Origin of the sequence: Streptomyces sp. NPDC019890 (assembly GCF_044903445.1) — a bacterium.
Lineage (GTDB): Bacteria > Actinomycetota > Actinomycetes > Streptomycetales > Streptomycetaceae > Streptomyces.
Map to the genome: position 1 here is coordinate 165,828 of NZ_JBJDQK010000001.1, position 57,671 is coordinate 223,498.

A 57,671-nucleotide genomic window follows, 5' to 3' on the forward strand; every position below is an offset into this window, starting at 1 on the left:
GTCGGAGAAGGCGATCGCCTTGCGTCGGCCGTCGGGAAGGTGGCCGAGGGCTTCGGTCACCAGCACCTGGTTGATCTTGTAGAAACCGGTGCGCATCCGCCGGACCGGCGCGCTGCGCAGCCGGTCAGGAGATTCCAGCGGTATGAAACGGCCGTCCCTGTCGTACTTGATCTCCCAGTCGTCGCCGCAGGCAGGGCAGCGGGTGGGGAAGGCCTGAAGCCGGGCCGGGTCATGGGCCGGCTTCTTGCCCTCCTTGTCCAGGGGCACGGAGATGTGGAACGACCATCCGGTGTGCTGGACGTCCCGGTTCTCCAAGCGGCCGGTGGCGGGCTGGTAGGCGCTGCGGCGGAACTCGAACTCGACTTGCGGCCCGCCGTCGGACAGGCCCGCGTGCCAGCCGGGGTCGTCGAGGCCGAGGCCCTTTGTACGCGGCCAGTACACGACGTAATTGGCCGCGGTGGGTGCCCCGCTGGCCTCGTCGGGAAGCAAATCCATGTCCGGGAAGTCGGTGTGGAGGGCACCGGTGAACTTGCGCCGCCGGGTGTCCTTGGGGCTGGCATAACCGCCAAGCATCAGGTCGCCGCAGGCCTGGCAGGAGAGAAGCTCCAGTACACGGGCACCGCAATTGCAGCGGGAGGTGGGCTCGGCGAAGAGTCGGCCGACCCGGCGTTCGGGGCCGTGCTCCACGGGGATGTGGGGGCAGCTCGGGTCGGAGCAGGCCCAGATGCCCTCGATGTTCCGGAAGAAGAAGTGGGCGCGGAGCTGGGGAAGTTCGGGGTCCTGGGCTGAGCCGAGTACGCGCAGGACGCCGTGGAGGGCGTCCTGGCGCTGTTCCTCGGGGACATCCGGGAAGAGGTTCTGCGCCAGTTCGGGGGCGGGCAGGGCACGGGGCTTCCCGCCGGGAGTGAGTGCGCGCTGGAGCGCCGGGCCGAGGCCGGTCTCCAGGGCCAGGGCGACGGCTTCGTCCTGGGTGACGGGGGCTTTCGCGGCCTGCGCGAGGCGTTCGGTGTGTGGGGCCAGGTCGCCCTCGCCGCGGATCTCCTTCGCCTTCCCGGGGATGACGACGCGCCGGGAGCCGGGCAGGGCGAAGAACCCGTCGAGGAACTCGTCGTCCCGGCCGGCCTCCAGGGAGGCGGAGGCGGCGAGTACGCGCAGCTTCTCGGGGCTCTTGTCGAGGCCGAGGCGGTGGCGGAGGTTGCGCAGCAGGTAGGCCACCTCGGTGCCGGCCGTGCCGCGGTACATGTGGAGCTCGTCGAGGATCAGAGTGAGGCGGGCGTCCGGGGTCTCGTCCAGCCACTTCCTGGTGGCGCTGAAGATGTGCTCCTCCTGCTTGCGGAGCAGCATGATGTTCAGCATCGAGTAGTTGGTGACCATGATGTCCGGCGGCGCGGCCTGCATATCCCAGCGAGCGTGCATCTCCGCTCCGCCGAGGCGCGGGACGAAGGGCCGCAGTTCCTCACCGAGCTTCTCGTCGGCCTTGCGCTGCCGCTCCTGGACCTCCCGCAGGTACTGCCGGAGACGGAAGTTCGCCGGCTCGGAGTCGCGGCTGCCGGAGACGGGGGTGGCTCCGGTGTAACGGCCGAAGTAGAAACGGTGTCCGTTGCGCTTCCGGTCCAGCCATGCATGGGCCTCCCGGCTGTCCAGCGACTTCCGGAGCCGGACAAGCTGGTCGTCGGCGAGGGCGTTGGTGGGATAAAGGACCAGCACGCGCAGGGCGGCGGGGTGCCCGTGCTCGCCCTGTCGGCTGGGCACGTGGTCGCCGTCCTGCTGCCACCATTCGCGCTGCACCGCACGGGTTCCCTGCCAGTGGGCGGACTCTGCGACCAGGTCGGCGAGGACCGGCAGCAGAAAGGACTCCGTCTTGCCGGAACCGGTGCCCGCCGTGACCACGAAGTCCTTGCCCGCGCAGGCGGCGACCAGGGCGTCGTGCTGATGCCGGTAGAGGCTGGTCACGCCGTCGGGGAGGGTGAAGCGGGCGAACTCGGCCGCGTCGGGGTGAGCCCCCGCTTCGGCGAAGGACTCCGCGATGCCGACGCCCCGGGAGGCGTACTGCGCGCGCAGCTCGATCAGCGGGTCGCGCCAGGCCCCGTTGTCCCGGTCCAGGAGGTTGCGCCGTTCCTCCATGACGGAACGGTCATCGACGCTGAACGGGGTGTCGTAGTAGCGGAAGAGCGCGCTGCGCAGGTCGTCGAAAGTGCCCATGACGTCCTGGACATCGGTGCTCGTCACCGCCGCTGTCTGCTGTTCCACGCTCACTTGACCCTCCCGCCGGTGGCCGCCACCAGTCGCGGCATGGTCTCCAGGTCCTGCCGCAGCGAGGCCGCGATCGCCTCGGCAAGCGCCCTCGGCACGTTGTCGTACGCGCGGGTCTGCGCCTGCTTGCCCGCCGAGGGCGGGAAGCCGCTGCACAGGACGACCGCGCGCTCGTGCAGGGCGGGCAGGGGCGCGTACCGGTCGACGAACAGCCGGCCGACCCCGGCCCGGCCCTCGCCGGACTCCGGCCGCCAGCGCATCGCGCCGGTGCGGTGGCGGGCGAGCTCCAGGTAGACGCCCGTCTCGCGTTCCACCGCGTGGAAGACGCCGTTGCGGCGGACGCGGGTCAGGCGTGCGTAGTCGGCTCCGCGCCACCGGTACAGGCCCTCCTCGTCGTCCCTTGTCACAGGGACGAACCGTTGGAGGCGCAACTCGTACTTCTCCAGCGTGCCGGCGGTGCTCCCACCGGGCGGTGCGGACTCGGGGCCCGGCGCCGCCTGCGGAAGCAGCTCCGCCAACTGCAGTGCGGCGCAGGGCACGTAGCGGACCCCGAGGAACTTCGCGGCGTCCTGCAGGGTCCGCGGGTCCTCGTACTGGAACAGGAGAGTGTCGGGCAGCGGAGCCTCACCGGCCTCCGGCCCGTGAGGGACGGTGATCAGCTCCATCCACTCCTGTGCCGCCTCCTCGACGCGCGTGCTGATCCGCGCGGTGCGCGCGCCGGTCAGCACGGCGAGACCGTCGGCGTGGGGCAGCCGGGTCAGCACCGGCGGCGCCACCGACCAGCGGTCGGCGCGCGGGTCCACGTCGATGAAGCCGAGGGCGGCGGCCTTGCGCATCCAGTCCCAGTCGGCGTACTCCGTGAGTTCCAGGCCCCATGCCTTGGCCTGGCCGCGGACACCGTCGCGCAGTGCGGACGCCTTGCCGCTGCGGCTTTCGCTCAGCCAGCGCAGGAGGATCCCGCCGAACTCGGTGCTGCTCATCGGTTCCGTCATCGGTCCAGCTCCTTCGCTGCCTGCACATACGCGGCCCACGAGGGCTCGGCGGACGCCTGCTGGGCGTTGAGGACGGCGCGGGCCCAGGCCCGCGGGTCACCGGCGCTCTTTGGCTTCGGCGTTCCGGGGTTCACCGGGCGGCCCTTCCAGCGTCCGCTGCGGCGCTCCAGGAGCCAGCCGCCGATGCCGTGGAAGCTGGCTTCGAAGCGGAGCGGAGCTGGGGTGTCGGGGAGGCGTTCGGTCCACCAGTCCGGTCGCTCCGGAATGTCCAACGTCCACAGCCGTCCGTCGGCGGCCGCGAACAGCACCTCGTCCGCGTCCCGGCGGCACAGCTCCATGACGGTCGCCGCGTCCTGGGGGGTGGCGCCCGTGCAGTCGGCGCCGGTGATGCCGGTCGGCAGGGTCTGCTGGTCGAGGAGAGAGGGCGACGGGGAGGCCTTCCCGTCCACGACGGTGAAGCCGCAGACCCTGGTCGCCTTCGGCTCGACGACGGCCTGGTCCGCGGTGGCGAAGCCGATCTCCACGCCCGCGTAACTCACCGTGTGACGACCAGGCTCCAGCCGGAGAACGGCCAGGGGGACGGGGCGGCCCGCGGCGATCGCCTTCCTGAGCTCGGGCCGCTCCTTTCCGTCGACGAGCAGGGTGCCCGTGCCCTCCGTGGCGTCCGGGAGGACCACCTGGGGCTCGCCTCCCCGCAGGTACAGCTGGGAATCGAGCGAGGGCGCAAGCTTCAGGCCGCCTTCGAGGCGGAGCTTGAACTGGGCCGGGGGCTGCAGCAGGCCGACCGCGCCCGATACCTCCTTCAGCGCCCGGCGCAGGGTGACCGCGTCGTCGAAGGTGACGGGCTTGTGCAGGGACCAGTCCTGCGGCACCCAGGCCAGCTTGCCGGTGTCGGCGCTCCTGCCCGTGGTCGCGGCCTTGTCCAGCAGCCGCTGCACGTCCCGCTGCGCGGTCGGGGCGGCGAGCACGACGTGTGCCTCTCCCGGGCGGAATCCATCGGTGCCTGCCCAGACGCCGAGCACGTCGTCCCGTGCGAGCACCAGGACGGAGCAGGAGGGGCGGCTGAGCACCAGGTCGTCCCCGACGCGGCGGATGCCCCTGGTGAGAGTGTCCGCGCTCGGCGCGGGCAGCCCCGTCACCTCGTAGTAGGCGGTGTCACCGAGCTGCTCGAGGACGACGCCGCCGTTGAGCTCGATGCGCGTATCCTGCTCCGCGGACCGCAGGCGCGCCACCCAGCTGAGACGCCCCGCGTCCAGCCGTACCAGGAGTTCGGCCCGGGTGACACCGGTGGGCACCAGCTCGTCCGAACCGTCCCAGGAAGCGGCGTAGTTGCCGAGCAGCCTGGCGAGGAAGGGGCGGAACTCCTCCTCCCGCAGGGCATTGCGGAAGCCCTTGGAGAAGTGCTGCTCCATACCTCTGATCTCGATCTGGGCCAGCAGCGTCTCCCCCGGCAGGGGCCAGGTCGTGCCGTATTCCCGCAACGACCGGAAGAACTTCGGCAGGAAGGACCGGTCCGCGCCGCTGAGGAGGGCCTGGGACTGGGCAAACCCGATCATGCTGCGGTTGGAGGGCAGGTCGACGGGGGCGGGAAGGGTGCACAGGCCCCGCGCGCCCTCCTGGCTGTGCTGCCAGGAGGCCAGCACCTGCCACATGCGGGATATGGGCTCGTAGTGGTGGCTGCCCAGTCGCTTCTCGTCGCCGGTCAGCAGCTCGGAGAAACGGGCGTGGTAGGCGGTGGCCCGGTGGTTCCGGTCGTTCACCATCCGGGACGCGGCCATCACCGAGCAGGCCAGCAGCGGCAGGAAGGCGGGCACGCCGTCCTTGTCCTGCTGCCGCCTGCGCCAGCGGTAGTCCTCCAGTGCGCTGTACGGCTCCGTGGCCCCCAACCGCAGGAACCTGCCCACGCATTGGGCGAGGGGCTCCTCGAGGCCGTACCCGTGTCTGAACTCCTGCTCCACGTCGTCGTCGACGTAGAAGAGCGTCGGATGGCCCGCGTGCTGCCGTCCGAAGAACTCTTCGGCCAGCGCTTCCTGCCACCCCTGATAAGAATGATCCACTCTGTCCCCACAAGAGATGCCCCGATGCCGAATTTCGTCAAATCCCCGGCATGGAACGGTCTTCCGCTTCACCCTAGACCCGCCACTGACAACGGGTCACTACCGAACGCCCTCGCGGACGCAGCCCCCTACTGCCACGGCACGCACCACACAGAGGCGCCCCACCCCTCACCGCTTCCACACGCGAAGCGTCCATTGCAGCGCTCGCACAATCACCCGAAATGCACGGCCAGAGCCTGACTAAGAGTGATGCGCTTGCGGCGATGGCAGCATCCACCGCGATCGCCCGGCCACATCGATCGGTGCACCTTCAACCAAAGGCTACCTGCGCAGGTAACGTGAGGGAAACGTGAAGATCATCAATCAACCTGATGCCCTCTACGCAGCCTCCGACGCGGTGGTCCCCGTCTTCATGCGCGGCTCCCTGCCGAAGAACGCGCGGTACTTCTCGACCGTCCCGATCTCCTTGAGGATCTTCCTTATCCATGCCTGGGTGTAGACGTACTGGTCGAAGGCTTCGTTGTACGAGCAGTACCTGGCCACGGTGCCATAAGGGTTGTCGGAGCCCTTGACCGGACGGATTCCCAGCCGCTTCCACATCTCCGCGTGTTCTCTGGATGCGCTGAACCGGAAGGGAAGTTGCTCCTCGACGCGGGCGGCGACCTGCGTCGGGCGCATCCTGTTCAGGTCCGCCACCTCGACATGGCGGTCCCTGGTGATAACGGCTCCCTTGCGCCCTGCCTCGACCATGATCCGACGCTCGTCCTCGGTCAGGTCGTCGAGCTTGACGAAGTTGACCGCCAGGTCAGCGTCCGTCTTGGAGCCTGTGATGGGAACCAGCCGTACGCGGTAGTCGTACCTGGGATCGTCGAGGACGGACAGATCGATACCCGCCTCGTACCTGGCCACCAGGTCACGGGTCTTCCTGGGCAGCCCCTTGGCGGCCTTCCGCATCTCCTCATATCCGTCTGCGGTCAACACCTGGACGGAGAGCGGGAAGCGGAGCCGGTCGGCAAGTCTGTAGCCGGCACCGAAGTGGGCGGTCATCTCCTGCTCGTAGTTGATCACGTAGGCCTGCGCCCTGCCGCCCGTGACGATCCTCAGGTTGTGCTCGTAGCGGTGTTCCACCTTGTTGCGCAGGGCGACGAAGAGCTCAGCGTTGAGGCGCACCGTGTCGCCGCTGTTGGGAAAGCGCTCCTTCAGGCACTTCTCGAGGTCCCAGGCCTTCGGTTCGCCGTCGATCATCTGGTGGCGGCCGGTCTTGGAGTCCAGATAGTGGTAGTCGATCTCGGCCTTGTGGAATTCCGCGTGGAGCAGGTAGTGCCAGGCCTTGTGCATGTGGGTGAGGAAGTCGCTGTAGTCGCCGCTGGAGCAGTTCCATTCGTCGAGCGCCTTGAGGGCATGACGCTGGGCCTCCATGAGGATGTGGTGCCACCGGGGATGGGCCATGAAGATGTTCGCTCGCTTTTCGTCCGGGTACGGGGAGATCGGTTCTCAGGGGGAATGGCTGTCCGCAGACGGCGTGATGTGGGCTGCCTCGCGTCTCCTGCGCCTGCCTGTGTCGATGTGAACGTACGAAGACGAAGGAGGCCGTGAGGCTCGGCAACTGCCGCATCGGGCCATGGCCTCAGACAGCAACCAAGAGGGGGCCTGCCCCGGAGCCGAGCGAGCGCAGGAGCCGCGCCTCCTCCTTCCGTGCGGCGGAAGGAGGGACGCGGCCAGTGGCACGGCGGAGGGCGAGGCGGGCGAAAGCGTCGGCGGTTTCGTTGAGGTCGTGTCCGATGTGGCCTTTCAGCCAGCGGACCTGGACGCGGTGGCGGTGGCGCACCAGGCGGTCCATCAGGTGCCGGCTCTCCGGGAAGAGGAGGGTGCGGTGGGCGGCTGCCGGGTCGGCGGAGCGCAGGGCCGTGTTGACCGCCTCGACCGCCTCGACGCTGTCGCACAGGATGACTACGGGTGCGTCCTCGTGGTGCTCGAGGAGGCTGAGGGCGGCCGCGCAGATACCGGTGACTTCGGCCTCGCCACTGCTCGAGGCCAGGGAGTCGCCGTATCCGGTGGTCCCGTCTTCGGCAGCCCAGCCGTAGCCGCACAGTGCGGACTCGTCACCGACGGCGGCGTCGGCGACGGCCACGACGGCGGTACCGGGAAGGTCGGCGAGCAAGGCGTAGCGGTCCCCATCGGCCGGAACCGTTGCCGTCGGAAGTTCGCCGTCCCCGTCCTCACCCGCGTCGGCGGGATGGGCGTCGGCGAGGACGGCGGCGAGAGTGCGGTGACAGTGCGGGCAGTTGTCGGCCTGTTCGGGGCAGTGCGCCTGGTGCGTCACGGTCAGCTCACGCACGCTGTGCCACAACTCGGGCTCGGCGTCGGCGAAGCGCGCCAGAGCCGCGGCGCGACACTGCGCGATGAGCTCCGCGAAAGGCCTCGTGGTCACGCAGGCCCGCATCCGGCCGTGGAGGTCCGTGACCCGGAGCAGCGCTTCGCGTGAGCGGGCAGCGAGAACCGCGGCGTCCTGGTAGGCGTCGTCCAGAGCGTCAAGTCGGGTGCGTCGTACGGAGAGAGAGCAGGCGAGTACGTCCCGTTCGGCCTGGCCGATCGCGTAGCGGCCCCATGCCAGCGCGACACGGGCATGGCGATTCCACCGTTCGACCACCGCGTCGTGCGGAAGGTACGGGTTCTCGTCCTCCCGGGCATCGCGCAGGAGCGCCTGAACGAAGGCGTCATCGTGGCAGTCCCGCAGCTCGCGCACCGGTGCCGGCAGTTCGTCGCCTGCCGTTTTCCGGACCCAGGCCCACTGGGCGAGGTCGCTCTCCGGCGCCTGCGGTGTGCCGTCCGGCAGTCCCCTGTCGCGGAGTTCCTGCCGCAGGGCCTCGGCGAAGGCCGCCGGGGATGCCATGCGCGCCACCCTCAGTTCCAGCATATCCACCGGCCGGGAGCGGCCGGGGAGGCGGCGGGCACGCTGCTCCTTGCACACGGCCTCCGCCTGCGACCGGGCCCGTCGCACCTTGCGCGCGTGTGCTCGCAGCCGTCGCAGCCGCTCGGGGGGCTGAGCCGAGAGTTCCGCGCGCCGGACGGCCCCACGAGCGAGGACATCGGCGTGGGCGAGAGCGACGGTGATGGGACCGACGAGTGAAGCGTGTTCCAAGGCCGCGGCGATCTCCGGAGCGCAGATCCCGTTCATGCGGGCGAGGACGGCCTCCTGCAGGGCGGTGAAGTCGTCGGCGAAGCGAGGGATCAGCTCTGTGTGCTCGGTGATCGTCACGATGGCCTTCCAGGGCGCGGGCGGTGGTGAGCGGGGCCGCACATGGTGTGCGAGCAGGGCGTGGGTGCGGGAGCCGTGGGTCGTGCCCCACGGATGGGGCGCGACCGGAGAGGCGTCAGCCGAAAAGGTCCCAGCGTCAAGGAATCAGCACCGCAGACCTGTTCAACTCCACAGCCCCCGGATCTTCCGGCCCGACTCGCCGTGCGGGTCGAGGAGCGCGCCCGCGACGCGGCCGGCGGAGTCCTTCACGCCGCCACTGAAGTTGAGCCGGCCTGAGGAGCCGACGCTGGCGCAGACGCCGTCCCAGTAGGCGGGTTCGCGCTCCCAGCGGACGTCGGCGAGCAGGTGCTCGACCGTCTCGTAGCTCATGGCATCACCGGGGCCGCACCACGGGGTCGCGCGGTGCAGCATGACGCCGAGGCCTGCCATCACGGCCGGGGCCGTGATCGCGCTGCGCCGGGCGAAGTGCGGGAAGCGGCCCCCGATCAGCCGGGACACCAGACGGACGACGACCGTCTCCACCTCGTCGGCGTCGGTGTTGGACGGCAGGTTGCCCTCGTGGACGTTGGCCGCCGAGTACTCCACACCCTTGCCGCCGAAGACGGTGGTGACGATCAGCGCCCGCAGCGCGGACAGCGTCACGACCTCCTTGTCGGTCTTGGCGAGCTGCCGCTTGCCGGCGTTGACCAGCTTGCCGAACGGCATCCGCCGACCGTCCGACTCAACCTCGAGTTTTTCGCCGACGACGTAGGCGAGGCGGGTGGCGAAGTCGCGCTGGTCCATGGACATGGCCAGGTTCTTGGCGACGTTGACGCCCTTGACGTTGCGGTCGTAGAAGATCTGCCGCGCGTCCGCCGGGGAGATTCCCAGGTAGAGCTCGAACGGGATGCGGACCCGCCGGCTGAGCTCGGCGTAGGTGAGGCCGAGGGCCTCCGGGTCCTGGTAGATGTCGTGCCAGGCGGTCGTCTGGGTCTCGCCGTCGATGGCGATCACGATGGCGTCCGGGGCGACGGTCAGCGTCCGCAGGCCCGAGTCGGTGACCAGCTCGTCGCTCATCGCGGCGATCTCGCCCGCGTGCCAGAGCGTGATCGGTGGCATGGACCAGGCAGAGCCGTGCTTGCCGAGGATGCCGGCGGCGATGTACTCGGCGTAGGCCGGGATGTTCTTGCCCTTCTGGGACTTCAGTGTCCGCTGCACGGTCGCGCGCAGCTCGGCGTGCCGCCGGTCGTGCCCCGACGCGGCCTTGAGGGCACGCGGGTCCTCCTCCTGACGCGGGGACGGCACGAGACGCACCAGCGTCGCGAGGGACATGGTGCCGATGACCGCGTCCTCGCGGAACGGCATGACGGTGAGCGGGATTCCTTCCGGGCTGCCGCTCGGCATGGTCAGGCGCATGAGTTTCCCCCTGTGTGGTGGTCGATCGGGCTCGCTGGCCCTGAGGCGCCGCAGGTCCCCCGGCATCCGGCCGGGAGCGGTTGGCGCAGGACAGGGCGCTGGGCGCTCAAGGACATGGCTATGGCAAGGGAAGTCACGCTTCGCGCCGGGGAGTACCGCTCACCGGCGGAAGCGATTACATGAAAGCATGACAGTGAAAGCACTGTCCAACAGCTTGCAGAAGTTGACTCGTGCTGTACGGTGTAACCACGCCGACCATCGGAGCCAGGACCACATCCATGCCGCAGCCCCCCGCACCATCCGCCCAGGTGACAGCCGCCGAGATCTCCCGCATCGCGGGCGTCACGCGCGCCACCGTCAGCAACTGGCGACGCCGGCACGACGACTTCCCGGCGCCGTCCGGGGGCACGGACAGCAGCCCCCTGTACGACCTGGAGTCGGTGCGCGCCTGGCTCGCCTCACGCGGCCACGTCTCGGCGGCGAACCCCTCGGAGGAGCTGCGGACGACCCTCCGCCTGCGCGCGCAGAGCGGCGGCGGAACGTCGGACCTCCTTCTCCTCGTCCTGGCGGCGGCGGGCCGCTCACCGGAGGAGCTGACGGCCGCCGCACAGCTGCCGGACCCGGACCTCGTCACCCACGCCCAGCGCGACGTGGCCACCGCGGCCGACGCCGTACCGAGCGCGGGCGCCGTCCACTTCAAGGCGGACGACGCGGCGGTGCTGCGTGCGCTGTACGCCTGTGTACGCGACGACGGCGGCCAGGCCGCACTCGGCGTGCTCGCCGAGCGGGAGCTGGAGGACAGCGCCGCGTCCGGCGCGTACCGGACCCCGGAACCGCTTGCGGACCTGCTGGCCGCCCTGATCCCCGGATCGACGGCCCGCGTCCTCGACCCGGCCTGCGGCAGCGGCACCCTCCTGGAGGCTGCCGCCCGGCGGGGAGCTCGTGAGCTGTACGGCCAGGACAACCTGCCCGTGCAGGCCCTGCGCAGCGCCGTGAGCCTGATGCTGACGGCTCCGGAAGCCAAGGTCACCGTGCACGCCGCCGACAGTCTCCGCGCGGACGCCTTCCCCGATCTACTCGCCGACGCGGTGCTGTGCAATCCGCCCTACGGCGTGCGCGACTGGGGCCACGACGAGTTGGCGTACGACCCACGCTGGGCGTACGGCGTCCCGGCGCGCGCCGAGTCGGAGCTGGCGTGGGTGCAGCACGCGCTCGCCCACCTCACCCCGGGCGGTCACGCCGCCCTGCTCCTGCCGCCCGCCACGGCCGGCCGCGCGTCGGGGCGCCGGGTACGGGCGGAGCTGGTACGCAGCGGGGCCCTGCGCGCGGTGATCGCACTGCCGGCCGGCGCGTCGGTGCCGCTGCACGTCGGGCTCCAGGTGTGGGTGCTGCAACGGCCCGAACCGGGCGGCCCGGAGCACAAGTCGGTGCTGTTCGTGGACACGGCGGCGGACACGGCGACGGTTACGGCGACGGCAGCCGGGCGCGGTGGGACGGCGGTGACCGCGTGGACGCGGGGCGGGAGCCGGTCCGCCTCCCTGGACTGGAAGGGGATCACCGCGCACGCCCTGGGCGCGTGGCGGGCGTTCGCGGAGAACCCGGACGCCTTCGAGGGCGAACCGGGTCTCGCGCACGCGGTCGGGGTGGTGGACCTGCTGGACGACCTGGTGGACCTGACCCCGGCGCGACTGGTCCGGGCGTCACGGACGGAGATCGACCCGGCGAAACTGTCGGCCGCGGTCGATGCCACGCGCCAGGACCTCGTGAAGGCCGCGAAGTCCCTTGCGCGGGCAGCCGGTCGCGAGAACTGGAGCGCCGCGGGCGCCGGTGCGCGCGAGTGGCGGACGGCGACGGCCTCCGACCTCTCGCGGGGTGGAGCACTCACCCTGCTCCGCCCGGTGCCGGACAGCGTGCGCACGCGGGCACAGGCCGCGAGCGGTGAGAGCGGGAGACCGGAGACACGGGCGGTCCTCACCGGCACGGACATCGCGACCGGGTCGGGTCCCACGGGAGAGCCGATGGGGCTGTACGACGACACGTCACCCGTGATCGCCGTCGGGGACGTCCTCGTACGAGCGGTCGCGAGCACGGACGGCCCCATGGCCCGGGTCGCGGGCGAGAAGGACGTCGGCGCACTGCCCGGCCCGCAGGTCCACCTCTTCCGCCCGGACCCTGCACGCCTGGACGCCTGGTTCCTCGCCGGGTTCCTGGGCGCGGAGGAGAACATCGCGGGCGCGTCGACGGGCAGCACGGTCCTTACGGTCAGCCCGGGCCGGCTGCGCGTACCGCTACTGCCGCTGGAGGAGCAGCGGCGCTATGGGGAGGCGTTCCGGCACGTGCACGCGCTCCGGACGGAGGCGCGGCGGGCAACCCTGCTGGCGGAGGAGACGGCGCGACTGCTGGCGGGCGGGCTCACGGGCGGGCAGTTGCTGCCGTCGCCGGGAGACGGCTGAGGTACGCGGCCGGAGGTCGCGGCCGGGTGGCGATTCGCCCCATTCGGCACGCAGGCCTCCACACATGGACCACACTTGTCAGACCGCTCCGGCCAGCTACTCAACGCGGCTCGGCTCGGGCGGTGGGGTCGGGACATTTCGGAAGGAATCCGGGGATCCAGTTGAACAGCAGTAAGCACACGGAGTTGGCGAACCACGCGTGGTCCGTCGCCGACCTCCTGCGGGGGGACTACAAGCAGTCCGACTACGGCAAGGTCATCCTGCCGTTCACGGTGCTGCGGCGACTGGAGTGCGTGCTCGAGCCGACCCGCGAGAAGGTCGCGGAGATCGCGGAGCAGCACAAGGAGAGTGGCATCGACCCGGACCGCTTCCTGCGGCGGGCCTCGGGCCACTCCTTCTACAACAGGTCCGGCCTGACCCTGAAGAAGATCGCCGGAGACCCGAAGAACGCGGCGCAGAACCTTTTGGTGTACGTGGGGGCGTTCTCCGACAACGCGCGAGGCGTGCTGGACCGGTTCGAGTTCGCGCAGCAGATCAAGCGGCTGGACGACGCCGATTTGCTCTACAAGGTCATCGGCAAGTTCACGGACCTGGACCTGCGTCCGGAGGTCGTGCCCAACCACAACATGGGTTACATCTTCGAGGAGCTGATCCGCCGCTTCGCGGAACAGTCGAACGAGACGGCCGGTGAGCACTTCACGCCCCGCGAGGTCATCCAGCTGATGGTGCGGCTGCTGGTCGCTCCGGACGGGGACGCGTTGCAGCTCCCGGGCGCGGTGCGCACGGTCCTCGACCCGGCCTGCGGCACGGGCGGCATGCTCTCGGCGATGGACGACCTGATCACGGAGCTGAACCCGGACGCCACGGTCGAGGTATACGGGCAGGAGCTCAACCCCGAGTCGTGGGCGATCTGCCGGTCCGACCTGATGATCAAGGGGCAGGACCCGGAGAACATCGCCTTCGGTAACTCGTTCTCCGATGACGGGCACGCACGGAAGTCCTTCGACTACATGCTGGCGAACCCGCCGTTCGGCGTGGAGTGGAAGAAGGTCCAAGACGAGGTCGAGCACGAGCACAAGGCGCTGGGCGAGGCCGGCCGGTTCGGGGCGGGACTGCCGCGGATCAACGACGGGTCGCTGCTGTTCCTCCAGCACATGATCTCGAAGATGAAGCCGGTGGATGTGAACGGCGGTGGCGGTTCCCGGCTCGCGATCGTCTTCAACGGTTCGCCGTTGTTCACGGGTGCGGCGGGGTCGGGTGAGTCGGAGATCCGGCGCTGGATCCTGGAGAACGACTGGCTGGAGGGCATCGTCGCGCTGCCGGACCAGTTGTTCTACAACACCGGTATCTCTACGTACTTCTGGATCCTGACGAACAGGAAGAGCCCGGATCAGAAGGGCAAGGTCGTACTGCTGGACGCGCGCGACCAGTGGCAGAAGATGCGGAAGTCGCTGGGCGACAAGCGCAAGGCTCTGGGCAAGGAGCACATCACCGAGCTCGTCAAGTTGTACGGGGAGGCGCTGACCGTGGCGGGGGATGCGGAGCATCCGTTGCACGGGAAGGTCAAGGTCTTCGCGAACGAGGACTTCGGGTACCAGCGGATCACGGTGGAACGTCCGCTGAAGCTGCGGTTCGAGGTGACGGAGGAGACGCTGACGGCGCTGGAGGCGTCCAAGGCGATCCAGAAGCTGCCGCAGGCTCCGGTACTGACGGATGCCTTCAAGTCCTTGATGGGCACGAGCTGGGACAAGAAGCAGGAGGCTTGGCTCGCCCTGAAGGACGCAGTGGTGCAGGCCGGCGGGACGTGGCCGACGGGGGCGCCGTTCAACAAGGCGCTGCGGGATGTGGTCGGGGTGCGGGACCCGGAGGGCGAGGTGCAGTTCGTCAAGGGGCAGCCTGAGCCGGATGCGGAGCTTCGGGACTACGAGAACGTGCCGTTGGGTGAGGATGTCGAAGAATACCTGAAGCGGGAAGTTTGTCCGCACATGCCAGACACATGGATCGACCACAGCAAGACAAAAATCGGGTACGAGATTCCCGTCACACGACACTTCTACATCTATCAACCACCACGCCCCTTGGATGATATCGACCTGGAGTTGAAGAGTGTGGAGACCGAGATTCAGAGGCTGCTGGGGGAGGTGACAAAGTGACTACAATTCCATGGCTGGGGCAGGTTCGATACCCGACTACTGCGGTGAAACGCGCCTTTAACATCACCCTAGGAAAGATGTTCCAAGGGTCCCCGGATAGCGACCTGGACACCGAAGTTCCCTATTTTAAATCTGTGTCGATCCAATGGAAGGGCGTTCAAACCAACTCCGACATTCGCATGTGGGCAAGCCCCAGCGACCGTCGCGACCTGGCGGTCCGTCCGGGCGACCTACTGATTTGCGAAGGTGGCGACGTAGGACGAGCAGCTATTTATAGCGGCCCCGAGGGTGCCATCTTCGAGAAGTCAGTACACAGAGCTCGCCCCCTCCACGGATCCGACATCAGACACCTTTGGTATGTTATGCGGGCCCTACACAGTAGCGACTGGCTCGATTTCTTGTGCAATAAGGCTACAATTCCACACCTAACGGCAGAGAAGCTAGCTACGCTAGAGATTCCCCTACCATCAATGCCTGAGCAGCGTCGAATCGCGGACTATCTCGATTCCGAGGTTGGCAAGATTGACGCCTTGGTCTCGAAGAAGCAGCACCTGGTCACCCTGCTCAATGAGCGCATCGACAGTCGAGTCCTCCGCCACGTAGGAGCTAGTGCGCTCGTGACCCCTGCCACAGGAACGCGCGCACTGCCCATTCGTAGATTTCTGACCAAGGTAACTCGTCCACCGATGGCAGGTGTTGGTGTCATCACCGCATACCGCGATGGCCAGGTAACGGAACGCGCTGCGCGGCGCGCAGATGGCTATACGCTCTCTTCTAGCACCACACCTCAGGGGCAGTACGTTCAGGTTGGGGACGTTGTGGTGCACGGCCTTGACGGCTTCGCTGGAGCCATAGGTACATCCGAGGCCAGTGGCAATTGCAGCCCCGTCTACCACGTATGCGTCCCTAAGGGCGACAGCGATGCCCGCTTTATGGGACGACTTCTGAGGCTGCTAGCCCTTCAGGGCTATTTGGGCAATTTCGCGATCAGCACTCGCGAGCGGGCTGTCGACTTCCGCAATTGGGACCTTTTTGGTCGCATTCCCATTCCTGAGGTGCCTGCAGCCGAACAGTTGGAAATCAGCAACTGGATCAGCCAGTTGATTCCTTTGCGCTCGGCGATTGAGCGCTCCGCGTCACTGGCTGCTGAACGCCGACACGCCCTCATCACCGCCGCCGTAACCGGCCAGTTCGATGTAACCACCGCCAGCGGACGCAACGTAACCGAGGGGGTCTCCGCATGAGCCCCGTGCACGACGAGTCGTCCTTCGGGTCCGCCATCGTTGCTGCACTTTGCGAACGCGGATGGCGGGAGGCGAACCCGGAGGACTACCAGCCCGACCTCGGCCTGGACACCAACGAGTTGTTCACCTTCATCGGCGCCACCCAGCCCGACGAGTGGATCGAACTGCTCACCGTCTACGGCGGCAACCCCAACGAGGCGCAGCGTGGTTTCGCGCAGCGCCTCGACCGGGCCATCGCCGACGACGGGCTGCTCCACGTCCTCCGTAACGGGGTCAAGGACCGCGGGGTCCGTCTCCGCGTCGCCTACTTCAAGCCCAACCTCATCTCCGCCGATTCCGTCCTCAACGGCTACCGGGCCAACCGCCTCACCGTCGTCCGGGAACTCCCCTACGCCACCAAGCAGGCCGACTGGGGCCACCGCCTTGACCTCACCCTGTTCCTCAACGGCATCCCCGTCGCCACGGCCGAGTTGAAGAACCCGCTCACCGGGCAGGGCGTGGAGCAGGCCAAGGAGCAGTACCGGACCGACCGGGACCCGACCGAGCCGATCTTCACGCGTCGCGTCATTGCGAACTTCGCCGTCGACCCGGACCTGATCTTCGTCACCCCGCAACTGCGCGGCAAGAACACCCAGTTTCTGCCCTTCAACACCGGCTCGAACGGCCCCGGTCAGCCCGGCGGGTCCGGCAACCCCGCGCCCACCGCCCACGGCACGTACGCCACCTCCTACCTCTGGGAACAGGTCTGGCAGCGGGACAACTGGCTCGACCTCCTCCAGCGTTTCGTGCACCAGCAGAGGCACGAGACGCCTGGCGGCGGCACCACCAAGTCGACGGTCTTCCCTCGCTTCCACCAGTGGGACGTGGTCAAGAAGCTCACCGCGCACGCGTCCGTTCACGGTGCCGGCCAGAACTACCTGGTCATGGCCTCCGCCGGCTCGGGCAAGTCGAACACCATCGGCTGGCTGGCCCACCGCCTCAGTGACCTGCATGCCCGGACGGATCCGAGCGTCCTGAATCCCGATGCGCTCGCCGAGGGCCGTATCAAGCCGGGCGAACCCGTCTTCGACAAGGTCATCGTCATCACGGACCGTCGGAATCTGGACGCTCAGCTCCGGGAGACCGTCGGCAGCTTCAGTCAGACCGACGGCCTGGTCGTGAAGGTCGACGAGAAGCACGGCGCCAAGAGCGAGCAGCTCGCCCGTGCCCTCTCCCGGGACACCGGCAAGATCGTCACCGTCACCCTGCACTCGTTCCCGGCGCTGCTCGACTACATCAAGCGCAACCCCACCGAGATCAAGGGCACCCGCTTCGCGGTCATCGTCGACGAGGCACACTCCTCCCAGTCCGGTGACGCCGCCACCGCCGTGAAGTCCGCCCTGCGCGACCTCGGCCTGGACGCCGACTCGGACGACGAGGGCGCGACCACCGTCACCGTGGACGACCAACTCAAGGCGAAGGCGGTCGCGCGCTCCCGCGCCGCCAACCTCTCCTACTTCGCCTTCACCGCCACACCCAAGTCCAAGACCCTCGAACTCTTCGGCACGGAAGGCGTCGAGAACGGCAAGACCGTGTACCGCCCCTTCCACACCTACTCCATGCGCCAGGCCATCGAGGAAGGCTTCATCCTCGACCCGCTGCGCAACTACGTCACCTACAACACCTACTGGAAGCTCGCGAACCTCAACCGCGATGAGAAGGAGGTCGACCCCTCCAAGGCCAACAGCCTGCTCGCCCGGTTCGCGCTCATGCACGAGCACACGGTGTCCCAGCACGCCCAGGTGATCGTCGAGCACTTCGTCCACCACACCCGCGGCCGGCTCGGCGGACGCGCCAAGGCGATGGTGGTCACGGCCTCCCGTCACTCCGCCGTCCAGATGGCCCGCGCCATCCGCAGTTACATCGCCGACCGCGAGTACGACACCAAGCACCCGGATCTGGGCGTGCTCGTCGCGATCTCCGGCACCCTCACCATCGACGGTGAGGAGACCACGGAGGTCAAGGAGAACGGCGGCATCTCCGAGGCCGCGCTGCCGAAGGCGTTCGGCTACACCCGTGCCGACGACAAGGCCGCGAAGGCTGGCGGCAAGGGGCAGCAGGAGTACCGGATCCTGGTCGTCGCCGAGAAGTACCAGACCGGCTTCGACCAGCCGCTCCTCACGACGATGTATGTCAACAAGACGCTCACCGGCATCGCGGCCGTGCAGACCCTCTCGCGCCTCAACCGCACCGCCGAACGCAAGTCCCAGGCCGACCTCGCCGTCCTCGACTTCGTCAACGAGGCCGAGGACATCAAGGAAGCCTTCCGCCCGTACTTCGAGGAGGCGCACACCCTGCCCTCCGACCCGAACCTCCTCTACACGGCCCAGAGCCGCGTCATGTCCGCGCCGATCATCTCGGAGCAGGACATGAACGAGTTCGTCGCCGCGTACTTCGAGGCGGAGAAGAAGGCCGGCGGTGTCCAGTCCAAGTGGGAGAAGCTGCACGCCGAGTTGTACCGGCTCCTCTCCCCCGCTGTGGCCCGCTTCACCGCCCTGCTGGAGAGCGAGGAGGAGGACGACGTCGAGACGGCCGAGGAGTTCCGCGCCAACCTCAACGACTACGTCCGCAAGTACGGCTTCCTCGCGCAGATCGTCCCGTACCGTGACGCCGAGTTGGAGCGCCTGCACCTCTACGGGCGCCACCTCCTCAACCGGCTCCCCCGCCTCGCCGACGGCGGAGTCGATATAGGCGAGGTCGACCTCAGTCACCTGCGCGTCGAGAAGACCGGCGAGCACGACGTGTCTCTCAACCCCGAGGGTCCCGCCGAGCTCAAGGGCTTCGGCGACGGGGCCGGCAGTGCGAAGGACGCGGACAAGTCACTGCTGTCCGAGCTGATTGAGAAGTTCAACTCCAAGTTCGGTACGGAGTTCACCGAGGAGGACGTCCTACCGGCCTTCAACGCGACGAAGAAGGATCCCAAGGTCCGGGCCGCGGCCGTCGTCAACGACGAGGAGAACTTCGGGATCGTCTTCGACAAGAAGTTCGAGGAGAACATGATGGATCATGTCTCCACGATCGACACGCTCGGCAAGCGGTACTTCGGTACCGACCGGGACTTCAAGTCCAACCTCGACCGCAGCGCTCGCCGCGCGGCCTGGCGGATGATCCGCCGGGAGGAAGGACTGGACGACTTCTGAGACGAGCGGGGTCCGGTGCGCGCGCGCCGCACCGGACCCCGCTCGTCGTACGTCTGCGTTCAGCGACCTGAGGCCATCCGCACAAAGCCGGCCCACGCCCCCGACCCGAAGGACAGCCTGGCTTCTGCGGGCCGCTTGGAGTCACGCACCCATACAGCGTCGCTGGCCTCGGCAACCTCGATGCACTCGCCGCCCTCGCCACTGCTGTAGCTGCTCTTGAACCAGGCCGACTCAGGAACCGTCGGCTCATCCACTCGGTGGTTCATGTCCCTCCCAAGAGTCCTTCGACAAAGACCAGCGATTCCCGGGGAGTCAGGGCCTGGGCCCTGAGGATGCCGTACTGCTCCTCCGCATCCCGCACCTCCGGACGGTCGGTGTAGAGGCGGCTGTTCTGCTGAACCTCAACGTAGGCCATCCTCCGCCCTTCACGGTTTTCGATCAAGGTGAACGGGCCACCCAGGCCGCAGTGTTCGGTTCCCCCAGTGGGCATCACCTGAATCACGACGTTCCTCCGCTGACCGTGCAGCAGAATGTGTTCCAACTGCCCCCGCAGCACAGGCCATCCGCCGATTGGCCGCCGAAGGACCGATTCCTCGATCACGAAGCTAAGGGTCGGTAGCGGCTTGCGCGAGAAGATCTCCTGCCGCGCCAGACGGGCCGTGATGCGCTGCTCCACCGTTTCCTCATCCAGCAGCGGGCGTCGCATCGTGAACACGGTCCGCGCGTACTCCTCCGTCTGCAACAACCCCGGCACCGCCAAGGCTCCGTAGACGTGGAGGGACACCGCACCGGCCTCCAACCGAGCCATGTCTCTGAAGAATGCCGGGTACTGGGCACGCCCGACCTCTTCCTTAAGCGCCGTAAGAACCCCACCCGCCCCCAACACCTCATCCGCCTGCTCGATGAACTGAGGCTGCGGAATCCGCCTCCCCTGCTCAATGGACGCGACCGTTTCCCCCGAGTACCCGACCCGCTTCCCGAACTCCGCCCGCTCCAGCCCCGCCCGCGTCCGCAGCAGCTTCAACTGCCGCCCGAACGCGGTCACCACGCCCGTGCCAGGCTCATCCTCCGGCCGCCTCTGCTGCCGTACCGTCTCCTCGTCCCGCACCTCGGTCACCGCCTTGCCGCCTCTCCCCGCGTACCGTCCCGTACAGCGCCCGCGCCCGCCCCGTACGAAGGCCTGGTAGCGGCGCGTCACCACTGGTCACGCTAGGCCACAGCACGCCACCGTGAGCGCATGACTGCAACACAATCACCCGTCACGGTGCACCAGTTCACGATGCGCTTCAGCTCCACCCCGCGCGGCGCCCGCCTCGCCCGGCGCATGTGCGAGCACTGCCTGGATGCCTGGGGCGTCCCGCACGACAGCGACGCCCACGACATCGTCACGCTCGTGGCCGCGGAGCTGTGCGCCAACGCCGTACAGCACGGGCACGTCCCGGGCCGGGACTTCCAGGTGCATATGACGGCCTCCCCGTCGACCCGCACCGTACGGATCGAGGTCACCGACACCCGTGGAGAAAACGTCCCCCTCCTCCCCGCCGACCCGTCACCGGACGGCGAAAGCGGGCGCGGCCTGCTGCTGGTCGCGGCGCTGGCCGACCGCTGGGGCTGTTCGCCGCGCGCCGGTGGCGGGCCCGGCAAGACGGTCTGGGCCGAGTGCATCACTTACCCGGCATGACCTGATCACGCAAGCGGCACCCCCGCAGGTTGGACGCGCACGCCCTCGCCCGGAAGACTGATCCTCGAACACATCGGAGACCTCTGAAGACCTCTGAAGTCGTCTTCGGACACTCGACGCGGGCGGGGGCCAGGACCAGGTGCCGGACGGACGACGAATCGCGGGGCGCTACGAGCTGCTGGAGCAGTTCAGTCACGGGGGCATGGGGGACGTGTGGCGCGGCTACGACGCCGTGCTGGACCGGCCGGTCGCCGTGAAGCTGATTCGTCCGCAGGCCGTGACGTCGCCGCATCTGGCGGAGGAGTTCGCGAAGCGGTTCCGGCGCGAGGCCCGGGTCACCGCGCGCATCCAGCACCCGGGTGTGCCCCAGGTGTTCGACGCGGTGCTCGACGAGTCGTACGAGCAGCTGTTCCTGGTGATGGAACTGGTCGACGGCGTGCCACTGACCGCGTACGTGAGCCCGGACCGACCGCCGCTCCCCGTCAGCTGGGCGGTGGCCGTGGCGGCGCAGGTGGCGACCGTGCTGTCGTACGCGCACGACGTGCCCGTCGTCCACCGCGACCTGAAGCCCAGCAACATCCTCGTCGCCCGGGACGGCACGGTGAAGGTGCTGGACTTCGGCATCGCGGCGATCCTGCGCACGGACGTCACCAAGCTGACCGCCACAGGCAGCCCGGTCGGCACATACCAGTACATGGCGCCGGAGCAGGTGCGCAGCGCCCGGGTGACACCACGCACAGACCTGTACGCGCTCGGGTGCGTCCTGCACGAACTGCTGTGCGGACAGCCGCTGTTCGCGGGGGACAGCGAGTGGCAACTGATGATGCAGCACGTCAACGCGGCCCCCGTGCCGCTGCGCCGGCTGCGGGCCGACGTACCGGAGTCACTGGAAGAACTCGTCCTGCACCTGCTCCGCAAGGCGCCCGAGGCGCGCCCGGCGGACGTGCAGGAGGTGTACGAGCGGCTGCGCCCCTTCCTGCCGGTGTCCGGCGAGGAGTTCGAACCCGAGGCGGCGGGGCTCGCCGGGGCACCCGACCCGACCGGGATCTTCCGCCGCCCCTACGCGCCCCGCTCGCGCGCCGGAGCCACGGGCGCGCGGCAGAACGCGGCCGGCGCCGGGCCGGACGCGGTTCCGGCACCCGTGCTGCCGCCCGCCCAGCGTGACGAGCTGCGGGAGCAGATCCGCGAGGTGTACGAGCACTGCGCCGCGCTATGGGACGAGGACCGCTTCTCGCAGGCGGCCGAAGTGGTCGGCGAGATGATCGAGGCGGCCGCCCGGGTGCTCGGCGCGGAGAGCAAGGCGGTCCTCGCGCTCCGCAGGCGCCGGGCGTTCAGCCGTCAGCTTGCGGGTGATCACCGGTCCGCGTTGCCGGAGTTCGAGGCGCTGACGGACGCGTATGGGCGTGTCAGCGGGCCGAGCAGCGAGGAGGCCCTGGACTGCCGGGCCCAGGCGGCGCGCTGCCGCGGCGAACTCGGCCAGGTGACCGAGGCGCTGGCCGGGCTGCACGGCGTGCTCGACGCCGTCCGCGCCGTCGACGGTGACGTGAGCGAGAACGCGGTGGAGCTGCGCCGCGACATCGGCATGCTGTTGCTGGCCCAGCAGCGGGCGGCGGAGGCGTACGACGTCCTGGAGCCGCTGCACACGGACCTGTGCGTGGTGTTCGGCCCGGACGACGAGCTGACCGCCGAGGTGGCCGAGACCCTGGCGGTGATCCGTCTGGATCTCGACGGCGACAGTGCCGGTTCCTCGGCCTGACCTGGCCTTTGCCCGCACCGCGGGCGGCCAGGGCACTAGGATCTCCGCATGCCGCAGCTCGCCTTCGACATCGGTTTCTTCGCTGAACTCCCCAAGCTCCAGCCCCCGGTGAGAAAGGGTGTGCTCGACGCCTGGGAGAAGTTCAACCGGCTCACTCTGGACCAGCTCTTCCAGGATCAGGGTCTGAAGCTGGAAAGCCTCGTGAAGGCGAAGGACAAGCAGATCCGGACGATCCGCATCGACCAGTTCTGGCGTGGTGTGGTGCTCGCACCGCCCTCCGGGGACACCTTCGTCCTGCTGAGGGTGATGGCTCACGACAAGGCCATCGCCTGGGCCATGAAGCAGAAGTCCAGCATCAACGAGGTCACGCGCGCGGTCGAGATCCGGGACGCGGCGACCCTGGACGAGATCACGCCGGCCTATGAGCGGGTGGCCGAGTCGTCGCCGAAGCCCCGGCTGTTCGCGAAGTTCTCCGACGGGGACCTGAAGGCTCTCGGCATCGACGACGAGACACTGCGGCAGGCCCGGTCGCTCGTCGACCAGGAGCAGCTGGACGTCTTCGCACCGCTGCTGCCGCAGGACCAGCGGGAGGTGCTGCAGTACCTGGCCGCGGGCTGCACGGTGGAGGAGGTCTGGCAGGACATCGTGGCACCGGCGCTTCAGGCGTCCACGCAGCCGGTGGACACGCGGGACTACGAGACCGCGATCCAGTACACCCGGGCGCGCATCGCGCTGGTGACGGCTCCCGAGGAGCTGCGGGACATCCTCGAGAAGCCCTTCGCGGCCTGGCGGGTGTTCCTGCACCCCTCCCAGCGGAAGGTGGCCTCCCGGGCGTCGTACTCGGGCCCCGCGCAGGTCACGGGCGGGCCTGGCACCGGCAAGACGGTCGTCGCGCTGCACCGGGTGAAGCACCTGCTCGGCCACCTGCGCGAGGGCGACCGCATCCTCCTCACCACCTACACCAACGCGCTCGTGGGTGCACTCCGATCGGGCCTTGAGTCCTTGGTGGACGACCCGGAGCTGCGCGCACGCGTGGACACGTCCACCGTCGACGGCTTCGCGAGCCGGGTCGTCGCGGAGGCACCGGACGCGGTCCCGCTGCGGCCGCTGATGAACAACGAGGAGGTGAGCCGCTGGGGCAAGGCCGCCAAGGTGACGGGCTTCACCGGCAGCGCGCAGTTCCTCGCCCAGGAGTACCGGCATGTCGTCCTGGCGCAGGGCATCACCACCCTGGCCCAGTACGAGGCGGCGGACCGGCGGGGACGGGGCAGCCGGCTGACAACCGCCGAGCGGCCGCTGGTGTGGGAGACGGTGGAGCGGTTCACGGCCGACCTGGCCGCGGACGGGGCCCGGACCTGGCTGCAGACGTGCGCGGAGGCGGCACGGCTGCTGGAGGCTAAGGGGCCGCCGTACCGGCACGTCGTGGTGGACGAGGCGCAGGACCTCCACCCTGCGCAGTGGAGGCTGCTGCGCGCGGCCGTTCCCACCCGCCCGGACGACCTGTTCATCGCGGGCGATCCGCACCAGCGCATCTACGACTCGCGGGTGTCGCTGAAGTCGCTGGGCATCAAGGTGGCCGGACGGTCGGTGAAGCTGCGCAAGAACTACCGCAGCACCCAGGAGATCCTGCGCTGGTCCACCGCCCTGCTGATCGGCCGCCCGATCGCCCAGCTGGAGGACGAGGGCCGCAACGAGACCCTGCTCGGTTACCGCTCCGCCCTCCACGGCGACGGCCCCGTCGTACGGGACGCGTCGACCGAGGAGGCCGAACTGGACCTGCTCGTTGAGCAGGTGAAGGCGTGGATGGACGCGGGTGTCGGCGCCGGGGAGATCGGGGTCAGCGCCCGGTTCAACAAGACGTGCGCGAAGGCGGTCGCCCGCCTGAAGGACTCCGGCGTTCCTGCCGCCACCCTGCGCGCCTCCGACGCCTCCACCCAGGACGGGACGACCGTGCGCGTCGGGACCATGCACTCGTTCAAGGGCCTGGAGTTCCGCTGCGTCGCGGTCATCGGCGTCACCGAGGACGCGCTGCCGTTCCCTAAGGCGGTCACGCCGCCCGAGGTGGACCCCAAGCAGCACGAGACGGACATGCTGTCGGAACGCTGCCTGCTGTTCGTCGCCTGCACAAGGGCCCGCGACAGCCTGTACGTCTCCTGGTCGGGCAAGCCCAGTCCGTTCCTGGTGGAGGCGGGAGTGTAAAGCGAGTTCCTCACTGTCTGGTTCTGCCGACATGGGTCAGGCAGACTCTTCGTCAGAGCTTCGTGTCCCGCACAGGACACGGGCACGGAAACAGGAAGCTGCGCGGCCGACGGCGTTCTTCACTTTCCGGCCCGTCCGGGCGAGAGACCCGTCCGCCTCGCCTGCTACACGCCCTTCGTACTGCCCAAGCCGAAGAAGCAGCGGGTCGTCCACCTGCCGAGCGCCTCTTCACGGCACGGCGTCGCGGGGCACCTGATGAAGATCGAGCACCTGGGCAAGCAGGCCAGCCATACGGCCCAGGCCGCGTACGCCGAAGCTCATCGCAGCGCTGGCCTGACCGGGACTCATCAGCTGCCGAAGGGACACACCTACGTCAAACCTCACAAGCGCGGAGGCCTGACGTAGGCAGGCGGATGGAGGGGCCGTCCACTACCGAATGCTCTGCAACAACCGTCCCGTTGCAGTGACGGTCCAGAAGTTCCATCCGTTCCGATTCGGATTGACGTGCGGGTTCAGAGCATGGACCAAGGCGACCGCCGCCCCGCTGGGAGTCTCGTACTCGCCTCGCCCCGGACCGGAGGGGATCCTCACGACGCGGGACGCGGGATCGTAGTAGGCGTCGACTCGCCGGCCTTCGTAGGTCGCGTGGATCTCAACACCGTGCTTCGTGCGAAGCTCTTGGACCTCCGCCCCGACGAGCATGGGTGCGGTCGGGCCATCCACGATCAGCTGCTCGTCGGCAGGCAGCTCGTCGGCGTCCCGGTGGGTGGCCTGTGCGTCGTAGCGGGGAAGACCCAGCAGCTCGTTGAGGACGTTGGCCAGCAAACTCCGGCGTGCGGCCAGGAAGTCGGGGAAACGGTCCAGGGACCGCAACTCCGGATCGCCGGGGATCCACTGCTCGGCCAGGCGCTCCGACGCGATCCCCGCCATGTAGTCGACGGGCAGCCTGGAGGAGATCATCTTGTTCGTCTGACCGGTGACGAAGGCAAGGTTGGCGAGGCTGTTCCACTCCTCCTTCGCGTATGTCCCCTGGACTCGGGCGCGCGGGAACACGTGATGGAATTCGATCTTGGCGCCGCTGCTCATCGGCTGGTCGCTGATGGCGATGTTGGTCGCCCAGTCCCGCGCCGTGCTCCGCAACGCGGCGATGTAGAGCAGTTTGAAGAAGGGATGCGTGGAGTACTTCTGCTCCAGATCCCTCGGATGGAGGGCGCTGTCCCGGGACCGGGTGCCGGAGGCACGGCGGATGAGTTCGGCGAATAGGCCCTCTCCCTCACGCGATTTGATCAGCCTTGCCTCCGCGTCGAGCTTGCCCTCGACCTGTAGCGAGTAGTGGCTGAACGCCATCGCCGTGTACACCCAGCGGCGCAGCAGCTGAGCCTCCCCCGGACGCAGTTTGCCGTCCCGGTGGTGCAGCAGCAGGGCGGGCACGATGGTGACGTTCGGCGACGAGAGCACCTCGGACCGGGGGATCGCGCACTCGCCCTTCAGGAAGTCGATGGCGAAGCGCAGCGCCCTCTCGGTGGCGTGCCAGGCCTCCTTCAGAGCGGCTTCGTCCATGTCCGCCCCGATGAGCTTGATGTGATGGGCGCCGGTTCCCGCCAGAAGGCTCGTGAGACGCAGGACGGCTTCCCTGTTCAGGGCGAAGTTGCTGTCCCGCAGCTCCTGGTGGAAGGCGTCCATGGTGTCCAGGCCGTCGGACCAGCGCGCCGCGATGGCGCTGTAGACGAGGTCACCCTTGGAGAGCCTTCGACCGCCCTTGTTCAACCGGGCGAAGAGTTCGGCGACCTCCTCGTAGTCGTCGGACTCGTAGGTGATGACGGCGATCTCCTGCTTGCGGATGTCATGCACCTTCTGCAGGCGCTGCATCCATGCGCCGAACTGCGGGGCGGAGTAGTCGATCCCGGCTGCTTTGAGCACCTCGTGGTACTGCACGTTCTCCTGCAGCAAGGTGGAAACGGGGAACAGGAGCGGGTCCTTGCCTTGGATCGCGCTCGGGTTGACGAACTCCTCGGTGCGTACGTCGAAGCGCAGGTCGATGAGCCGGCCGTCCGCCTTCGACTCCGGCCGGTACACCCAGGCCAGGGAGGTCAACCGCTGTTGCCCGTCCAGGAGGTAGAGAGGCTGGTGCGCCGACTTGTCGGCCTGGACAACGGCAGCCGTCTTGAAGGGGACGGTCAGATTGGTCTTCCACAGCAGCAGGGCACCGACGGGGTAGCCCCGGTAGAGGGAATCGAAGAGATCGCGTACGTCGGGCCTCATCCAGACGAAGTCGCGCTGGATGGAGGGGATGACGACCTTGCCCTGCAGCAGGTCCTCGATTTGAGAAGCGATCTTTTGGTTTGCCAACCCCATGCTGCCCCCAGCCTGTGTGTGCTCCGCCACACACACGCTATCAACTGCCGAGAAGGGCCAACTGCGGCCGAGCGGAACCACCTTCGCTTGCCAGGGTCGTCGCGTACCCCGCTCGGCCCTCCGGATGCCCGTACCCACGCCCCTACGCCGAACTGGCAGACATGGACGGCACGACACGCTGATCGGATACAGCTCGGCCCTGCACGGTTTCGGACCACGCGTCCGCGCGGCGGAGATGGAGGAGGCTGAACTCGACGACCGGGTCGAGCAGGTGCGTGAGTTGGTGGACGGCGGTGCCGCGTACGAGGAGATCGGTACCTGTGCGCGGTCATAGTGACTTGCGAGAAAGCCAAGGACCGCTCGATCGCGGCCGGGGTCCCCGCAAGCCGGGTGGTCCGCGCGGGAGTCGCCCGCACCGACGACGCAGTCAACGCGGGTGCATGCACACTTTTTAGGGCTCGAGTACCGCTACACCGCCGTCGTCGGCGTCAACGACCGCGCCCTGCCGAATCCTTCGGCCGCCACCCCGCAGAAGCTCGACCGGCTCCAGCACGAGGCCGCCCTCGCCGCGGAAGCTGCATGCTGTTCGCCGCCTGCACCCGGGCCCGGGACAGCCTGTACGTCTCGTGGACCGGGCAGCCTTGCCCGTTCCTGGTGGGGCCGCGTGCGGGATGAAGCCGACACAGTCTGCTCGTCATCCCTGAATCGGGCACACACCAGCGAACCGAAGCGGTTTGACGATGCTTTCAACCGCATGGGAAGGTGTAGCCGCTTCAGCTCGTGTAAGGCGGCGCGGCGAAGGACGTCGTGACGCGAAGGGGTGGACGGGCGGTAGCGAGGGGGATGCGGCTTCAGCCGCCCACAGGGCTGCCGGGATGCCGGCGACCGGAATCCTTCTCCTGCCCGCAGCAGTGCGGGATGCCCCCGGCGGGGCGCTCGCGGAAGGAGCATGTGATGGCCGACGAGAAGACTCCTGATGAAGGAGCGGCCGAGAAGGCCGGGCAGTGGGTTGCTGAGCTTGCGGAGAAGGTCATGGTGAACGGCGTGGGGCCGATCACGGGGTCGGCAACCTGGGCCGAGGACCGTCTTTCGCGTCGGCAGGGTGCCGATTACCGGGCACCTGGTGACGATGAGCGCCGCTCTCCCCAGGACATGAAGGACGACATCGACGCGGTCGTCGCCCGCCTCATCAAGGAGTCCGTGGCCGCAGCCGGGGCTCAGGGGTTCATCACCGGGCTCGGAGGTCTGCTGACCGCAGGCGTGACGATACCCGCGAACGTGACCGCATCCTTCGCCGTCAACATGCGGATGGCCGGCGCCATCGCGCACCTTCGGGGATGGGACATCCGTGATCCGCACGCGCGGACCGTCGCGATGATGCTCGCGATCGGGATGAGCACGCAGCGCGTCCTCGCAGCCTTCGGGGTGAAGGCAGGCCAGAAGTTCGGCGAGCAGATGATCAAGAAGATCCCGATCACGATGATCCGGGCGATCAACAAGAAGGCAGGGACCCACCTCGTCGCGAAGTATGGGACCCAGCGCGCTGCGATCACGCTCGCCAAGGGGATCCCAATCCTGGGGGGCCTTGTCGGAGGGGCTGTGGACGCAGGAGCGACTGCTGTCATCGGGCGGGCCACGGACAAGGCCATGCGTGGCGACACCCTGCGGGCCGAGGAACCGAAGTAACGAAGAAGCGAACCAGGTGGACCAGCGCGCGCCTCTTCCTCGCTGGGCGTGGAGGAGCAGCGGGAGGACTTCCGGCACTACCTGCGCTCGTCGCCGCCTGCCCTTGTCAGACCTCGTCCAGGTCGTGGGCGGTGCTTGCAGGTGTTGCAGAGCCTGTCGACAGGCACGTCACCGTCATCCCGGAGGTCGAAGTCCTCGCTCCAGAGCCTGCTTGGTCCCGAAGGCATGGCCGGCCTTCCCCCGTGATGATGGACACGCGTTGGTGCGTCCTGCGGCGAGCGTGAGCTTAGCCGCGTCGTGTCGCCGTTCGTATTCGTCGGGCCGGGGCGGCCGTTGGCGAAGTGTCTGCGGCGGGTGTTGTAGCAGGCCAGTCAGGCGAAGACGGTGACCTGCAGGTGGCAGCGTCGCTGTAGACGCGGCCTCCGCGGAGGGTCTCGCGTTTCCGAGACGCATGGAACCGCTCGCAGGCCGCGCTGTTCGCGCTGCTGCCGACCGCGCCCATCGACCGGTTGGCCCCGAGCTGGTCGCAGAGGCTGGCGCGAAGGCCCCCGAACCGTATTGGGCCCCGTGATCGGAGTGGAAGAGTGCCCCGTCCACGCCGCCGCGGGTGCGGGCGGCCATCCGCAGGGCGTCGGCGGCCAGGTCCGTGCGCATGTGGTCGGCGATGGACCAGCCCACGACCTTCCGGCTGAAGCAGTCCAGGACCGTCGCTATTCTGTGGAATCTGTGACCTGCTGTTTCGTCATTGGGCGCCTTGTCGGACCTCGACGATCAGCAGCAGCGCGCAGGCGGTCGGCCGGTTCAGTCGCGAGGGCTGGCGCCGGCGGGAGTGGGGACCTCGGATAGCCGGCTGAGGAGTCCGTCGAGGGCGGCCTGACCGTCGTCGACGGCGGCGCGTTCGTCGTCGGTCAGCGGGGTGGAGATGAGCATCCGCTGCAAGTGGTCGGCCTTTTTGATGTGATCCTCGCGTAGTGCAGGGCGCTGGTCGGGCTGCGGTGTCCGAGCCATGCCTGCAGTTCGAAGTGAACCGTTCCCACCCTCGCCTCGCCCGCTACCCGGCCGCCCTCGCCGCCGGAGCCGACCCCGCTGTCGTCACCCAATGGACTAACGACGCCCAGCACGACAAACGGACGGCCCCGGCAAAGCCCAAATGCTACGAGGACCGCGACCGTAAGGTCGATGCCCTCGCATCCGTATCGTTATAGCGAGCCGCTGGTCGCCCGCTGGCGCGTCGAGGAAGCAATCAAGCTGGCCAAGTCCGCCTGCGGCCTGGCCGACTACGAGGTGCGCTCCTTCCACGGCTGGTACCGGCACATCACCCTGGCCCAGCTGGCCGCCGCGTTCCTTGCCGTCCAGGACGCGGCGTCCCTGCGCGAGCGGGGCTCCTCGCCTCGGAGCATTCCGTCAGGAGGCGGCACAGTCCGCCGACCACACAGGGGGACGAGGCTGACCCCACCGGCTCCGTCCCGCCCCTGCGTTTCACCGCCTACGAGATCCGCCCGAGTCGCGCCTTCGAAGTGGTGATGGCTTCGCTCATCCCTGAAGGCGCGATCCGGGGGCTGCTGTCTCCTACGGCCAAGACTCGCGTCGCTACGAAAAGTGGCCGGTTAAGCGGCCGCATGTCAGGATCGGTCCGTGCCTGTTTTCCTGGACGCAGTCGGGGGTTCGGGACGCCCTGCCGTGCCGGCCCCCAGGATGCGGCGGGTCGCGTTCGTCGCGGTGCTGAGCCTAAAAGGGCAGCTTGCCTTGGTGGCTGACGAACTTTCTGGAGGTCATCCCCAATGGGTACTTCCTTCAGGATCCGTCCGAGCCGCGGAGCCCTACCGTGAGGCGGCAGCTCGCGTGCTGCGCAACGTGGTCGGCGCGCTGCCGGTGCGCGGGGGCGCCGTCGAGGGATGCCGTTGGGCTCAGGTCCCTGTGCCAGTGGGCCGGAGCCGTCGAGAGGCGCACGTGTATATCTTTCGTCTCGCTGCGGCTGGCGATCCACCGGAGCATCTGCCTTGGAAGGGAGTCACACGCTGGGCGGAGCCTGAGCAGTGGCAGGAGTTGTGCACACGGTGCGATCTGCCGAATGTGGATGTGCTGTTGACGGGATACCTGGAGGGGTGGATCCCGGACGGGCGGATCACTTTGGAGTCTTGAAGGTCCCGGCACCTCGGCACCCTCTGTCACTCTGCCCTGGCGATCGTGGCGGCGGTCTCCTGCAGGGCCGTAGCAACCGCTGGCATGTCCTGTTCACGCAGGCGCACGGCGGGTGCGTACACGGAGATCGCGGCGAGCGGTTCCCCGATGCGGTTGCGGATGGCCACGCCTACCCCGTGCAGGTCGTGTGCACTTTCCTCGAGGTCTGCCGCCCATCCCCGGACTCTGACTTCCTCCAACTCCACCTCAAGCAGCGGCCACTCAGTGATGCTTCCTGCCGCCGTGGCAGGGAGCGCGGCCGGGAGTGTCGCGCGTACATCTGCCGGGTCGCGCAGTGCGAGCAGGGCCTTGCCCGCCGCTGTGACGTGGGCGGGGAGCTCCTGTCCGAGCGGAACGCTGACGCGCAGGACATGCCGGCACTCGACTCCGTCGAGTAGTCGGACGACGGCCGCATCCAGGGAGTACAGGCACACCGTCTCCTGCAGCTTCTCGGAGAGCTCCTCCAGGGGTCTGCGCGCCTGTCGTCGGACGTCCAGCTGGGCGATCGCGGCCAGTCCCATGCGTACGAGCTGCAGCCCCGCCGAGTATCCGTGCTGGCCAGGATCGTGGCGCAGGAAACCCGTGCGCTGCAGGGTGACCAGGATGCGGTGTGCGGTGGAACGTGAGATACCGAGCTCCCGGGCGGTTTCGGTAACACCGATTTCCCCCCGGTCATACGCCAGCACTAGAACATCCAGGGCCTTCGTCACCGACGCCAAGGCCTCTGTCGCCGACAGATGCTTGCCATCCACCATGAAGGAACCGTAACGCTCAAACGTTCCCGGAGACCGGGAGCTTCGACAGAATCCACACGGGAGAATTCCGTGGTGGCACGTCTCACAGTTCCGGTGCCGCATCGCACGAACCCGGCGAGCCAACTCTGCGCCAAGACAGGTCGAGTCCTGCGCTAACACCGACCGGACTTGCCGTGCTTGAGCGCACTGCTGACCGTTTTATAGCGCCTCACAGGAACTGCGTGCGTGCCACAGTGTGCCGTCCCTACACTGGCAGCGGCCTTCCTTAGGAGTTCGCTATGGCGGGATACCGGACCAGCGCACCTGCGTCAGACAAGGGTGTCTACATCGACCAGGCCCGGCATGCCGTGAAGGAGCTGATCACTTCACTGCGCGGCGAGTTGGCGACATTGGAAGCTGTGTACGCGATGATGTGCCACGGCGTCGAATCCACCGATGTCCGCGAAGAGCCGCCGGACACTGGCGAGGACGCGGAAACCGCCCAGCCTTCCCGGGAGGGTCCGTCTGAAGTCTCTGTCGCTGACGTGGATCCTTCGTCCGAAGATGCGCGCCCGGGCATTGGCACTCGGGCCCTGGGGCCACCGCGTAACGGAAGCATGCGCGATGCGATCCTCACACTCCTGTGCGCCGCTCAAGAGGCAATGTCCATCACCGATATCGCGGCGGCGGTGCGCCCGGGTGCGGACGCTACGGTCCGCTCATCCGTAGGAAAAACGCTCAACCGCATGAAGCAACTTGGTGAGGTGGAAAACGTAGCACCGGGAATGTTCCGGGCCGTGCTGTCATCCCGAGCTGCTTGATCCACCCGAGAACGACCCTAACCCAACAAGCAGGCCTCCCTCGATTAGCGGTCGAGGGAGGCCGCCAAACACGCGAACGGACGCTTCTCCTAGCAGGGTTCCGGTCCGTCGCGCACGTTCACTCTAGCGCTCCCACGGGTGGCGCTATAGGGCGTCTGCGCCATCCCGCCCTTGAGCGTGCACGACTGACCTCAAATAGGCAATTGGGGATCAGTCATGAGCACAATGAGTCGCATTCGATCCGGGCCAGAGCGCCAGGCCCAGGGCGCGCTCCAGTCGGCAGACCGTCAGGACATCCGGCCAGGTGGCTCCCGCCAGCAGATCGCCGATGGTCTGTCTGCCGACGTTGCTCTGGGCGGCCAGTGCGCGCAGCGAGAGCTCCGGCCTCTCGCGCAGGGCCGCGGCGAGACGGCGGGCAATCGTTTGGACGACCGCCGCGGCGGGCTCCCCGGCGATCCGGGCATCCGGCCACTCCTCCGGATCGACGGCGTAGCTCCATGGCGGCGCCGTGCGCGCTCGGCCTCCGGTCATAAAGATGCGTTCCTTCAGATCGTGATCGACACTGACACCAGTGGCCGGTTAACCGGCCACCTGTCATGGGCCTTGCGCCTGGAGGTCGCTGTGTCGAATCGCCTGCTGGCCTACGCACCGAAGGCGGAGACGGTGCCGCCCGCACAGTGGCGCCGCATCGCGCCGGTCGTCCGCTCGCTGGGATTCATGGCCGTCGCAGCGGGACCCTACGGCCCAGACGTGGTGATGACGCCGCTCGCACGGCTGGTCGCCTGGGTCGAGGCCCAGGGCCTTCCGCTCGAACCCTCGGTGATCCTTGACCAGAGCACCGTCGAACGGTTCATCCTCGTCGGCTGCCGCGACATGGCCGCCAACAGCCGCCGAACCTGCAGCAGCCAGCTGCGCCGGGCCTCCGAAGCGCTCCTGCTGGACCAGCTCGGACAGCATGCGCCGATCCGGCTGAAGGCCACCGCCGCCCCAGTGGCCCCCTACCCTCCGGCGGAAGTCGCCTACTGGCTGATCTGGGCGCAGAGCCTGCCCACCCCGGCCCAGCGGCGCAACGCCTGCCTGCTCTTCTGTCTCGGCGTCGGCTGCGGGCTCGCCGTTGAGGATCTTGTGTACGTTCAGGGGCGGGATATCCTCGCGGGTCCCACCGGCCGGGCACTGGTCAAGGTAAACGGGCGCCGTCCGCGCACTGTCGTATGCCGGTACGCCTACGAGGAACTGCTGCTGGCGGAAGCCGCCCACATCCCGGCAGACGCGTACGCCTTCCGGCCGGACTGGCAGGACCGCACCAGCAAGCACATCGCATCGGACTGGCTGGCCAGTTTCCCGCGGATCATCGGCCGTTGTGACGGTGCAGTGCTGCAGACCCAGCGGCTGCGTACGACCTGGCTCGTCGAACTGTTGAATGCAGGTATTCCGCTGAAAGTGATCCTCAAAGCGTCGGGACTCGGGACCCTGCACAGCCTCTCGCGCTACCTCGTCTTCCTCCACGACGTGCCCGAAGCGGAGGCATCCGATCTGTTGCGGGGGGCGGCGGCATGAGCAGGAAGAACCCGGAGGACAAACCCTGCCGACGTACCGGCCTCGCTCTACGCCCTGCACCGCAGGCCCCCGGCCGTACCCTCAGCGACCGCGTTGTGAGGCAGGTCTTCGACCTCGTGCGCCACAGCGGAGTACTGGAACGCCTTCCCTCCAACGAGCACCGGCCAGGCCCGAAGGGCTTCCCGTTCCGCACACTGCTGATCGGCCTGATCCTGTCGCAGTACATGGGCAAGAGCGCGAACATCGACGACGCATGGGAGACGCTCTTCTTCGCCCTGTCTCCAGGGTCCAAAGCCCTCCTTGACGTCCCCGACGTCGACCTGCACATCCGCGAGGGCGCAACCCGAGAAGAGATCGACCGCGTCGCGCACCACCAGTACGCGACGTCGAAGCACGTCTACCGGTCCTGGTCCTCGATGACCCGGCGCCTCGACCCTGCACCGCACGACCGCCGCAAGCGGCTGTCGCTCAGTGAGGCCAAGAAGATCCGACGGAAGTGGAATGCCCGCGACAACCAGGACACCGTGCGCAACCTGGAGGCCATCGCCCAGGATCTGATTCTCGCTCCGGTGATGGCTTCCTACCGGCGCGGCGACTTCGCTCGGTGGCCTGGCCATATCGCGGTCGACGACACCCCGGTTCCGGTCTGGGGCAAAGAGCCGGACTACCACCAGGACCGGGCCTCGCTTGAGATCACCGCCGGGATGTACGTGAAGGGAGGAACGCAGAAGAAGTCGGGGCCCAGCGGCAAAGCTGCGGCCTCCATGAACACTGGCACCCGGCGCGGCACGGCAAACAAGCCAGTGCCTCGCAAGACCAAGTCGGCACGGGAGAAGAAGGTCAAGGCGCCGGAGAAGAGAGAGTTCCGCTACGCCATGATGGCCGCGTTCCCAGGCCATGGTCATGGCGACCTCGCTGGCGCCTACCCCGCGGTCTGCCTCGGCATGATCCTGCACACCCCGGGCACCGAACCCGGCCCGGCCGCCCTGCGCGCCATCCAGCCGGCCTTCGAACGAGGCCTGGTCAAAGACCTGTTCTGCGCCGACCGGGGCATCACCCAGGCCAAGCCTCACAACCTGCATCTGCAGCTGCTCAAACTCGGCCTCAACGCGGTGAAGCACTACAACGACGACAAGGTCGACCGGCAGGGAGAGTTCCGCGGCATGCAGCTGGTCGGCGGCGAGTTCTACTGCCCGCTGATGCCCACCCCGTTGATCACCGCGGGCGCCACATACATCGACAGCCGCACGGACGAGGACCGCGCCCACGCACTCAACCTGATCCAGTCCCGGAAGGACTACCAGACCAAGATCAAGGAGTACGGGCCCGCAGGGGACCAGCGTCGACAGTGCCCCGCCCTCGGGTCCCACGCCACGGTCACCTGCTACCGCCGGCCCCAGCCACGCCCGTCCACCGTCGTCGACCTCGATGCCCCGACTGTCCGTACCCCGGCAGCCCTGCCCACCATCCCCAGGCCCAAGCGGGACACCCCCGTCTACCCCGACATCTGCAGGGGGAAGAGCATCACCGTCCCGGGCACCGTGTTGGCCAAGTGGCGGCAGAAATACCCCCTGTTCACCCCTCTGTGGCAGGAAGCCTGGTCCGGACTGCGCAGTCAGAACGAGGGCGGCAACGGCAACCTCAAGAAGTCCGCCCTCGACAGCATCGACAATCCCCAGCTCCGCCTGCCGCACGGACGCGTCGCACAGACCCTGCTCAATGCCGTCATCATCTTTGTGGCGAACCTCAGAGCCATCCGACGGTTCCTCCGCGACCAGGGCATCCAGCCCCGCAAAGCCAGCACGCAGAGCGCCCCAACCCAACCCGGTGAGCCCTCCGACCCGCCCCAGGCGCGACCGCTTCCGACCGAGCAGGTCGAGCCTCCGCCACGCGAGTGACACACCTCCGCCGCGCTCCGCCCCCTGAAAACCCCACATGCCTGCGCCACGGCTACCAGCCGTTGCGCAGGCATGTCCTGTTTCCGCAGGTGAGAGGCGCAGTACTTGGACCGCCACCGCCTCACCCCCTCATCGAGCCGATCACGAGGCTCGAGGCCCCAGAAACGACGAAATACCGGCGAGTCACATGACTCGACCGGTAATTCGTGAACGCTTCGGGACGATCTCGTGAACGTCCCGTCAGTGTCCGAGGGGGGACTTGAACCCCCACGCCCGATAAAGGGCACTAGCACCTCAAGCTAGCGCGTCTGCCATTCCGCCACCCGGACCAGGTGACCGCCCCGGTTTCCCGCGGCGACATGGACAACAATACCAGGGGTTTCAGGTCGCTCTCACCTGCATTTCCCATGGTCAGTGACCTGTAGCAGTCTCCGCCGAATGCTTGTAGTGCGCGCCGCCACATCGCCTGCACATAATGTGTCCGCCCGGGCACTCACCGTGAGCAACAGCCCATGCTCAGGACGTGCACATGATCACGCTGTTGCTGCTGCCGATGATGCCCTTCGGCCGATCACCCGCAGCCCAGAAGAGGCGTCACACATGCCAGACCTTCCGGCGGCGCCGCGGCCACACTCTGCACGAGCAGCCGAGAATCGCGCACACTCGCCAGTTCCACGACACACACGCCGGCGGGAAACGCCCGAGCAACGGTGGCACTCACTCGGAGCGCCAAGCGTGTCTTCCCGACGCCGCCGACCCCCGTCAGAGTGACCAGACGAGAAACCGAGAGGAGCTGCCTGACCTTCACCACTTCTGCATCCCGGCCCACGAAGGCGGTCAGGTCAGCGGGATTCCAGTCATTTTTCCCAACGGCGCCTCTGTACCCATACGTCCAAACATACAGCGAGCCGAAGAGCTCACCATGCAGTAACCCAAGGGCCCATGCTCTGTGCAGATTCACGTCCCAAGAGTCCGGCGCGGTGACCATGCATAAGACGCCAGGCGTCACATGGGCGGCGAGACAACCCCCGTCTTACCCTGCCGATTTGAGGGTCGGAACGAGGTGCCGTTCGTGGCGAATTCCATCGACGGCACCTGGCCGCACCGCAGACGAGGGCTGGGCGACATCAGTAGCCAGGCCGTGCTCGGCCGTTGTTACGGACCTCGACCACTGCAGATACCGCGCCAGGCCGTGCGGCCCGGCGCCCTCTACTCAGGGGGCTCGCCCTGGGGCAGTCTGCGTAGCCGAGCCGCACCCGCCCGTCGGAGTGCGGTCCAAGAGGCGGGCGCGGCTGGTGCGGACAGACGCACCGCGTGACCGCCGTCCGACCTGTCGGGGGAGCCGTACCAGACCAGCTGCAGACACGACGATCAAGATACTTACACGTTAGGCATGAGGCAAGGTCACCCTTGGAGTGACCCCCCATATAACTGGGGGTGGTGTTGACACAATCCTGCCGTACATACCTAACATGTAGGCATTAATGAGCGAACGCCTTCAGGTCTTCCGCCCAAAGACTGAAGACGCTCCACATGCACCAGTTGCACGAGCACGGGCGGCACCCGCTCAGCTCGGCACGACCGCAGAGCCGCTCTGCTGTCCCCGATCGGGGAGCACGAATAGGTCAGCCGTTGGTCAACACGGAACGTTTCACCGATCGGAGTAGCCCACGCTCGATGCATCGCCGCTCACCAGTGTTCAACGTTGTTCCTAGTGCCAGAGCATGTAGACCTTTGTACCGCTGTCTCCACAGAGACAGACCAGGCCGGGCTCAGTTTTCGTGGCGAGCTGCCTTCCACCAGAAGCGCCTGAGCGGCGAAACACCACCTCGGCGTCCTTCGCAGCACATTCGGGCTGGGCGCCGGCCCAAGGTGTGAGTCCGGTGGGGCGAGCGACCAATCTGACCCCACACATCCCCGCGGCCGTAACTTCCGCCAACTGCAGTTCAAGCCGGCCAGTGCCCTGGAAAGCCCCCTCGCCGCACCGGCGCCGTCCTTCAGGAAACCAACACCGGAATGACAACCGAGCCCCCAACTAGCGACTCGCCAACGCCATCAGGAATGGATTGGCAAGGATCTTCTCCACTGAGGCCGTTACGGGTGCCGAGCACCCGTGAACTTTCGCCCAATCCGAGCGCTTCAGTAGAAGCAGGGATCCCGGGCAACAGGGACAGCGTGTCTCTTGGACCCGGCCCGGAAGCCCAGACACGAGCAATAGAGCCCGTACCCGAGGCCAACCTCGAGACAGCGACGACTCGGCCGCGAGGCCGACCACCTTATGGATACCGGGCAGTCAGGACGAGAGAAGAGCCCGGGTCCGTCCCGAGGGTGACGCTGGACGAGAGAACTGCACCCGTTGTCCTGCGAATCTTCCGCGAATACTTGCTCGGGAAGGGCCTGCAGGGGATAGCCGACATCCTCAATTTTGAGGGAATTCAGAGCCCGGGGGCCTATCACAGCGGATCGGGCAAACTTGGGCCCTTCTGGACCAAGAGTGCGGTGCGCTCGATTCTGATCAACTCGCGCTATGCAACCGGAATATCATCCGGAAATGAGCAGCCCGATCTGACGTCCTGCCAGGCCATCGTGGATCTCGAGGACTTCGACAGGGTGCAGAAGATGTTTGCCGACCGCCGAATTCGCCATACTGCGAATACGGCCCCCGAGGCGCGGTCGTACCTACTGCGCGGTCTTTTGCGTTGCGGAAGGTGTAATCGGCTCATGCAGGGCGCGTGGAACAACGACGAACCCTACTACCGTTGCCGGTCATCAGGCGAATACACGACCGTGGGCCGCAACTCCCATCCGCGCAACGTATACCTGCGAGAGAGGAGGGTGAAGAGTCTGCTCATACCTTGGCTCCAGTCGGTCTGCGAACGGCGCCGGCTGATGCAAATGACCACGACCGTAACCAATCTGGCAGATCGAGAAGCGGTGATCGCAGCGAGTTGCCACAGCCTGAGTCTGCTGCACGACGGCGACCCACAAGAGCAAGCCGATGCTCTAAAGGCTTTCGGATTGCGGCTCCTCTACGCTGACGCCGCAGGGCTGCTGCACGTCAAGGCAGTGCTTGAACCTGCCAAACTCGTGATCAGGGAGACATTGACACTGTGAGTGAACGGAGATCTCCCCATCCTCGCTAAGGGCTGTCCCGCAACTGCTGTCCCTTGTCTATGCCAACGCACGCTTCGATGCGTGCTCTGGCAGTTTGAGCGGCGGCACGCAGCCGGGGACTCAGCCTTGCGGCTCCTGCGGCTTGATGTCGAGCTCGCGCAGTTTTAGCGCGTACGTGGGCAGAGTCGAGGACCACACGCGACACGTCGATCAGGCCGGCGTCGTCGAGTTGGTGCAGGACCGCTTCGTGGAGCCGACCCCACACCCCGGCCCGCGACCAGCTCATGAACCGACGGTGGGCCGCCGACTTCGAGACCCCGAAGCATGGCGGCAAGGCCCGCCAGGCACACCGGCTCACCAGCACGTAGATGATCGCTGCGAACAGCGTCTCATCAGGCGTGTCCGGTGTTCCGCCACCCTGCGGCCGCACCCGGTCCTCCGGAATCAACGGCCTGGCGAGCTCCCACAAGCCGTCCGGAACAATCCAACTCCACGTACCCCGCCCCATGAACGAACCAACGAGTGATCACCACATAGGACACCGTCTTAGACGTCACCCGGGCGGGCCAGGGGCGCCCGGGCGACGGTAGGGGTAGAGCCGCCCGGGTGACAGCGGGGGATGAGGACACCCGGGCGACGGCAGAAACCGTCCGTGAGAGGTGATGGGCCGACTCTACGGCGCGAACCATTCCCAGCCGACGATTCGATCTACGGTGAGAGTCTCGCCGGTTCATCCGCTGCTCCGGCACGGGACAACTACTCAGATTCCAGACCCCGCCGCCCCTCGCGGCCCCCGCATTGAGTTCCCGCAGACCTGCCTTGCCAACTTCTTGGCTGGCGGGGGTGCACAACGGCCGAGGGAGCAAGGCAGGGACGCACGGGACACCTACTCCAGCCGAGGTGCCTCTGCCGGGGCCGGGCAGATACGCCGTCCTTCATTGTCGAAGATGTAGAGGCGGGCGAGGTCCACGAGCAGCGGCACGCGGTCGCCCGGGCGCACCGGGGTGTTCGGTCCTGTCCGCACGACCAAGTCGCCGGTTGAGGGTTGGCTCAGGCTGCTGCCATGCTCCATGAGCGAGGTTGGGTGCTGGGGAGGAGTTTTTAGGCCGGGGATCCACCCAGCGGCCTTCTGCACCAGCCTCTTCAGTTCGTCGGGGCGGCGCGACGCTCCGCGGGCTCCCACCAAGGCCCCCGGGACTGTCGGCCGCGGTGCCTCAAGCTCTGGCACCAGGGCTGGCCGTGCCCCCGTGTTCAGATGGACCAGGGACTCATGGCCCTGATAGTCCAGGTGCTCGACGACGCCGGTAAGCGGGACCTCGCCCTCACGAGCCCGGCTCGATGAGGCGAGCCGTACTGCCTCCGACCGCAGGCCAACGATGATCGGCCGCCCCTGCTGGATCCGTAGCATTTGATGCTCCATGCTCAGCGGCTCAGGCAGCGCCAGGCGCTGTGAGCCAAAGTTGATCCACATCCCTCCACTGAACGGCGCCATCACCCTGGCCTGCAACAGGTTGATCCGTGGCGTGCCGACGAAAGCCGCCACGAATACATTCTCGGGCAGGTGGTACGCATCGCGGGGAGTGCTGACCTGCTGCAGCACTCCGCTGCGCATAATCGCCACACGGTCACCGAGCGACATCGCCTCGGCCTGATCATGCGTCACATAGACCGTGGTGACACCCATCCCCCGGGTCAGCCGGGCAATTTCTGCACGAAGATGCCCCCGCAGCTTGGCGTCCAGATTGGACAGCGGCTCGTCCATCAGGAACACCGAAGGGTGGCGAGAGATCGCCCGGCCCATCGCAACGCGCTGCCGCTCGCCTCCAGACAACTGCCCGGGGTATCGGTCGAGTACCTCCTCGATCCCCAGGATTCGCGCGGTCTCCTCGATCCGCAGGCGCGGGTCCTCGTCAGGAGCCTCGAACAGCAGCGGGAAGCCGATGTTCTCGCGACTGGTCAAATTCGGGTACAGGGCGAAGTTCTGGAAAACCATGGCCATCCGGCGGTCCGCCGGCGCCAGGTCATTGGCGTACTCCCCGTCCAACAGCAATTCACCGGAGGTGATGCCCTCCAGCCCGGCAATCATCCGCAGAACCGTCGATTTACCGCACCCTGACGGGCCGAGCAACACAAGGAACTCGCCGGGCGCTATGTCCAGCGAGACCCGGTTGACAGCGGGGTTCCGCTGCTTCGGATAGGTCTTGGAGATCCCGTGCAGGGAAATGGCGCGAGTCATGAGAGAGCCACCAGAAGTCAGATGGAATGTAGAGAGACGGATGAACGTGGTTGGAGAGGTCCGCGTGCAGGCCGCCCGATAGTCCAGAGACACTGTCGCGAGGCGTCCGCTACAGCCTCGGTGCCCCCCGAAGACTCGCGAAATGTCGTCTACGGCTCGTCTGTCGGATGGGTCGGGCGAAGGGCTTCGGTGAAATCCCGGGCGGGCGTAGCCACCTAGTCGGCGCCCGCATACGGCAGTCCTTCCCGCCGACGGTCGGGATGGCCGATGCCATCGCCAGTGCCGTCCCGGATGCTGCGTGCGGGGGCACACTCACGGGCAGGGTGGTGTGCACACCCGGCGTTCTCGGCGGGGGCTGTGGACATCCCGTCACCATCCTGGATCTGGGCGCACGGAGTCGTTCGGCGCTGGGGTGGAAGAGGCGATCGGCTTTTGATCGCTGTCTGCGGGACAGCGACGCACGCGGTGGGATCGTGAAGTGGGACAACGCCTCGGTCACTCGACTGGACATCGGCGGTATGGCTGCATGTTAGGTAGGAGATTCAGAGGGGTGTCAATACCGCTGCAGCCAATAATCCGCATATGAGGGCAATTTATCCGCTTCTGGAAAGTATGTCCATGCGAAGATGATCACTCGGCCTGCCTAACCAGTAGGTAATGCAAGTGCCTCGGGCCCATCGAAACTCACGCACCGGAAACGACCCCCTCGGACAGGTACGGAGGAGCCGGAGGTGTGAGGCCGGCAGCTGCGGATGGCTGCGGATCTTTTGAACTCCCGCGGTTGGGAACTCAGTTCGGTAGGGAGTTTTCGTCGTGGCGACCTCAGCCCGAAACAGCGCCAGTTGAGCTGCCCCCTGCCCGCAACGATGAGAATCGCGCTCGTCCAGGCTGCACGAAGGCAGCCTACGGCTACCGAACCGTGGCAGCCCCCTCATGGGCAGGTCAGCGGTCGCCGGGCACACCGTGGGAACTGCCGCGCCCCTTGGTCCAATAGAGGTGGGGACGGACGTCTGGCGCAGCCGGAACGCCGCGACACTGGGACGACCGGGGAGCGGCATCGACGCCAGCCGAGAGGCAAGTACACCTGCACAGCTCGAGCTTCCGTGCGTGAGCGTTGCGCCGAACAGATCTCAGTGGCTGCGTGTCCCCGCGAGGGAACGAGGTGCGCTGAGAAGACTTGCGTAGCAGTCCGCTGGATCCGCTCACATATCGTCGCTGAGCGTGTCCGCCAGCCTGCGGCGGGAGGCGCGTGTAGCCGGCAGAACCGAGACCGCAATCGCCCCGGCGACCGCGGCTCCGCCGAGCAGGAACAGGACTCCCAGGGAGGGGTGCTGCGCAATGCCCGCGCCAATGCCGCTCGATCGCCCCTGGAGGTCGATCAGCCAAGTCGACGCAACCACGCCCAGGATGGTTCCGGTCAGGGCTGCTGCCGCAGCGATGAACCCCGTGCTTGTGACAATCACTGCGGTGATCTGACGGGGTGTGAGCCCAATGGCTTTGAGGGCGAGAAGGTCGCGGCCATGTTCGCGCAGTCCGGCGGCGATCACGGTGGACAGTTCGGCCAGACCGATGAAGGCGAGCACTCCGACGAGTCCGATGATCACCCCGCGGGCGGCGGAGAGTTGGTCGGCTGGGTTGGTGTTCTTCCGGACCTCGAGACCTCCGTGGGAGGACTCGGCCAGGGCGGTGCTCACGGTATCGGGGTCAGCCGCACGCGTCAGGACCAGGTTGTAGAACTCGGGCCGCAGCGAGGCGTCTCCCTCGCGAAGCGTGTCGACGGTCGTGGAGATCACTCGGCCGCCGTCCTGTGGCTCGATACTGCGGCCTACGATGTGGAGGACTTGCGGGCTGCTTCCGACGGTCATTCGGACCCAGTCACCGACCTTCGCTCCCATGAGGTCAAGTAGCCCCTGCCCCGCCACCGCTTCGTCCGAGTTCTTGATGGTGCGGCCCTCTGCGACGGTGAAGGGGTAGGGGTGTCCTATGGTGCCCAGGCCGCGGAGCGTGATCGTCCTGGTCTGGCCAGGGACCAGCGCCGCAACTTCGATGCCCGGGTGGGACTCGGCGACGCCCGGTTGATCGGACAGCAGCCTGCGTGCCGTGGCGTCGTCGATGCCCTCCGGCCTGGCGCTGAGTTCGGCGGCGAGCCCTACGTCCTCGGGCCGGCTTTCAAAGCGGTCCAGGGTTGCCCAGGCCCCCAGGGCGACCGTGATCATCAGCAGCGGAAGCGCGAGCCGTCCCACGGCCGCTGCGGAGCGCGCCGGGCGCTGGAATGCCCCGCGCCAGCCGAGCACGACGGCGGGCGGAGTTCTCAGCCGCAGAGCAAGTCTGGCGGTTCCGGACATCCGGCGGCCGCTCTTGATCGCTCCTCGGGCGACGGGAATAGGGGAAACGCGGCCGGCACGCCAGGCAGCCAGGCCGGTAGCTGCGGTGATGACCAGCACCGCTCCGAGTGACGTGGCAAGGAGTGCCCAGGCATGCTGGGGTAGCTCGCGCCACAGCACCATCGCGTCCCCGATGCGTCCGGGAATCCGGGGGCCCACCGTCTCGGTGACGACCGCCCCGACGGCGACGCCGATCAGAGCGAATGCTGCGTGCTCGACCAGGAACGCACGGACGACCTGGCCTGGGGTGAACCCGATGGCTTTCAGGACGGAGATGTCGCGCAGGTGCCCGCGAACGCGGGTACTGATTGCTCCGGTCACCGCGAGCGCGGCAGCCAGCAATGCCCCCAAGCCGAAGGAGCCAAGCAGCAATCCCAGGAGGCGGTTGTCGCCCTCGGCTTCGGACCTCGCCTCTTCCCACGTGGAGACTTTGGCGACCTGGTCGGCTCCGATCCGAGTGACTGCCTGCTGCACCGTGAAGTCGGTGTCCTGGGGATCGGTCAGCCGTAGTCCGACTGTCTGTCCAACACGCTGAGGGTCGGGCTCGACACGGTGAAGCTGTTCGGGCAGCACCCAGGCGACGCCGGCCCTCACCCCACGCGCGAAGCGCAGTTCCGCGGTGTCGGCCAGCCCCACGACCCGAAGAGTGGTAAACCTGCCGTCGCTGCCGCGGACTCGCACAGCGTCGCCGGGCTTGGCCCACAGCGCATCGGCGGCCGATCGCTCCAGCACGATGCCATTGGGGACCGTGTCCGCCAGCCACTGGCCGGAGTCGACCAGTGGACGAGCAACTTTGGGGGGGTCGGCTCCGGCACCACGCAGCTCCAGTGACACCCGCGCTCCGCGGAGCTCAGCAGTCGCCGCGGCACTCGGGAAGGGGCCGGAAAAGGCTGCGATGCCGTCAATGTCTCTCAGCTTCTCGAGGCGCTCGTTCGCCGGGGTTTGGATCCATACGTGTGCGCCGGAGGACTCGGTGAAGACGCGCTGCCATGGGTTGGCCGCGTATTGCAGGAGCGCGCCAGCCAGCAGGAGGGCGGCGATGATCCCTGCGGTGGCCAGGACGATGAACAATGCCTCGCCGCGGTTGGCCCGAAGGTCGGCGTGCGCCCAGCGCAAGGTGGCCCGCATCGCTCATTCCTTGATTCTGAGGATGTCGGCGACACTGCTCGGCACATGCTCAGGCCCGCCGAGGACCGCGTCGTCGACGACCTGCCCATCGAAGAAACTGATCACCCGGTCCGCCGTGCTCGCAGCCCTCGCGTCGTGGGTGACCAGCAGGATGGTCTGGCCGCGCTGATGGAAGCGGGTAAGCAATCGCAGGACATCGCGGCCCCCCTTGCTGTCCAGACTGCCGGTCGGCTCGTCGGCGAGAAGCAGGCGCGGATGGTTGACCAGGGCACGAGCCAGCGCCACCCGCTGCTGCTCGCCTCCAGACAACTCACCGGGCATGCTGCGCATCTTGCTCTCCAGCTTCAGCTCGGCCAGCAGCTCCTCACAGCTCGCCCTCGCTTGCCGTGGACTCTTGCCGGCCAGCAGTGCCGGGAGTTCGATGTTGTCGGCCACGGTCATGTTGGAGATCAGGTTGAAGAACTGGAAGACGATGCCGATCTTGCGTCGGCGCAGCACTGCCCAGCGAGCCTCGCTCAGCGAGTCGACCTGCCGGCCGTCCAGCCAGATTTCCCCGCTGTCCGGGCGGTCCAAGCCACCCAGCAAATGCAGCAGCGTGGACTTACCCGCGCCTGAGGGCCCGGTGACGGCAACGAATTCGCCTGGCTCCACATAGAGATCGACGCCGCGCACGGCTCTTGCCTCGGCACCCTCTGCCTTGTATGTCTTGACCAGCCCCTGGGCCTTCACCATGGGCTGCGGGACAGCGTCAGCAGACGAGACGTCGCGGCTCATTCCAGCTCCTCCTGACAGCGTTCCAGCCAGTCGAGGTCAGCCTGTAGGTGCAGCATCGCACCCTCGATCAGCAATTGCGAGATTCGCTTGTCCCGGTCTTCCGAGGCCGCGAGCTTGGACAGGTCGCGCATGGCATTGAGGCAGTAGCGACGCTGTTTGTTGATCAAACTGATCTGGTCGGCCGCCCCCGTCTCGTGGGCGAGCGCGAGCTTCATGAAGAAGTCGTCCCGCACCTTCGGCTCGGCCGGCTCCTCGAACCAGTCAGCCACTGCCTCACGTCCGGCATCGGTGAGTTGGTAGATGCGCTTGTTCGGCCGACTGGACTGAGCGACGTCTTCCCCCTGGATCAGACCTGCATTCTCAAGGCGACTGAGAGTGACATAAATCTGTCCGATGTTGGGCTGAGAGTAAGCTGCCCCCATGAGCTTCTCGAGAGCCTGCTTGAGCTCATATCCATGCGCTGGCCCCTTGAACAAGAGCACCAGCAGGGCGAGACGCACTCTGAATCTTCCCCTCGCCGTGGATTGAGGAGGCGTTTCGACTTCCTCCGGGTTGGCTTCCCTGTTTCTACCAGCTCTGGTATCCGTCATGGCTAACAGGTATGCATAGAGCATACTTCCCGTGACCGCCGAACGCTGCACACCAAGGAGGCATCTATGCGGTGGGCGCGAGCCGCTGGTGGAGGGCTCATCATCGGCGCCTTGCTTCTGACAGGCTGCTCCGGGGAGGGCGGCAGCGCGCAGCGGCCCTCCGAGACCGGTCCGATGACGTTCGTGACTGGCGGTGACCTGACGGATTACCTGCGCAATGTGCTGAGTGAGTGGAACCGCTCGCATCCTGCCGAGAAGGTGAAGGTCATCGAGCTGCCGGAAGCCGCGGACGAGGTGCGCGCACAGATGGCAACCGGCTTGCGTTCGGGCAGCGGCCGTTTCGACGTGCTCAACATCGACGTCACGTGGACCTCGGAATTCGCCGCCGCCGGCTGGATCACCCCGCTCGACGCCGACCGCTTCCCGCTCGACAAATTCCTGCCTCCCGTTGTGGACACCGCCACTTTCCGGGGAAAGCTCTATGCCGTCCCCTACGTCACCAACGCGGGACTGCTCTACTACCGCAAGGATCTGCTCCAGCGAGAGGGCCGGCAGCCGCCACGCACCTGGCGCGAACTCGAGAGTCAGGCGAAGTCGATCGCACCGAAATACGGCCTCGACGGCTATGCCGGCCAATACCTTCCCTACGAAGGGCTCACCGTCAACATCGCCGAGGTCATCCAGTCCGCCGGGGGCCAGATCCTCAGCGACGAGGGAACACGGGTCACCGTCGATTCCCCCGCCGCCCGCGAGGGCCTGGACTTCCTCGCCCGCGGCGTTCGCGACGGCTGGATACCCAGGGACGCCCTGACCTTCAAGGAAGAAGAATCCCGGCGCGCCTTCCAGAATGGCCACCTGCTCTTCCTGCGCAACTGGCCATACGTGTATGACCTGGCCAACGAGAAGGGCTCGAAGATCGCCGGCAAGGTCGGCGCCGTCCCGCTGCCCGGACCGAACGGCCAGGGCTCGAGCATCCTGGGAGGCTCCAACCTCGCCATCAACGCCGACTCACCCCACCGGAAGTCAGCAACCGAGCTGATCGCCTACCTCACCAGCGAGCGCGTCCAGCGCCAGGTACTCACCCAGGGATCACTGCCACCCGTACGGGCGGCCCTGTACTCAGACCCCGCCCTCGTGCGCAGATTCCCCTACCTGCCCACACTCAAGCAGAGCGTCCTCACAGCCAAACCCCGCCCCAAGAGCCCGCGCTACGAACAGGTCAGCCTCGCTGTCCAGGCAGTCACACACGACGCCCTCGCAGGCCGACAGACCTCCGACGAAACCGTCGCCCGCCTGGCACGAGAACTACAGGCCATCGTCGACAGGGGCTGAAACGCCCTCCCTCAGGGCATTTCCGAGAGGTCGGCCCACGCGCGCCTGCCTACCGAAAGGCCGTTCTGACCCTGTACCCACGATAGCCGGACATAACACCTTGATCTTTCCATAAAGTCATTGACACACCCCCCACACATATACTTAACATGTATGCATAACTCCAGTTCCGGCCGAGGAGGCGCCCCGCCTCCACCGCCGACATCGCCCGACCGCTCCCCTCGTTGATCTTCGCGGGACATCAGGTCGATCGCAGTCCACCACTCCAGTCCGACAGAAGTCAGGACGGTCGCTGGAAATGTATACAACCCAGGTTGAAAGTGGTCGCACGGATGGTGTGGCAGCGCCCGAGTCCCTGATGCAAACCCTGAGCGCCCCCCACTTCCGCTACCAAACGGCCTTCCAGACCATGGTCCAATCGGTCCCCGCCACCCGTCGCGCGGCCAGGGCCATCCTCTCGGAGAGCACTCCGGGCATGGAGGAGGACTGCCTCGACCGGGCTCTGCTGATCATCACCGAACTGGTGGCCAACGCCGTCAAGCACGCCGCACGGCTGTCCCCCCGCGCCGAGCTCACGCTGGTCACCGACGACCACTCCCTGACGATCGCCGTCCACGACCGCGACCCCCACCTCCCCAGGGTGCTGCCCACCCCGCACCCAGACGCCATCGGAGGACGGGGCCTGCGGCTGGTCCGCGACCTCGCTACCGAGGTCGGCGGCATCCTCGAGATTCGCTCCGACCCCGATCACCGGGGCAAGGCCGTGCGAGTCTCCCTTCCCTTCTGAGCCATCCACCAATGCTGCGGCCATCCGCCCAGGCTCGCTCCTTCAGCCCTCAACGACCTCACTGCGACTGGCCCGTGGCGGCCTCGGCTGAGGTCGGGCGCCCGCTCGTCCCCGCGTTGTCGGCTTTCCAAGGATGCCGTTTTCAACGACGAGCCCTCCGCCCACAAGAAACGTTCGAGAAGAGCCCGCCACGTCCGACTCCCTGCGGTGAAGGGCTGGACCGTGATCACTCGACAGCCGGTCCGACGAGGAACATGAGTAGTTCTCCCCTACTGACCGGTGAGCGTCCTGCAGAGACTCTGGGCCCATCAAGCAACTGCGCATCAGCACACAGAGACCCCAGTGACAGCGGATTCTCGGGTACGGACCGGCAGCAGAGCCGGCCGCAACGCCATGCCGCGGATTCACGGTGTCTGACTCGACCCGTCCACCCTGCTCGCGGAAACCATCGCACGATCCAGCGCTGTCGGCCTAGCCGAGCATGCCCTCTGCGAGTGGCTCGTGGGAAACTCAGCAGAAAGGCAGAGGAGTGACCGGACGACGTTCGGCCATCGTCACCGGGGGGTCCCGGGGAATCGGACGGGCTGTCGCCGTGCAGCTTGCCGCTGACGGCTACAACATCGCCTTTTGTTACCCCAGCGGTACCGAAGTGGCTACGGAGACCGAGCGACTCGTTCATGACGTGGGCCGCCAGGCTTTCCATGCTCCGTGCGACGTGGCCGACCAGGACGACGTAGACCGGTTTGTACAGAAGGCCACCACGAGCCTCGGCCCGGTCAGCGTCCTCGTCAATTCAGCCGGGATCGTCCTCAACAACGCTGCGGTGGTGCCGCCGCTTGAGGAAAAGGGTGCCGTGATCGACACGAACCTCGGCGGCACGTTCAACCTTTGCCGCTCGCTGGCCCCGGGATTCATGGCGCGGAGGGACGGCGTCATTGTCAACATGTCCTCTGTCGCTGATGCCTCCGACGACACGGACGGCTGGGCTCGATGTTCGGCATCGAATGCAGGCATCCAGGGCATGAGCACCGCGTTGGCCCAGGAAGTCGCACGGTACGGCGTCCGTGTCAACATGGTTGCTCCTGGCTACGTCGATGCGAAAATGGCCGGTGGTCTGCCGGAGAATTCGCCACCTATCCCGCTCAGCACAATCCCACTACGGCGGTACGGTCACTGCAATGAGGTCGCAACACTCGTGTCCTTCATTGTTTCCGACCGGGCAGCCGCCATCACGGGCAAGGTCATCCACACCGCGTGTGGGGCACCATGGGTACGTTCGGTCAACGGACGTCATCGCCGACTGCGGTACACCCCCAGAGATGGCGCGGACGGATAAAGGTGGATTGGGCGGCGCTGTCACGTTCTCGGCGACGGCACTACCGCGAGCTCACGGCCTGTCTGCCGGCGCACTCGCAGATCGTGCTCCACGACAGCAAGCTGCCCTTCCACCAATGGAGTTGGCACCCGAAGTCTCACTGCTGGGCCTGGCGGCAGGGGTGGGCGGGTCGTTGCCCCGATTCCACGGAGGCGGCCCCACCACTGCGCCGCACGCAATTGTGACCCCCCATCCAATGTCCACTCGACCCACGTACCGGGGCTAGCGTTGCGGTTCGAGTTTTGAATGATCTGAGGGACCCTACGGCGTGGAGTCACAGACCGTAGGCCCTGGTCCCCCCGGGATCGGGTGCTTTCCTTGCCGCACCGAAGGCGCTGCGGCCGCTGTCAACCGCCGCCGTCTCTATTGGACGATGCGCGTGAATCCCGGTCACCGATGCCCTGCCGCCTAGGAGACAAGATGACCGTATCGTGCGCGGTCCGAATGACGGAATGCCTGACCCCGTCAGGCTCGAGGGCAAGACCCGGTACCAGTTCACCTTCCAACACCAGTTCAGCACCAGTGTGTGCGGGAGCCGCTGGAGTCTCCTCGGGCAAACCACGCCGAACGCTTTGAGCGGCAGTCCTTTCCGTACGACTCCCGCCGATCCCTGTTGAGTCCATCCCATCGGGAGCACGAGCGCGTCGGCACCTCACATCGACTGACGAAGCAGGCGATCTTCATGGACGACGTCTCCCCGACCGAAAGCACGGTCTCACTCGGCAACTCCCCACTTGAGCCCGGCCCACATGCTGGTGAGAACCTGGCTTCCTGGCCGGCGCCGCGACCCACTGCCGCGTACGACGACGAAGCCACATCACCCACGTACCTCGACGAGGGGTGGTACATCTGCAGTCCGCGACCGGCGAAGACAGCCACCGCGACTCACGGCCTTCAGGGAAGGCCCACGCATCGGCCTCTTCGCCTCGCGACGGGACTGTGTCACAGACGGATTGGCGGCCGTGAGCCTGCGAGCCCCGTCCCAATCCCCAGTCGTGGGCAGCCACCGCAGGGCCCAGCCACGCTCCAAGAGCCGGCGGTCGCTGGCCAACCCTCGAGCAGCCAGTGCGCCCCCGCCACATAGCAGCGAAACCGATCAAGGAGTGACAGTCGACGTGCTTGATCCCGAGCGGAAACGTGATGCGCCGATGATGAAGGGGTCGTTGGGATGTTGACAGATCCAGCATTCTTGGTGAACGGAAATGTGAGGCAAGTCGCGGCTCTACTGGATGGTGCCGTGAGCGCGCAGGAGAAGCTTGCAGCCCATGTGTATCGCGCTTCGGCTCACCTCCACCGTGGTGCAGGTGCAGGCACCCGTCGGCAGTTGCTGTCTCTGGATGCTGCACGGCACGGCGACCCCTTCCTTGCGGCGAGGATCACGGCAGTGCCGGTAGAGGGGGAACCGGCTGCGCGGTGGGGAGTGGACTGGGCCACGGGCTCCTTCCTGGGTCTCCGGTTCCAGGACACCCTGCGGGGCCAGACAGGCTGTGTGTGGATGGTGGACACGGCGGTGGTGGACGGGCACCCAGTCGCTGTCATCGGCAGCGTCGACGGGACGGTACGGGTATGGGACCTCACCACAGGACTGCCGGTCGGTGACCCACTCACCGGCCCCGAAGAAGCAGTAAGGTCAGTGGCGACGGCAGTGGTGGAGGGACGCCCAGTCGCCGTCACCGGCAGCGTCGACGGGACGGTGCGGGTATGGGACCTCACCACAGGACTGCCGGATGGTGGCCCAATCCCCGGGCTGGAATGCGCAGTGTGGTCGGTGGCTACAGCCGTGGTCGACGGACGCGCAGTCGCTGTCACAACAGGTGGCGACAGGATGGTGCGGGTTTGGGACCTGACCACCCGCAAGCAGATCGGTCAGCCCCTCATCGGGCACGAATGCGCAGTGTGGTCGGTGGCGACAGCGGTGGTGGACGGACGCCCAGTCGCGATCGGCTCCAGCGACGACCAGATGGTGCGGGTATGGGACCTCACCACCAGACAGCAGATCGGCAAACCGCTCACCGGTCATACCCGAGATGTGAGTGCGGTGGCGACGGCGGTGGTGGAGGGACGTCCGGTCGCTGTCACCGCCGGCGAGGACCAAGTGGTGCGCGTCTGGGACCTGACCACCCGCGAGCAGATCGGCGAGCCCCTCGACCATGCCCACTGGGTAAATGCCTTGGCGACGACGGTGGTGAACGGCCACCCCGCCGCCGTCACCGCCGGCGGGGACAAGACAGTGCGGGTGTGGGACCTCACCACCCACCAACAGATCGGCGAGCCCCTCGACCACGCCGACTGGGTAAATGCCTTGGCGACGACGGTGGTGAACGGCCACCCCGTCGCCGTTACCACCAGCGCGGACAGGGCCGTGCGGGTATGGGACCTGGACAGCCACAAGCAGATCGGCGGCCCCATCCCCGGCCACACCGACTGGGTGTATGCGGCGGCGACGACAATGGTGAACGGCCGGCCCGTCGCCCTTACTTGCAGCAGCGACAAGACCATGCGCGTATGGAACCTCGCCACGGGGCTACCGGTGGGCATGGCGCTCACTGGTCACGACGGACCGGTCTGGGCAGTGTCGACAGTGTTACTGAACGGCCTCTCCGTCGCTCTTACTTGCAGCAGCGACAAGACCATGCGTGTATGGGACCTCACCACGCGCAAGCAGCTGGGTGAACCCCTTACTTGCCGCGACGGCCATCTGTGGGCGGTGGCAACAACATTGGTGGACGGACGCCCCCTCGCCGTCACCGGCGGCACTGACGCGACGGTACGAATCTGGGATGTCACCGCCAGACAACACATCGGCGAACCACTCACCGGCCACACCAGCGACGTGAACGCCATAGCAACAACCGTCGTAGACGGACGCCCCCTCGCCATCACCGCCAGCGCCGACACGACGGTACGAATCTGGGACATCACCACCAGACAACACATCGGCGAACCACTCACCGGCCACACCAGCGACGTGAACGCCATAGCAACAACCGTCGTAGACGGACGCCCCCTCGCCGTCACCGCCAGCGTCGGCGCCGGCGCCGGCGCCGGCGCCGACGCCGACGCCGACGGCACGGTACGGGTATGGGACCTCGCCACCCGGCAGCAGATCGGACCACCGTTGGTGTTCCCGTTCCCTGTGCACGCGTTGGCAGGGGCGCCGGGTGGCCGGCTGACGGTCGGCTTTGGTGGCGAGGTCGCCATGCTGAGCAGTCTCGCGGAAGTCGGCTGCTGAGCAGGCATATCGAGCCTCGAAACAGCAGAACAGCGCGGTGTGATGTCGGTGCTGGTGGCCTGCCCTTGGGGAGCAGCCATCCCCGCCCAACACCCCAACAACAGCGTGCTGTTCACGCGCTGAGGTAGTCGAAATGACAACGGCGCCACGAAGCCGTCGCCCGCCACTGTCGCTACCAGCGCCGGACCCAGGCACAACACGGATCCACCGATCCGGCACCCGACGGACGGTAGCGCGAGCAGCATCGCCTCACGGCGCCTGAGCCGCCCGCGAACCGGCTTTGCCCCGGGCGGCCGGGGCCCATGAGGCAGCAATCAGCTCCGCGGGGGTGACTTGCCGGTTTTCGCCACGAGTGATCCGCCCGTACTCGGCGCGCGCGGAGCGGACCGCGAACGGCGATGTAAGTTGGTGGCGTCCAGGTGTGAGCGGGGGTGTCGCGGCGGCGCCGGTGATGGCGAGGCCGAGGCGAAAGGCTCCGGTCTCGCGGCCTGGACGGGCGGGATGGATCTCGAAGACCGTGCCGTCGGTGAGGAACGCCGCGTAGTGCAAGAGCACGGCAGCCCGCCAAGCGGCGCCGCAGCGTTTGCGGAGCGGCATGCTCGGTGCCAGGTTGAACAGTGCGTATTCGGAACGGGCTTCAACTTCAGCGGTCAGCCATATCCAGGACGCTTAGGATTACGAGGTGCTGACGATGCACCATTTGGTGCAGCAGTTGGTTCACGTGAGATTCAATGGTGTGAAGGCGCGGCCCCCATGGGATTTCGTGCTGCCATTGCCTGCTGCTGAGTCCCTGAAGCCGCGTGGTGATGGAGGTGGTCGCCTCCTCGAGCCCCTTCGCAACGATCCATGGGTCTTGCTCGTTGGAACGATCAAACCCTGGTGCCTGGATCTGGTCCTGGTCGACCGTTCCCTCATGTGGCAGCTCGGTCCACAAGACCCTGTCGAAGTCCTGACTCGCGTGCCAGAGATGACAGGCATGTTCCAGTGCAGAGTTCGTGCCTGTCATCGGACGCCGGCTGAGCCGGGCGGGGTCGCGTGAAGTGAGCAATTGACGCCACGCTGAGACGTTGACGGCGACCAGTTCGGCGGTTTCTTCAGGACGAATCAGCGCTGTGTCGAATCGGCATTCCCGGCAGAGGGCGGGGAACGCGGAGGGGGTTTCTGTTTGTATGAGGTCCACGAACGTCACTCCCTTGCGTCTCCCGTCATTGCGGGAACTTCAAGTCGCCCGGCGCCGACGTCTCGTCCGACAGGTCGGTGAGATGCCGGCGCCGACGTGTCAGGGCCCGGGGGCGAGCCGGTAACCCCGGCTCATCAGGTTCCCCACCACTGAGGTCCCCGTGTTGCGGGAAGACTTACCCGCGTGCCCGCTGTCGCCAGCGCCCCTGGCGGGGTGGGGGCAGTGGGACAGCTCACTTGACTGAGCCGGCCATAACGCCCTGTACGAAGTGCCTTTGGAAGCCGAAGAAGACGATCAGTGGGACCACCAGAGAGAGGAATGCTCCAGCGGCGAGTACATCGATGTTGCTGCCGAACTGGCGCATCTGGGACTGGAGCGCCACCGTGAGAGGCTGCGACCCACTGTCGGCGAAGATGAGTGCAACGAGCATGTCGTTCCACACCCACAGGAACTGGAAGATGCTGAGCGACGCGATCGCCGGCATCCCGAGGGGAAGCACCAGCCGCCGGAAGATCAACCACTCGCCGCAGCCGTCCATCCGCGCGGCTTCCAGCATCTCGCGCGGTATCTCCGCGAAATAGTTGCGCAGCAGGAACACGGCGAACGGCAGACCGTAGGCGACATGGAAGAGGACGACCCCGGGGACCGTGCCGAACAGTCCGAGCAGGCCGAACAGCTTCGCCACCGGGATCAGCCCGATCTGGATCGGCACCACGAGCAGACCCACGACGACCAAGAACAGCCAGTCCCGGCCGGGGAACTCGAGCCAGGCGAATGCGTACCCCGCCATTGAGGCGATCGCCACAATGATCAACGTGGACGGAACGGTGATCAGCACGGTGTTCCAGGAGGCCTGGAGCATGCCGTCGTCCTGCAGAAGGGCGCTGTAGTTGTCGAGGTTCAGCTGTCCCAGGTCGGTCAGCGCGGTCCACCAACCGGAACCGGCGCTGTCTTCCCGCGAGCGGAGCGAGGAGAGGAGCAGCCCCAGGGTCGGGGTCAGCCACACCAGCGCCACGAGGATCAGTACTGCATGAACCAGCCCGCTCCGGGTCCGATTGATCAGGCGGGAGATGGCGCGGCGGCGGGGCGGCGGGGCTGTTCGAGCTGTGCGCTTCACGGTGATGGCCGTCCGTTCGTCGGCCGGTGCGGTGGTCATGGCTTGCTCCTACGGAAGCGTCGGATATTGAAGGCCATCGCCGGGACGACAAGGAGCAGAAGCAGTACACCGAGGGCGCTTCCCAGCCCCTGGTTGCCGCCGCCCCCGAAGGAGACCAGCCACATCTGCAGGGCCAGCACGTTGGCGTTCTGCTGTACGGGACCCGGGGCGATGATGTAGACGAGGTCGAACACCTTCATCACGTTGATCACCAGGGTCACGAAGACGACACCCAGCACGGGAGCCAGCAGGGGTGCGGTGATCCGCCGGAAGATCTGCCATTCGCCCGCGCCGTCGACGCGCGCGGCTTCCATGACGTCCCTGGGCAGGGCTGCCAGGCCGGCGCCGATCAGAACCATGGCGAACCCGGCCCAGATCCAGAGGTAGGCCGCCATGATCACCGGGGTGATGAGGCTCGGCCCCAGCCAGTCGACCCCGTTGAACGGCTTGGCGAAGTTCGCAGCGGGAAGCCGGACGGAGTACTGCCCGTCGCTCACGCCCGAGAACTGGAACGATCCGTCAGCCGCTGTGGTGGTGTGCCCGACGACGTCTCCCCCGCGTGACAATTCCACCGTCACGCCCGGCAAGCCCTTCTCGCCGGGGTCGATGACCCCTGGCTTGCCGCCTCCCTTTGGAGCGAAGTCGAGGTAGACAGCTCCGCTGAGCGAGTCCGGCCGCGTGGCGGCCTCGCGCGCGGGCTTGGCGTCAGTGGGGAGGTCCTTCGGGAGAATGCCCACCAGGCCGAGCCTCACGCTCTTTCCGGGCACGGTACTTGCCGCCGTCGCAAAGGAGCCGTCCTTCTCCTTCGTCAGGTCCCTTCCCTCGCGCGGATGGGCTCCTGGGTAGGACGAGGCCGGGTCGAACGCGTCATGCACCGTAACGATCGCCGCATTGAGCACGCCGCGTTCGGGGTCCTGCTCGTACACGAGCCGGAAGGTGATGCCGGCTGCCAGGAAGGAGATCGCCATCGGCATGAAGATGAGCATTTTGAACGCCGCTGCCCACTTCAGCTTCTCGGTGAGCACCGCCAAAATCAGGCCGACCCCGGTGACGAGCGCCGGGGCGACGAGCACCCAGATGGCGTTGTTCTTCAGCGCACCGCGTGTGGCCGGGTCCTTGAGCATCTCGGTGTAGTTGCCGAGACCCACGAAGCGGTCCCCTGAGGCATCGAAGAAGCTGCGGACCACGGAGAAACCGATGGGGTACACGACCAGTGCCCCGAGGAGCAGCAATGCGGGGAAGAGAAAGAGCAGGGCGAGACGGCGGTGCCGCCGCTTCGCCCGGTCGCTTCCTGTGAGCGGCCGTGAGGCCGGGCGGCGGGTGCCGCCCGCTCGCGCGGACGGCACCCTGTGTGAATTGGTTGACATGCCCGATGCCTCAGCTCTTGTAGGCGGCGGCCGCGGCGGACTCGAGCTTCTTCGCAGTGCCGTTCACATCGGCAGGGTTGAGCAGGAAGTCCTGGAGGATCTTCCATTCGCCGGCGCCAGCGGTGCCGCCGAAGGCGGCCGGAGCCTGGTCGGACATGTCGAACCGGACTCCGTCCCCCGCGTCGATCAGGGAAGCCGCGAACTTACGGGTGATGTCGTCCGGGTAGGCCTCCGGCTTCACACCGCGGTTCGGCGACAGGTACCCACCGCCCTTGGCCCACACACTGGCGGCTTCAGCAGTGGCCAGGTACTCGACGAGCTTCATGGCCGCCTTCTGGTTCTTGCCGGCCTTGAGGACCACGGCGGCGTCACCGCCGCCCACGAACGGAGCCTTGCCGCCGGCAACGGCCGGGAACGGGAACACATTCGCGTCCTCGCCGACCTTCTTCTTCAGGTCACCTGCCACAACACCGCCGACGAAGTCGCCCTCGTAGACCATGCCCGCCTTGGGCTTGTCACCGAAGACATGCTGCACCGAGGTGGGGAAGTCGGTCTTCAGCGCTGCCTTGGCACCGCCCGCGACCACGCCGGACTCGCTGAACAGCTTCCCGAAGGTGGCGAGCGCCTTCTTCACTGTCGGATCGGTCCACTTGAGCTCGTGCTTGGCCAGCTTGTCGTAGTTCTCTGCCCCTGCCTGAGAGAGGTAGATGTTCTCGAACCAGTCCGTGAGCGTCCATCCGTCCTGACCCGCGACCGCGAACCCGCCGCCGAGACCCGAGTCGTTGACGGTCTTCGCGGCCTTGACCATCTCCTCGTAGCTCTTGGGGACCTCCACCCCCGAGTCGGCGAACGCCTGCGGGCTGTACCAGACCGTCGACTTGTCGGACGCCTTGACGTACAGGCCGTAGAAGGTGCCGTCCACCGTGCCGTAGTTCTTCCACACGGAAGCGAAGTCGGCGTCAACAGCGGTGCTCACCTTCGGGGAGAGCGGCTCCAGCCAGCCCTTCTCCGCGAACTGCTGCAACACACCGACCTGGGGAAGCATGGCGACGTCGGGCGCGCTGCCGCCCTCGATCTTGGTGCCCAGGAAGGTGGAGACATTGTCACCGGTGGGAACGAATTCGACCTTGGCGCCCGTCTTGGCAGAGAAGGCGTCGAGAACC

At 67.1% G+C, this 57,671-nt stretch carries 40 protein-coding genes, 1 tRNA gene and 2 pseudogenes (2 of these 43 cut by a window edge); 19 read left to right on the forward strand and 24 right to left on the reverse strand.

The features are described 5' to 3' along the window. From ACI2LP_RS00725 to ACI2LP_RS00750, 6 genes are all read right to left on the reverse strand, one after another. Positions 1-2,256 carry the start of a DEAD/DEAH box helicase gene (locus ACI2LP_RS00725; protein ID WP_404722364.1) on the reverse strand. The gene continues 3,210 nt to the left of window position 1, outside the view, so 2,256 of the gene's 5,466 nt are visible here — the first part of the coding sequence; its start codon is at positions 2,254-2,256; the stop codon falls past the left edge of the window. Further along, the gene (locus tag ACI2LP_RS00730; protein ID WP_404722365.1) at positions 2,253-3,245 is read right to left on the reverse strand and encodes a hypothetical protein; all 993 of its coding nucleotides are present in this window, start codon (positions 3,243-3,245) and stop codon (positions 2,253-2,255) included. The genes ACI2LP_RS00725 and ACI2LP_RS00730 overlap by 4 nt, the downstream gene beginning before the upstream one ends. Further along, a complete protein-coding gene (locus ACI2LP_RS00735; protein ID WP_404722366.1) occupies positions 3,242-5,302 on the reverse strand; it encodes a hypothetical protein in 2,061 nt (686 codons plus the stop codon). The genes ACI2LP_RS00730 and ACI2LP_RS00735 overlap by 4 nt, the downstream gene beginning before the upstream one ends. A gap of 378 nt (positions 5,303-5,680) precedes the next feature. Continuing rightward, positions 5,681-6,751 (reverse strand): DUF3644 domain-containing protein, encoded by a 1,071-nt coding sequence (locus tag ACI2LP_RS00740; RefSeq protein WP_404722367.1) that lies wholly within the window; start codon positions 6,749-6,751, stop codon positions 5,681-5,683. Positions 6,752-6,929: 178 nt separating this feature from the next. Continuing rightward, a complete protein-coding gene (locus ACI2LP_RS00745) occupies positions 6,930-8,561 on the reverse strand; it encodes an RNase H family protein (protein WP_404722368.1) in 1,632 nt (543 codons plus the stop codon). Positions 8,562-8,723: 162 nt separating this feature from the next. Further along, positions 8,724-9,956 carry a DNA sulfur modification protein DndB gene (locus ACI2LP_RS00750; protein ID WP_404722369.1) on the reverse strand — a complete coding sequence of 411 codons (1,233 nt, stop codon included), beginning with the start codon at positions 9,954-9,956 and terminating at the stop codon, positions 8,724-8,726. A 278-nt stretch (positions 9,957-10,234) separates the two neighbouring features. Between ACI2LP_RS00750 and ACI2LP_RS00755 the strand changes: the two genes are divergently transcribed. From ACI2LP_RS00755 to ACI2LP_RS00770, 4 genes are all read left to right on the forward strand, one after another. Beyond that, positions 10,235-12,409 carry an N-6 DNA methylase gene (locus ACI2LP_RS00755; protein ID WP_404722370.1) on the forward strand — a complete coding sequence of 725 codons (2,175 nt, stop codon included), beginning with the start codon at positions 10,235-10,237 and terminating at the stop codon, positions 12,407-12,409. Positions 12,410-12,570: 161 nt separating this feature from the next. Continuing rightward, positions 12,571-14,562 (forward strand): N-6 DNA methylase, encoded by a 1,992-nt coding sequence (locus ACI2LP_RS00760; protein ID WP_404722371.1) that lies wholly within the window; start codon positions 12,571-12,573, stop codon positions 14,560-14,562. A 179-nt stretch (positions 14,563-14,741) separates the two neighbouring features. Beyond that, positions 14,742-15,806, forward strand: a complete 1,065-nt coding sequence (locus tag ACI2LP_RS00765) for a restriction endonuclease subunit S (RefSeq protein ID WP_404723025.1) — start codon at positions 14,742-14,744, stop codon at positions 15,804-15,806. Further along, a complete protein-coding gene (locus ACI2LP_RS00770; RefSeq protein WP_404722372.1) occupies positions 15,803-18,985 on the forward strand; it encodes a type I restriction endonuclease subunit R in 3,183 nt (1,060 codons plus the stop codon). Before ACI2LP_RS00765 ends, ACI2LP_RS00770 begins: the two co-directional genes overlap by 4 nt. 59 nt (positions 18,986-19,044) lie before the next feature. On the opposite strand, the gene ACI2LP_RS00775 is transcribed toward ACI2LP_RS00770, so the two are convergent. Continuing rightward, entirely contained in the window at positions 19,045-19,251 is a 207-nt protein-coding gene (locus ACI2LP_RS00775) for a DUF397 domain-containing protein (protein WP_351812801.1), read from the reverse strand. Beyond that, the gene (locus ACI2LP_RS00780; protein ID WP_404723026.1) at positions 19,248-20,102 is read right to left on the reverse strand and encodes a helix-turn-helix domain-containing protein; all 855 of its coding nucleotides are present in this window, start codon (positions 20,100-20,102) and stop codon (positions 19,248-19,250) included. Before ACI2LP_RS00780 ends, ACI2LP_RS00775 begins: the two co-directional genes overlap by 4 nt. 120 nt (positions 20,103-20,222) lie before the next feature. Here ACI2LP_RS00780 and ACI2LP_RS00785 point away from each other — a divergent pair, with 120 nt between their 5' ends. From ACI2LP_RS00785 to ACI2LP_RS00800, 4 genes are all read left to right on the forward strand, one after another. Continuing rightward, complete coding sequence (locus ACI2LP_RS00785; RefSeq protein WP_404722373.1) at positions 20,223-20,666, forward strand: ATP-binding protein; 444 nt, start codon at positions 20,223-20,225, stop codon at positions 20,664-20,666. A 202-nt stretch (positions 20,667-20,868) separates the two neighbouring features. After that, positions 20,869-22,422, forward strand: coding sequence for a protein kinase (locus ACI2LP_RS00790; protein WP_404723027.1), 1,554 nt, complete (start codon positions 20,869-20,871; stop codon positions 22,420-22,422). A 48-nt stretch (positions 22,423-22,470) separates the two neighbouring features. Continuing rightward, entirely contained in the window at positions 22,471-24,621 is a 2,151-nt protein-coding gene (locus tag ACI2LP_RS00795; RefSeq protein ID WP_404722374.1) for a UvrD-helicase domain-containing protein, read from the forward strand. Between the two features lie 255 nt (positions 24,622-24,876). Next, positions 24,877-25,026 (forward strand): hypothetical protein, encoded by a 150-nt coding sequence (locus tag ACI2LP_RS00800; RefSeq protein WP_404722375.1) that lies wholly within the window; start codon positions 24,877-24,879, stop codon positions 25,024-25,026. 24 nt (positions 25,027-25,050) lie between these two features. Here ACI2LP_RS00800 and ACI2LP_RS00805 read toward each other — a convergent pair whose 3' ends face one another. After that, the gene (locus ACI2LP_RS00805; protein WP_404722376.1) at positions 25,051-26,976 is read right to left on the reverse strand and encodes a DUF262 domain-containing protein; all 1,926 of its coding nucleotides are present in this window, start codon (positions 26,974-26,976) and stop codon (positions 25,051-25,053) included. A gap of 954 nt (positions 26,977-27,930) precedes the next feature. Here ACI2LP_RS00805 and ACI2LP_RS00810 point away from each other — a divergent pair. Further along, positions 27,931-28,662, forward strand: a complete 732-nt coding sequence (locus ACI2LP_RS00810) for an EcsC family protein (RefSeq protein WP_404722377.1) — start codon at positions 27,931-27,933, stop codon at positions 28,660-28,662. Between the two features lie 174 nt (positions 28,663-28,836). On the opposite strand, the pseudogene ACI2LP_RS00815 reads toward ACI2LP_RS00810, so the two are convergent. Next, positions 28,837-29,382 (reverse strand): annotated as a pseudogene (locus ACI2LP_RS00815) (DDE-type integrase/transposase/recombinase); the annotation flags it as partial. An 81-nt stretch (positions 29,383-29,463) separates the two neighbouring features. After that, positions 29,464-29,670 carry a hypothetical protein gene (locus ACI2LP_RS00820; protein ID WP_404722378.1) on the reverse strand — a complete coding sequence of 69 codons (207 nt, stop codon included), beginning with the start codon at positions 29,668-29,670 and terminating at the stop codon, positions 29,464-29,466. Between the two features lie 171 nt (positions 29,671-29,841). Here ACI2LP_RS00820 and ACI2LP_RS00825 point away from each other — a divergent pair, with 171 nt between their 5' ends. Together ACI2LP_RS00825 and ACI2LP_RS00830 are read left to right on the forward strand one after the other, a co-directional pair. Beyond that, a complete protein-coding gene (locus ACI2LP_RS00825; protein ID WP_404722379.1) occupies positions 29,842-30,186 on the forward strand; it encodes a hypothetical protein in 345 nt (114 codons plus the stop codon). Positions 30,187-30,357: 171 nt separating this feature from the next. Continuing rightward, positions 30,358-30,804 carry an NUDIX domain-containing protein gene (locus ACI2LP_RS00830; protein ID WP_404722380.1) on the forward strand — a complete coding sequence of 149 codons (447 nt, stop codon included), beginning with the start codon at positions 30,358-30,360 and terminating at the stop codon, positions 30,802-30,804. 26 nt (positions 30,805-30,830) lie between these two features. On the opposite strand, the gene ACI2LP_RS00835 is transcribed toward ACI2LP_RS00830, so the two are convergent. Next, the gene (locus ACI2LP_RS00835) at positions 30,831-31,598 is read right to left on the reverse strand and encodes an IclR family transcriptional regulator (RefSeq protein ID WP_404722381.1); all 768 of its coding nucleotides are present in this window, start codon (positions 31,596-31,598) and stop codon (positions 30,831-30,833) included. Positions 31,599-31,876: 278 nt separating this feature from the next. Here ACI2LP_RS00835 and ACI2LP_RS00840 point away from each other — a divergent pair, with 278 nt between their 5' ends. Next, entirely contained in the window at positions 31,877-32,398 is a 522-nt protein-coding gene (locus ACI2LP_RS00840) for a hypothetical protein (protein WP_404722382.1), read from the forward strand. Between the two features lie 210 nt (positions 32,399-32,608). On the opposite strand, the gene ACI2LP_RS00845 is transcribed toward ACI2LP_RS00840, so the two are convergent. Next, positions 32,609-32,929, reverse strand: coding sequence for a helix-turn-helix domain-containing protein (locus ACI2LP_RS00845; RefSeq protein WP_404722383.1), 321 nt, complete (start codon positions 32,927-32,929; stop codon positions 32,609-32,611). Between the two features lie 21 nt (positions 32,930-32,950). Here ACI2LP_RS00845 and ACI2LP_RS00850 point away from each other — a divergent pair, with 21 nt between their 5' ends. Both ACI2LP_RS00850 and ACI2LP_RS00855 read left to right on the forward strand, forming a co-directional pair. Further along, positions 32,951-33,955 carry a hypothetical protein gene (locus ACI2LP_RS00850; protein ID WP_404722384.1) on the forward strand — a complete coding sequence of 335 codons (1,005 nt, stop codon included), beginning with the start codon at positions 32,951-32,953 and terminating at the stop codon, positions 33,953-33,955. A gap of 95 nt (positions 33,956-34,050) precedes the next feature. Then, positions 34,051-35,853, forward strand: a complete 1,803-nt coding sequence (locus tag ACI2LP_RS00855; protein ID WP_404722385.1) for a hypothetical protein — start codon at positions 34,051-34,053, stop codon at positions 35,851-35,853. A 244-nt stretch (positions 35,854-36,097) separates the two neighbouring features. On the opposite strand, the gene ACI2LP_RS00860 is transcribed toward ACI2LP_RS00855, so the two are convergent. Continuing rightward, a tRNA-Leu gene (locus ACI2LP_RS00860) sits at positions 36,098-36,182 on the reverse strand. Positions 36,183-38,181: 1,999 nt separating this feature from the next. On the opposite strand from ACI2LP_RS00860, the gene ACI2LP_RS00865 reads away from it, so the two are divergent. Beyond that, entirely contained in the window at positions 38,182-38,967 is a 786-nt protein-coding gene (locus ACI2LP_RS00865) for a recombinase family protein (RefSeq protein ID WP_404722386.1), read from the forward strand. A 163-nt stretch (positions 38,968-39,130) separates the two neighbouring features. Here ACI2LP_RS00865 and ACI2LP_RS00870 read toward each other — a convergent pair. From ACI2LP_RS00870 to ACI2LP_RS00890, 5 genes and pseudogenes are all read right to left on the reverse strand, one after another. Further along, positions 39,131-39,475: pseudogene (locus tag ACI2LP_RS00870) on the reverse strand (transposase); the annotation flags it as partial. Positions 39,476-39,853: 378 nt separating this feature from the next. After that, positions 39,854-41,203, reverse strand: a complete 1,350-nt coding sequence (locus ACI2LP_RS00875; RefSeq protein WP_404722387.1) for an ABC transporter ATP-binding protein — start codon at positions 41,201-41,203, stop codon at positions 39,854-39,856. Positions 41,204-42,405: 1,202 nt separating this feature from the next. Beyond that, on the reverse strand, positions 42,406-44,715 hold the full coding sequence (locus ACI2LP_RS00880) for an FtsX-like permease family protein (RefSeq protein WP_404722388.1): 2,310 nt from the start codon (positions 44,713-44,715) through the stop codon (positions 42,406-42,408). A gap of 3 nt (positions 44,716-44,718) precedes the next feature. Beyond that, on the reverse strand, positions 44,719-45,489 hold the full coding sequence (locus ACI2LP_RS00885) for an ABC transporter ATP-binding protein (RefSeq protein WP_404722389.1): 771 nt from the start codon (positions 45,487-45,489) through the stop codon (positions 44,719-44,721). Further along, complete coding sequence (locus ACI2LP_RS00890; protein WP_404722390.1) at positions 45,486-45,989, reverse strand: PadR family transcriptional regulator; 504 nt, start codon at positions 45,987-45,989, stop codon at positions 45,486-45,488. Before ACI2LP_RS00890 ends, ACI2LP_RS00885 begins: the two co-directional genes overlap by 4 nt. Before the next feature lie 156 nt (positions 45,990-46,145). On the opposite strand from ACI2LP_RS00890, the gene ACI2LP_RS00895 reads away from it, so the two are divergent. From ACI2LP_RS00895 to ACI2LP_RS00910, 4 genes are all read left to right on the forward strand, one after another. Further along, positions 46,146-47,411, forward strand: coding sequence for an ABC transporter substrate-binding protein (locus ACI2LP_RS00895; RefSeq protein ID WP_404722391.1), 1,266 nt, complete (start codon positions 46,146-46,148; stop codon positions 47,409-47,411). Between the two features lie 409 nt (positions 47,412-47,820). Next, positions 47,821-48,198: an ATP-binding protein gene (locus ACI2LP_RS00900; protein ID WP_404722392.1), complete on the forward strand. Its 378-nt coding sequence runs from the start codon at positions 47,821-47,823 to the stop codon at positions 48,196-48,198. Between the two features lie 529 nt (positions 48,199-48,727). Next, positions 48,728-49,534: an SDR family oxidoreductase gene (locus ACI2LP_RS00905; RefSeq protein ID WP_404722393.1), complete on the forward strand. Its 807-nt coding sequence runs from the start codon at positions 48,728-48,730 to the stop codon at positions 49,532-49,534. Between the two features lie 1,423 nt (positions 49,535-50,957). After that, positions 50,958-52,805, forward strand: coding sequence for a WD40 repeat domain-containing protein (locus tag ACI2LP_RS00910; protein ID WP_404722394.1), 1,848 nt, complete (start codon positions 50,958-50,960; stop codon positions 52,803-52,805). 249 nt (positions 52,806-53,054) lie between these two features. Here ACI2LP_RS00910 and ACI2LP_RS00915 read toward each other — a convergent pair whose 3' ends face one another. The 5 genes from ACI2LP_RS00915 to ACI2LP_RS00935 all read right to left on the reverse strand — a co-directional run. Next, positions 53,055-53,402: a hypothetical protein gene (locus tag ACI2LP_RS00915; RefSeq protein ID WP_404722395.1), complete on the reverse strand. Its 348-nt coding sequence runs from the start codon at positions 53,400-53,402 to the stop codon at positions 53,055-53,057. A gap of 46 nt (positions 53,403-53,448) precedes the next feature. Beyond that, complete coding sequence (locus ACI2LP_RS00920; RefSeq protein ID WP_404722396.1) at positions 53,449-53,985, reverse strand: hypothetical protein; 537 nt, start codon at positions 53,983-53,985, stop codon at positions 53,449-53,451. 232 nt (positions 53,986-54,217) lie between these two features. Further along, positions 54,218-55,045, reverse strand: a complete 828-nt coding sequence (locus tag ACI2LP_RS00925; RefSeq protein ID WP_404723028.1) for a carbohydrate ABC transporter permease — start codon at positions 55,043-55,045, stop codon at positions 54,218-54,220. A gap of 92 nt (positions 55,046-55,137) precedes the next feature. Beyond that, positions 55,138-56,508, reverse strand: a complete 1,371-nt coding sequence (locus ACI2LP_RS00930) for an ABC transporter permease subunit (RefSeq protein ID WP_404722397.1) — start codon at positions 56,506-56,508, stop codon at positions 55,138-55,140. A 10-nt stretch (positions 56,509-56,518) separates the two neighbouring features. After that, a protein-coding gene (locus ACI2LP_RS00935; protein ID WP_404722398.1) for an ABC transporter substrate-binding protein crosses the window boundary here: on the reverse strand, positions 56,519-57,671 show its 3' portion. The gene runs 176 nt beyond the window's last position; 1,153 of the gene's 1,329 nt are visible here — the last part of the coding sequence; its start codon lies off the right edge, out of view — the gene reads right to left on this strand; its stop codon occupies positions 56,519-56,521.

Bases quoted from the DNA above. Each gene is read 5' to 3' on its own strand.
- ACI2LP_RS00730 (WP_404722365.1), bottom strand. From the start codon at position 3,245: ATGACGGAACCGATGAGCAGCACCGAGTTCGGCGGGATCCTCCTGCGC.
- ACI2LP_RS00740 (WP_404722367.1), bottom strand. From the start codon at position 6,751: ATGGCCCATCCCCGGTGGCACCACATCCTCATGGAGGCCCAGCGTCAT.
- ACI2LP_RS00750 (WP_404722369.1), bottom strand. From the start codon at position 9,956: ATGCGCCTGACCATGCCGAGCGGCAGCCCGGAAGGAATCCCGCTCACC.
- ACI2LP_RS00755 (WP_404722370.1), top strand. From the start codon at position 10,235: ATGCCGCAGCCCCCCGCACCATCCGCCCAGGTGACAGCCGCCGAGATC.
- ACI2LP_RS00765 (WP_404723025.1), top strand. From the start codon at position 14,742: ATGTGGGCAAGCCCCAGCGACCGTCGCGACCTGGCGGTCCGTCCGGGC.
- ACI2LP_RS00770 (WP_404722372.1), top strand. From the start codon at position 15,803: ATGAGCCCCGTGCACGACGAGTCGTCCTTCGGGTCCGCCATCGTTGCT.
- ACI2LP_RS00775 (WP_351812801.1), bottom strand. From the start codon at position 19,251: ATGAACCACCGAGTGGATGAGCCGACGGTTCCTGAGTCGGCCTGGTTC.
- ACI2LP_RS00785 (WP_404722373.1), top strand. From the start codon at position 20,223: ATGACTGCAACACAATCACCCGTCACGGTGCACCAGTTCACGATGCGC.
- ACI2LP_RS00790 (WP_404723027.1), top strand. From the start codon at position 20,869: ATGGGGGACGTGTGGCGCGGCTACGACGCCGTGCTGGACCGGCCGGTC.
- ACI2LP_RS00795 (WP_404722374.1), top strand. From the start codon at position 22,471: ATGCCGCAGCTCGCCTTCGACATCGGTTTCTTCGCTGAACTCCCCAAG.
- ACI2LP_RS00800 (WP_404722375.1), top strand. From the start codon at position 24,877: ATGAAGATCGAGCACCTGGGCAAGCAGGCCAGCCATACGGCCCAGGCC.
- ACI2LP_RS00805 (WP_404722376.1), bottom strand. From the start codon at position 26,976: ATGGGGTTGGCAAACCAAAAGATCGCTTCTCAAATCGAGGACCTGCTG.
- ACI2LP_RS00810 (WP_404722377.1), top strand. From the start codon at position 27,931: ATGGCCGACGAGAAGACTCCTGATGAAGGAGCGGCCGAGAAGGCCGGG.
- ACI2LP_RS00820 (WP_404722378.1), bottom strand. From the start codon at position 29,670: ATGGCTCGGACACCGCAGCCCGACCAGCGCCCTGCACTACGCGAGGAT.
- ACI2LP_RS00825 (WP_404722379.1), top strand. From the start codon at position 29,842: ATGCCCTCGCATCCGTATCGTTATAGCGAGCCGCTGGTCGCCCGCTGG.
- ACI2LP_RS00830 (WP_404722380.1), top strand. From the start codon at position 30,358: ATGCGGCGGGTCGCGTTCGTCGCGGTGCTGAGCCTAAAAGGGCAGCTT.
- ACI2LP_RS00835 (WP_404722381.1), bottom strand. From the start codon at position 31,598: ATGGTGGATGGCAAGCATCTGTCGGCGACAGAGGCCTTGGCGTCGGTG.
- ACI2LP_RS00840 (WP_404722382.1), top strand. From the start codon at position 31,877: ATGGCGGGATACCGGACCAGCGCACCTGCGTCAGACAAGGGTGTCTAC.
- ACI2LP_RS00845 (WP_404722383.1), bottom strand. From the start codon at position 32,929: ATGACCGGAGGCCGAGCGCGCACGGCGCCGCCATGGAGCTACGCCGTC.
- ACI2LP_RS00875 (WP_404722387.1), bottom strand. From the start codon at position 41,203: ATGACTCGCGCCATTTCCCTGCACGGGATCTCCAAGACCTATCCGAAG.
- ACI2LP_RS00880 (WP_404722388.1), bottom strand. From the start codon at position 44,715: ATGCGGGCCACCTTGCGCTGGGCGCACGCCGACCTTCGGGCCAACCGC.
- ACI2LP_RS00885 (WP_404722389.1), bottom strand. From the start codon at position 45,489: ATGAGCCGCGACGTCTCGTCTGCTGACGCTGTCCCGCAGCCCATGGTG.
- ACI2LP_RS00895 (WP_404722391.1), top strand. From the start codon at position 46,146: ATGCGGTGGGCGCGAGCCGCTGGTGGAGGGCTCATCATCGGCGCCTTG.
- ACI2LP_RS00900 (WP_404722392.1), top strand. From the start codon at position 47,821: ATGGTCCAATCGGTCCCCGCCACCCGTCGCGCGGCCAGGGCCATCCTC.
- ACI2LP_RS00915 (WP_404722395.1), bottom strand. From the start codon at position 53,402: ATGCCGCTCCGCAAACGCTGCGGCGCCGCTTGGCGGGCTGCCGTGCTC.
- ACI2LP_RS00930 (WP_404722397.1), bottom strand. From the start codon at position 56,508: ATGTCAACCAATTCACACAGGGTGCCGTCCGCGCGAGCGGGCGGCACC.